Annotated in this window: 31 protein-coding genes and 1 pseudogene (1 of these 32 running past the window's edge); 19 read left to right on the top strand and 13 right to left on the bottom strand. The window is 68.7% G+C overall.

The window, feature by feature from the left end:
* Positions 1-1,629 carry the 3' portion of a DNA translocase FtsK gene (locus tag OD750_RS21235; protein WP_272842110.1) on the top strand. 645 nt of this gene lie to the left of the window's left edge, so the window shows 1,629 of its 2,274 coding nt (coding positions 646-2,274); its start codon lies off the left edge, out of view; the stop codon is at positions 1,627-1,629.
* Between the two features lie 79 nt (positions 1,630-1,708).
* Here the strand turns inward: OD750_RS21235 and OD750_RS21230 are convergent, their stop codons facing one another.
* Positions 1,709-2,293 carry a hypothetical protein gene (locus OD750_RS21230; RefSeq protein WP_263544100.1) on the bottom strand — a complete coding sequence of 195 codons (585 nt, stop codon included), beginning with the start codon at positions 2,291-2,293 and terminating at the stop codon, positions 1,709-1,711.
* Positions 2,294-2,397: 104 nt separating this feature from the next.
* On the opposite strand from OD750_RS21230, the gene lolA reads away from it, so the two are divergent.
* The 4 genes from lolA to serS all read left to right on the top strand — a co-directional run bounded on the left by lolA (position 2,398) and on the right by serS (position 7,068).
* Complete coding sequence (gene lolA / locus OD750_RS21225) at positions 2,398-3,060, top strand: outer membrane lipoprotein periplasmic chaperone LolA (RefSeq protein ID WP_263544099.1); 663 nt, start codon at positions 2,398-2,400, stop codon at positions 3,058-3,060.
* A gap of 18 nt (positions 3,061-3,078) precedes the next feature.
* Positions 3,079-4,410 (top strand): replication-associated recombination protein A, encoded by a 1,332-nt coding sequence (locus OD750_RS21220; protein WP_263544098.1) that lies wholly within the window; start codon positions 3,079-3,081, stop codon positions 4,408-4,410.
* A gap of 175 nt (positions 4,411-4,585) precedes the next feature.
* Complete coding sequence (locus OD750_RS21215; protein ID WP_263544097.1) at positions 4,586-5,755, top strand: MFS transporter; 1,170 nt, start codon at positions 4,586-4,588, stop codon at positions 5,753-5,755.
* A gap of 35 nt (positions 5,756-5,790) precedes the next feature.
* Entirely contained in the window at positions 5,791-7,068 is a 1,278-nt protein-coding gene (gene serS, locus OD750_RS21210; RefSeq protein ID WP_263544096.1) for a serine--tRNA ligase, read from the top strand.
* A gap of 148 nt (positions 7,069-7,216) precedes the next feature.
* On the opposite strand, the gene OD750_RS21205 is transcribed toward serS, so the two are convergent.
* Entirely contained in the window at positions 7,217-8,059 is an 843-nt protein-coding gene (locus tag OD750_RS21205; protein WP_263544095.1) for a tetratricopeptide repeat protein, read from the bottom strand.
* Positions 8,060-8,191: 132 nt separating this feature from the next.
* Here OD750_RS21205 and ligA point away from each other — a divergent pair, with 132 nt between their 5' ends.
* From ligA to epmA, 3 genes and pseudogenes are all read left to right on the top strand, one after another.
* Positions 8,192-10,315 (top strand): NAD-dependent DNA ligase LigA, encoded by a 2,124-nt coding sequence (gene ligA / locus OD750_RS21200; RefSeq protein WP_263544094.1) that lies wholly within the window; start codon positions 8,192-8,194, stop codon positions 10,313-10,315.
* 44 nt (positions 10,316-10,359) lie between these two features.
* Positions 10,360-10,566 (top strand): annotated as a pseudogene (locus OD750_RS21195) (endonuclease domain-containing protein); the annotation flags it as partial.
* Positions 10,567-10,821: 255 nt separating this feature from the next.
* Positions 10,822-11,757 carry an EF-P lysine aminoacylase EpmA gene (gene epmA / locus OD750_RS21190; RefSeq protein ID WP_263544383.1) on the top strand — a complete coding sequence of 312 codons (936 nt, stop codon included), beginning with the start codon at positions 10,822-10,824 and terminating at the stop codon, positions 11,755-11,757.
* Here epmA and OD750_RS21185 read toward each other — a convergent pair.
* From OD750_RS21185 to OD750_RS21150, 8 genes are all read right to left on the bottom strand, one after another.
* Positions 11,736-12,932 carry an MFS transporter gene (locus OD750_RS21185; protein WP_336407572.1) on the bottom strand — a complete coding sequence of 399 codons (1,197 nt, stop codon included), beginning with the start codon at positions 12,930-12,932 and terminating at the stop codon, positions 11,736-11,738. The genes epmA and OD750_RS21185 overlap by 22 nt on opposite strands.
* A 35-nt stretch (positions 12,933-12,967) precedes the next feature.
* The gene (locus OD750_RS21180) at positions 12,968-14,185 is read right to left on the bottom strand and encodes a DUF4785 family protein (protein WP_263544093.1); all 1,218 of its coding nucleotides are present in this window, start codon (positions 14,183-14,185) and stop codon (positions 12,968-12,970) included.
* A gap of 11 nt (positions 14,186-14,196) precedes the next feature.
* Complete coding sequence (locus OD750_RS21175; RefSeq protein WP_263544092.1) at positions 14,197-15,048, bottom strand: Hsp70-binding protein; 852 nt, start codon at positions 15,046-15,048, stop codon at positions 14,197-14,199.
* Positions 15,049-15,290: 242 nt separating this feature from the next.
* A complete protein-coding gene (locus OD750_RS21170; RefSeq protein WP_263544091.1) occupies positions 15,291-17,024 on the bottom strand; it encodes an ATP-dependent Clp protease adaptor ClpS in 1,734 nt (577 codons plus the stop codon).
* 79 nt (positions 17,025-17,103) lie between these two features.
* Positions 17,104-17,790, bottom strand: coding sequence for a DUF2461 domain-containing protein (locus tag OD750_RS21165; RefSeq protein ID WP_263544090.1), 687 nt, complete (start codon positions 17,788-17,790; stop codon positions 17,104-17,106).
* Between the two features lie 29 nt (positions 17,791-17,819).
* Complete coding sequence (sbcB, locus tag OD750_RS21160) at positions 17,820-19,259, bottom strand: exodeoxyribonuclease I (protein ID WP_263544089.1); 1,440 nt, start codon at positions 19,257-19,259, stop codon at positions 17,820-17,822.
* On the bottom strand, positions 19,256-22,027 hold the full coding sequence (locus tag OD750_RS21155; protein WP_263544088.1) for a protein kinase domain-containing protein: 2,772 nt from the start codon (positions 22,025-22,027) through the stop codon (positions 19,256-19,258). The genes sbcB and OD750_RS21155 overlap by 4 nt, the downstream gene beginning before the upstream one ends.
* The gene (locus OD750_RS21150; RefSeq protein WP_263544087.1) at positions 22,024-22,608 is read right to left on the bottom strand and encodes an ECF-type sigma factor; all 585 of its coding nucleotides are present in this window, start codon (positions 22,606-22,608) and stop codon (positions 22,024-22,026) included. Before OD750_RS21150 ends, OD750_RS21155 begins: the two co-directional genes overlap by 4 nt.
* 151 nt (positions 22,609-22,759) lie before the next feature.
* Between OD750_RS21150 and OD750_RS21145 the strand changes: the two genes are divergently transcribed.
* Positions 22,760-24,265, top strand: coding sequence for an NHL repeat-containing protein (locus tag OD750_RS21145; protein WP_263544086.1), 1,506 nt, complete (start codon positions 22,760-22,762; stop codon positions 24,263-24,265).
* Positions 24,266-24,333: 68 nt separating this feature from the next.
* Here OD750_RS21145 and OD750_RS21140 read toward each other — a convergent pair whose 3' ends face one another.
* Positions 24,334-26,907, bottom strand: coding sequence for a GGDEF/EAL domain-containing response regulator (locus OD750_RS21140; RefSeq protein ID WP_263544085.1), 2,574 nt, complete (start codon positions 26,905-26,907; stop codon positions 24,334-24,336).
* 211 nt (positions 26,908-27,118) lie between these two features.
* Here OD750_RS21140 and orn point away from each other — a divergent pair, with 211 nt between their 5' ends.
* The 10 genes from orn to OD750_RS21090 all read left to right on the top strand — a co-directional run bounded on the left by orn (position 27,119) and on the right by OD750_RS21090 (position 50,540).
* Positions 27,119-27,697: an oligoribonuclease gene (gene orn / locus OD750_RS21135; RefSeq protein WP_263544084.1), complete on the top strand. Its 579-nt coding sequence runs from the start codon at positions 27,119-27,121 to the stop codon at positions 27,695-27,697.
* Between the two features lie 330 nt (positions 27,698-28,027).
* Complete coding sequence (locus OD750_RS21130; RefSeq protein ID WP_263544083.1) at positions 28,028-32,092, top strand: SdrD B-like domain-containing protein; 4,065 nt, start codon at positions 28,028-28,030, stop codon at positions 32,090-32,092.
* A gap of 2 nt (positions 32,093-32,094) precedes the next feature.
* Positions 32,095-32,955 carry a rhodanese-like domain-containing protein gene (locus OD750_RS21125; protein ID WP_263544082.1) on the top strand — a complete coding sequence of 287 codons (861 nt, stop codon included), beginning with the start codon at positions 32,095-32,097 and terminating at the stop codon, positions 32,953-32,955.
* 23 nt (positions 32,956-32,978) lie between these two features.
* Positions 32,979-37,325 (top strand): hypothetical protein, encoded by a 4,347-nt coding sequence (locus OD750_RS21120; RefSeq protein ID WP_263544081.1) that lies wholly within the window; start codon positions 32,979-32,981, stop codon positions 37,323-37,325.
* Between the two features lie 14 nt (positions 37,326-37,339).
* On the top strand, positions 37,340-41,512 hold the full coding sequence (locus OD750_RS21115) for an Ig-like domain-containing protein (protein ID WP_263544080.1): 4,173 nt from the start codon (positions 37,340-37,342) through the stop codon (positions 41,510-41,512).
* Between the two features lie 65 nt (positions 41,513-41,577).
* Positions 41,578-44,196 carry an RHS repeat domain-containing protein gene (locus OD750_RS21110; RefSeq protein ID WP_263544079.1) on the top strand — a complete coding sequence of 873 codons (2,619 nt, stop codon included), beginning with the start codon at positions 41,578-41,580 and terminating at the stop codon, positions 44,194-44,196.
* A gap of 2 nt (positions 44,197-44,198) precedes the next feature.
* Positions 44,199-45,620, top strand: a complete 1,422-nt coding sequence (locus OD750_RS21105; RefSeq protein ID WP_263544078.1) for an RHS repeat domain-containing protein — start codon at positions 44,199-44,201, stop codon at positions 45,618-45,620.
* A complete protein-coding gene (locus OD750_RS21100) occupies positions 45,577-46,128 on the top strand; it encodes a tetratricopeptide repeat protein (protein ID WP_263544077.1) in 552 nt (183 codons plus the stop codon). Before OD750_RS21105 ends, OD750_RS21100 begins: the two co-directional genes overlap by 44 nt.
* A 124-nt stretch (positions 46,129-46,252) precedes the next feature.
* Positions 46,253-50,236 carry an RHS repeat-associated core domain-containing protein gene (locus OD750_RS21095; RefSeq protein WP_263544076.1) on the top strand — a complete coding sequence of 1,328 codons (3,984 nt, stop codon included), beginning with the start codon at positions 46,253-46,255 and terminating at the stop codon, positions 50,234-50,236.
* Between the two features lies 1 nt (position 50,237).
* Positions 50,238-50,540: a hypothetical protein gene (locus OD750_RS21090; RefSeq protein WP_263544075.1), complete on the top strand. Its 303-nt coding sequence runs from the start codon at positions 50,238-50,240 to the stop codon at positions 50,538-50,540.
* A gap of 36 nt (positions 50,541-50,576) precedes the next feature.
* Here OD750_RS21090 and OD750_RS21085 read toward each other — a convergent pair whose 3' ends face one another.
* On the bottom strand, positions 50,577-51,029 hold the full coding sequence (locus OD750_RS21085) for a TerB family tellurite resistance protein (protein ID WP_263544074.1): 453 nt from the start codon (positions 51,027-51,029) through the stop codon (positions 50,577-50,579).
* A 202-nt stretch (positions 51,030-51,231) separates the two neighbouring features.
* On the bottom strand, positions 51,232-57,624 hold the full coding sequence (locus OD750_RS21080; RefSeq protein WP_272842108.1) for a DUF7933 domain-containing protein: 6,393 nt from the start codon (positions 57,622-57,624) through the stop codon (positions 51,232-51,234).
* Positions 57,625-57,671: the final 47 nt, after the last annotated feature.

Here is a 57,671-nt window from a genome sequence, read left to right as displayed (position 1 = left end):
CAGGCCAAGCGCGAACCGATCAAGATCGAAAAGCCCGCGCCGACGCTCATGGAAAAAAGCGAGCGCGCCGAGCGCGAGCAGCAGATTCCGCTGTTCGTCGGCGCCGCCGTCGACGGCGACCTGCCGCCGCTGTCGCTGCTCGACGAGCCCAAGCCGCAGGCGAAGGGCTATTCGGAAGAAACGCTCAACGTGCTGTCGCGCCAGGTCGAGCTGAAACTCAAGGACTTCCGCATCGACGCGCAGGTGGTCGGCGTGTTTCCCGGTCCGGTCGTCACGCGCTTCGAGATGGAGCCCGCGGCCGGCGTGCGCGGCAGCCAGATCTCCAATCTCGACAAGGACATCGCGCGCGGCCTTTCCGTCGTCAGCGTGCGCGTGGTCGACGTGATTCCCGGCAAGAACGTCATCGGCCTGGAAATTCCGAACGCCAATCGCGAAATCGTATACCTTTCCGAAATTCTGCGGTCGGACAAGTACGACGCGCAGAAGTCGCCGCTCGCGCTCGCGCTCGGCAAGGACATCGGCGGCCGGCCGCACGTCGTCGATCTCGCCAAGATGCCGCACCTGCTCGTGGCCGGCACGACCGGTTCGGGCAAGTCGGTCGCGTTGAACGCGATGGTGCTGTCGCTCTTGTACAAGGCCAGCGCGCGCGACGTGCGCATGATCATGATCGACCCGAAGATGCTCGAACTCTCGGTGTACGAGGGCATTCCGCATCTGCTCGCGCCGGTCGTCACCGACATGAAGGAGGCCGCCAACGCGCTGCGCTGGTGCGTCGCCGAAATGGAGCGCCGCTACCGGCTGATGGCCGCGACCGGCGTGCGCAATCTCGCCGGCTTCAACAAGAAGGTGCGCGAGGCCGAGGACGCCGGCCAGCCACTGCTCGACCCGCTGTTCCGCCCGGACGCGTCGCAGCCGGAAGTGCGCGCGCAGCCGCTGCAGCCGCTGCCCTACATCGTCGTCATCATCGACGAATTCGCCGACATGATGATGATCGTCGGCAAGAAGGTCGAAGAGCTGATCGCGCGCCTCGCGCAGAAGGCGCGCGCGGCCGGCGTGCACCTGATCCTCGCGACGCAGCGTCCGTCGGTCGACGTCATCACCGGTCTGATCAAGGCGAACATCCCGACGCGCATCGCGTTCCAGGTGTCGTCGAAGATCGACTCGCGCACGATTCTCGACCAGTCGGGCGCCGAGACGCTGCTCGGCCACGGCGACATGCTGTACCTGCCGCCGGGCACCGCGACGCCCGAGCGCGTGCACGGCGCGTTCGTCGACGACCACGAAGTGCATCGCGTCGTCGAATGGCTGCGCGCGCAGGGCCGGCCGGAATACATCGTCGGCGTGCTGGAAGAAGTGCAGACGACGGGCGACGGCAAGGTCATCGGCGAAACGGGCCTGCCGGAAGAACTCTCCGAAGGCAACGCCGACTACGACGAGCTGTACGACCAGGCCGTGCGCATCGTGACCGAGTCGCGCCGCGCGTCGATCTCCGGCGTGCAGCGGCGGCTCAAGATCGGCTACAACCGCGCCGCGCGGCTGATCGAGCTGATGGAGTCGCAGGGCATCGTCAGCGCGCCGGAACACAACGGCAACCGCACGGTGCTGGCGCCGCCGCCGCCGGAGTTGTAGGCGAACGTACGCTCGATTTTTGCGAGACGTCACAAAAAAACCGTCATCCCAGCTTTCGCCGGGATGACGAGCCTGAAGGCTACGGCACTTCCTCAAACCCATCCGCAAACAACGCATCCGGCAACGCAATCACGATCGCCGCGCCGCTGTCTTCGTAGCACCAGTCGACGATCGTCGCCGGAAACCCGAGCGGTGGTTGCGTCACGAGCCGCACCCAGCCGTAGACCACTGTGCCGCCGTTGCCCTCGTGGCGAAACCGCGTGCCGAGAAATCCCGTGACGCCGGCCTGCCAGGCCGCGGTCACGCCGCCGGCGGCGGCGCGCGAGAACGTCGACGCGGGCCCGACCGTGTCGCCTTCGGCGAGCACCGCGTACGTGTCGCCGCTCGTGACGACGCCCGCGCCGGGATTCGTCGACGGCCCCCAATAGAACTTCATCTGCCCCGCGGGGTTCGAAACCTGCATCGCATAGACGTCGAGGTCGAATCCCGGCACCTGCCCCTCGGAGCGCGCCGACACGCCGGTCACGAAATTGACGTACAGGCCTTCGCCGTCGGCCGGGACGTCGAGGTTCGCGTCGGTCCGGCACACCGTCGCGGCCTGCGTGCCGCAGGTCCAGAACAGCGCGGCGGTCAGCGCGCGCGGTAGCAGTCGATCGACGGTCATGCGACGTTCATTCCTTCTGGTGAATTAATCAAATTTTCAACAACGACGTACCGGGAATCGCCCGTGCGATTGTCCGGTCCGTCCACGCGTGAGATTATCCTGACATGAAAACCACCGTTTGCGCCGCCCTCGCGCTGGGCCTCCTCGCCGCCGCGTCCGCGGCCCACGCCGCCGACGCCGCGCGCGCGCGTCTCGACGCGTTCGCCAAGGGCCTGAACTCGCTGTCCGGTTCGTTCGAGCAGCAGGTCTTCGACCCCAACGGCACGGCCGGCAAGAAGACGCAGGGCACGCTCGCGCTCGAAGCGCCGCGGCAGTTCCGCTGGGACGTGGTGAAGCCCTACCAGCAGCAGATCGTCGCCGACGGCATGCACGTGTGGATCTACGATCCCGACCTCGAACAGGTCAACGTGCGCAACCAGGGCGTCGAGGAGGCGCACAGCCCGCTCACCGTGCTGACCGACCTCAAACAGATGGACGTCGAATACGCCGCGACCGAGCAGGGCGAACGCGACGGCGCGACGTGGCTGCGCCTGAAGTCCAAGGCGAAGGAGCCCGACTTCGAATACGCCGATCTCGGCTTCGACGCGCAGGGTCTGGCGCGCATGACGTTCAAGGACACCCTCGGCAATCGTACCGAAATCCACTTTGCCGACTGGAAGCGCAATCCGGCGATGCCGGCCGGGCATTTCAAGTTCACGCCGCCGCCCGGCGTCGACGTGATCGGCGACGTCAAGCCCGAAGCCGAAGTGCGCCCGATCAAGGATTGACGTCGTACTATCGACGGCATGGCCCGCCGCAAACCCACCGCCACGCAGGAACTGTTCGCCGAACCGCAGGGCCTGAAGCCGCTCGCCGAGCGCATGCGCCCGCAGACCCTCGACGAAATCGTCGGGCAGGAGCGCCTGCTCGCGCCCGGCAAGTCGCTGCGCCGCGCGATCGAGAGCGGGCACGTGCACTCGATGATCCTGTGGGGGCCGCCCGGCTGCGGCAAGACCACGCTTGCGTTGCTGCTGGCCAAGTACGCCGACGCGCGATTCCTCGCGATTTCGGCCGTGCTGTCCGGCCTCGCCGACGTACGCGCCGCGCTCGACGACGCGGCCGCGAACTTCGCGCGCGGCGTGCGCACGGTGCTCTTCGTCGACGAAGTGCACCGCTTCAACAAGGCGCAGCAGGACGCGTTCCTGCCGCATATCGAAAAAGGCGTGATCCTCTTCGTCGGCGCGACGACCGAAAACCCGTCGTTCGAACTGAATTCGGCCCTCTTGTCGCGCTGCCGCGTGCACGTGCTCGAAGCGGTATCGGTCGCCGACATCGCCGCGGCGCTGCGCCGCGCGCTCGACGACGGCGAACGCGGGCTCGCCGCGTTGAACCTCGACGTCGACGACGCGGCGCTCGACCTCATCGCGCAAGCCGCCGACGGCGACGTGCGCCGCGCGCTGACCCTGCTCGAAATCGCCGCCGAACTCGCCGAAGACGGCACGATCTCCGAAGCGACGCTCGCGCAGGTGCTGGCCGACCGCACGCGCCGCTTCGACAAGGGTGGCGAGCAGTTCTACGACCAGATCTCGGCGCTGCACAAATCGGTGCGCTCGTCCGACGTCGACGCGGCGCTGTACTGGTTCACGCGCATGCTCGACGGCGGCTGCGATCCGAAATACCTCGCGCGCCGGCTCACGCGCATGGCGATCGAAGACGTCGGTCTCGCCGATCCGCGCGCGCTGACGCTCGCGCTGGAAGCGTGGGACACGTACGACCGTCTCGGCAGCCCGGAAGGCGATCTGGCGCTCGCGACGGTCGCGGCGTATCTCGCGATCGCGGCGAAGAGCAACGCGGTGTACGCGGCGTTCGGCGACGTGAAGGCGACGATCCGCGAAACCGGCACGCTCGACGTGCCGATGCACCTGCGCAACGCGCCGACGAAACTGATGAAGGGGCTCGGCTACGGCGCGGGCTACCAGTACGACCACGATGTCGAAGGCGGCGTCGCGCTCGATCAGCAGTGCCTGCCAGATGCCCTTGTCGGGCGCGAGTTCTACCGGCCGACGGAGCGCGGACTCGAAGGCAAGATCGCCGAGAAGATCGGCGCGCTGCGGGCGGCCAGAAAGCGCGACGTTTGAACCCTCTCCCCAAGCTCCGCTTGGGGGAGAGGGTAGGGTGAGGGGGCGACGCCTGGTTCTGTTTCGGGCTCGACGAAGCGCGTAGCGCCGCCCCCTCACCCCGACCCTCTCCCCGCAGGCGTGCGGGGGAGAGGGAGTGCACCGTTCATGCGCAACGCAACCTTGTGGAGAATCGATGCGAGCGCTAGCGCAACTGCCCCGAACTGTCTGGCTGCTCGGCCTCGTCAGCCTCGTCAACGACGCGGCGAGCGACATGATCTATCCGCTCGTGCCGCTGTACGTCGCGAGCGTGCTGATGGCGGGACCGAAGGCGCTCGGCCTGATCGAAGGCATCGCCGAGGCGTTCGGCAGCGTGCTCAAACTCTTCGCCGGCGTCGTCGCCGACCGCACCCGGTCGATGCGCTGCTGGGTGATCGCCGGCTATGCGTTCAGCGGCCTCGCGCGGCCGCTCGTCGCATTCGCGACGTCGTGGCTCGGCGTGCTCGCCTGCCGCTTCGCCGATCGCGTCGGCAAGGGGCTGCGTTCGGCGCCGCGCGACGCGCTGCTGACGCACGCGGTCGATGCCGACAAACGCGGCCTCGCGTTCGGCTTTCACCGCGCGATGGACAACACCGGCGCCGTGATCGGCCCGCTCGTCGCCGCGGGCCTGCTCGGGTTGGGCTTCTCGGTGCGCGAGGTGTTCCTCTTCGCCGTCGTGCCGGCGCTCGTCGTGATCGGTCTGACGCTCGCGATTCGCGAACCGGTGCACGAACCGTCGGCGTCGCCGCCACGTTTCAGCTGGAAGCTCGACGGCCTGCCGACGCCGTTCAAGCGCTATCTCGTCGTGCTCGCATTGTTCACGTTGGGCAATTCTTCCAATATGTTTCTGCTGCTGCGCGCGCAGGAGCTGGGCCTGGGCGCGGCGCAGGTGCCGCTCGCGTGGGCGCTCGTCTGCGGCGTCGCGGCGGTGTTCGGTACGCCGCTGTCGGCGTGGTCCGACCGGGTCGACCGGCGCCGGCTGATCGTCGCGGGCTGGCTGATCTATGCCGCGTTCTATCTGCTGTTCGGCCTGATGCCCGCGCAGCCGTGGCTGCTGTGGCCGATGTTCGCCGGCTACGGCCTGTTTCTCGCGGCGACCGAAGGCGCCGAGAAGGCGCTCGTCGCCGATCTCGTGCCGAAGGCGCAGTCGGGCACGGCGTTCGGCTGGTACAACCTCGTCGCCGGCGTGCTGCTGCTGCCCGCGTCGGTGATCTTCGGCTGGCTGTGGAGCGACCTTGCGCCGCTCGCCGCGTTCGCGTTCGGTTCGGCCTGCGCGCTCGCCGCGGCGCTGCTGCTGTTTGCGTGGGTGAGGCCCGAGCCGCGATAATCGCGGTTCTTTCTGCGAAAAACCAAGGGATTGCCATGCTCGACCCGGCCCTGCTGCGCGGTCAACTCGACGCCGTCGCCGAACGTCTCGCGCGTCGCGGCTTCGTTCTCGACACCGCCGCGCTCGAATCGCTCGAAACGCAGCGCAAAGCGGTACAGGTGCAGACGCAGGATCTGCAGAACCGCCGCAATACGCTGTCCAAGCAGATCGGCGTCGCCAAGGGCAAGGGCGAAGACGCGTCCGCGCTGATGACCGAAGTCGGCGGCATCGGCGACGCGCTCAAGGCGAACGAGCAGAAGCTGTCCGACATCCAGGCGCAGCTCGCGACGATCGCGCAGCGCATCCCGAACCTGCCGGACGACTCGGTGCCGGTCGGCGCCGACGAAACCGCGAACGTCGAGCAGTACCGCCGCGGCACGCCGCGCGCGTTCGATTTCGCGGTGAAGGACCACGTCGAACTCGGCGCGCGCAAGGGCTGGCTCGACGGCGACGCCGGCGCGAAGATCTCCGGCGCGCGCTTCACGGTGCTGCGCGGCGAACTGGCGCGTCTGCACCGTGCGCTCGCGCAGTTCATGCTCGAGCTGCATACGACCGAGTTCGCGTATCTCGAATGCAACGTGCCGCTGATCGTCAACGCCGATGCGATGCTCGGCACGGGCCAGTTGCCGAAGTTCGAGGAAGACCTGTTCGCGACGCCGTTCGGCGAAACGACGCGCTATCTGATTCCGACGTCCGAAGTGCCGCTGACGAACCTCGTGCGCGACAGCATCGCGGACGCCGCCGAACTGCCGATGCGCCTGACCGCGCATTCGATGTGCTTTCGTTCCGAGGCGGGTTCGGCCGGTCGCGACACGCGCGGCTTCATCCGCCAGCACCAGTTCGAAAAAGTGGAACTCGTGAGCATCGCCAGGCCGGCCGACAGCACGGCCGAGCACGAGCGCATGACCGCGTGCGCCGAAAAGGTGCTCGAACTCCTCGAACTGCCGTACCGGCGCATGCTGCTGTGCACCGGCGATATGGGTTTTTCAGCGACGAAGACGTACGACCTCGAAGTGTGGCTGCCGTCGCAGGAGACGTACCGCGAGATCTCGTCGTGCTCGAACTGCGGCGATTTCCAGGCGCGGCGCATGCTCGCGCGCTGGCGCAATCCGGAAACCGGCAAGCCGGAGCTCGTGCACACGCTGAACGGCTCGGGCGTCGCGATCGGCCGCGCGCTGATCGCGGTGATGGAAAACTACCAGCAGGCCGACGGTTCGATCGACGTGCCGAAGGTGTTGCGGCCGTTCATGGGTGGGGTTGAAAAGATCGCGTGACCTTCAACTCCTCTCCTCCGACTTCGTCGGGGGAGAGGGCCGGGGTGAGGGGGATGCGCGCGGCACTTCGTCGAGGTCGAGGAAGAATCCGGCGTAGCCCCCTCACCCCAACCCTCTCCCCCAGGCTTAGCCTGGGGGAGAGGGAGCATCATTCCAACTGCTCCTTCGCGAAGGCGACATCCAACGCCTCCATCGCATCGCGCGCCTTGAGTTTGCCGGCCTTCTCGTACGCCTCGGCCGCGGCGTCTTCCTGCTTGTCGCCGTGCAGCAGCAACAGCCCGTTGGCCAGTTCGATCCACGCGATCGGCGAGTCGGCCGTCAGCTTCGTCGCTTCTTTCAGGTGCTTTTCGGCCGTCGCCGCGCTCGCGCCGTACGTGAGCTTCGCGAGCATGCCGCCGACCTTGCCGACGATCTCGGCATGGTAGAGCCCGAGCGCCGTATGCGCCTCGGCGTGCTTGGGCGCGAGTTCGAGCGTCGCGTCGAGCGACTCTTTCACCTTGCCGGCCAAGCCCATCGTCAGCGCCTTCGTGATCGAGATGCACTGGCTGTAGCGGCCGATCGCGAACGCGCGGCGGTAGTGGCTGTTCGCCTCGTCCGGCAGCGCCGCGATCGCTTCGTCGGCGAGCGCGCCGAGCGCCTCGTAGCGCGCGAGCTTGTCCTTTTCGCCGTCGACGAGATACGTCGCGTGGATGCCGCCGGCCTTGATCGCGACCGACGCGCCGAGCGCCTTGAGCGCCTTGCCTTGTTCGAACGCGTCTTCGAAATCGCCGCGATGGAACGCGCGCCACGCGTCCTGCAGCTGCGCCGCGGCGGCGGCCGCGTCCTTGCCGAGCTTCGGGTTCGCCTTCAGCAGCTTGGCGACGTGCTTGTCGTCCGGAAACGGCTCCTGGTCGCCGGCATGCAGCGTTTTCCACGATTTCGCGAGCTTGTCCCCGGCGTAGTCGTACGCCTTGTCGGGGTAAGGAAATGCGGCCCAGCCCTTCTTCGCCATGACGACCCTCCGAGTGTCGAAGTCCAAGCATTCCCGAGCCGGCTGGTTTGCGCAACCGAGAGCCGGGCCGTCGCGTGGATTGCGACGGGCCTCGCGTAGAATTGCCGGTCACGAACCGCGAAAGGAGCCGCCGTGAGCCGCACCCCCGACATCGACCGTGCCGCCAGCCGGGCTGCCGAACTGCGTGCCGTGCTCGCCGAGCACAACTACAACTACCACGTGCTCGATGCGCCGACGATTCCGGATGCCGAATACGACGCGCTGCTGCGCGAGTTGTCGGCGATCGAGGCCGAACACCCCGACCTCGTGACGTCCGACTCGCCGACGCAGCGCGTCGGTGCGGCCGGCACCACCGATTTTTCGCCGGTGCGCCACGAAGTGCCGATGCTGTCGCTGAACAACGCGTTCGACGACGTCGAAAAGACCGACGACCGCGAGCGCTTTGCCGAAATCGCCGATTTCGTGCGCAGGATCGAAACGAAGCTCGGCATCGAAAATCCGGAGTTTTCGGTCGAACCGAAGCTCGACGGCCTCGCGATCAGCCTGCGTTACGAGGGCGGCATATTCGTGCGCGGCGCGACGCGTGGCGACGGCGTCACCGGCGAGGACGTGACGGCCAACCTGCGCACGATCAAGGTGATTCCGCTGACCTTGCGCGGCAAGGACTGGCCGGCCGTGCTCGAAGTGCGCGGCGAGGTGTACATGCCGCGCGCGGCGTTCGAGGCGTACAACGAAAAGGCGCGCGAGACCGGCGAAAAAACGCTCGCGAATCCGCGCAACGGCGCGGCCGGTTCGCTGCGCCAGCGCGATCCCGGCGCGACCGCGAAACGGCCGCTCGCGTTCTACGCGTACGCGGTGTACCTGCCGGACGACCTCGACGCGACGATCGCGCCGCGCCACAGCGAGGCGCTGGCGCGCTTGCGCGACTGGGGCTTTCCGGTCAGCCCGGAAGTCGATACCGCGCAGGGCTTCGACGGCCTCGTCGCGTACTACCGGCGCATCGGCGCCAGGCGCGACGCGCTGCCGTACGACATCGACGGCGTCGTGTACAAGCTCGACCGCTACGACGGCCAGAAGGTGATGGGCTTCGTGTCGCGCGCGCCGCGCTGGGCCGTCGCGCACAAGTATCCGGCGCAGGAGCAGACGACGCAGATCGTCGGCATCGACGTCAACATCGGCCGTACGGGCGCGGCGACGCCGCTCGCGCGCGTGCAGCCGGTGCAGGTGGCGGGCGTCGTCGTGTCGAACGTGACGCTGCACAACGCCGACCAGATCGCACGGCTCGACGCGCGCGTCGGCGATTACGTGATCGTGCGCCGCGCCGGCGACGTGATTCCCGAAATCGTCCGCGTCGTCGTCGAGCGGCGCCCCGAAGGCACGGTCGAGTGGCGGATGCCGACGGAGTGTCCGGTCTGCGGGTCGGCGCTCGTGCGCGTCGAGGGCATGGCGGTGTGGCGCTGTTCGGGCGGCCTCGCCTGCGGCGCGCAGCGCAAGGAAGCCATTTTCCACTTTGCGTCGCGGCGCGCGATGGACATCGAAGGCCTCGGCGACCGGCTGATCGAGGATCTCGTCGACCTCGACTACGTCAAGACGATCGCCGACGTGTACAAGCTTGACGTCGACGACTGGGTCGAGATGAAGCGCCGCGCCGACGAGCGCGACGGCACGGTGCCCGAGACGGTGAAGCAGGGCAAGGTCGCGACGAAGTGGGCGGAGAATCTCGTCGCGTCGATCGACAAGAGCCGCGCGACGACGCTCGAACGTTTCCTGTACGCGCTCGGCATCCGCGACGTCGGCGAATCGACGGCGAAGGCGCTCGCGCGCTGGTTCGGCGGATTCGACGCGATCGCGAACGCGCCGCTCGAAGAGCTCAAGCAGGTGCCGGACGTCGGACCGGTCGTCGCGGGGCGCATCGTCGAATTCTTCGCCGAGCCGCACAATCGCGACGTGATCGACGCGCTGCGCGCCGCCGGCGTCGTATGGGCCGAGCACGAGCCGCAGCGCACGGTGCAGGGGCATCTGGCCGGCAAGACGGTAGTGCTGACCGGCACGCTCGAACAGATGAGCCGCGACGAGGCGAAGGACAAGCTCGAAGCGCTCGGCGCGAAGGTCTCGGGCAGCGTGTCGAAGAAGACGAGTTTCGTCGTGGCGGGGCCGGGGGCGGGGTCGAAGCTCGAGAAGGCGACGGAGCTCGGGATCGAGGTGTGGGACGAGGCGAAGTTGATCGCCTATCTGGATGAGGTGGGGCAGGGGTGATCGACCACGCACGCGAACTGCGCGGCAATTCGACCGATGCCGAAATGCGGCTGTGGTCGAGGTTGCGCGCGTCGCAACTCGGCGTGCGGTTTCGGCGGCAGCATCGCATAGCGGGATACATCGCCGACTTCGTGTGCCTGGAGAAACGCTTGGTCGTCGAGCTCGACGGCGGGCAGCACGCGGATCAGGTCGAGTACGACGAGAGGCGCACGCAAGTGCTGACGAAGCTCGGGTTTCGCGTCCTGCGCTTTTGGAACAACGATGCATTGACGCGCACCGACGATGTGCTCGCGCAGATACATGCTTCGCTGGCTGAGGCGTCGCCCCCTCACCCCATCCCTCTCCCCCGACGGCGTCGGGGGAGAGGGAGTCGCGAAAAGCTCGACGCTGCCGCGCGTCAAAGCCCTCTCCCCCAAGCTCCGCTTGGGGGAGAGGGTTGGGTGAGGGGGCAGGCGCCGGAATCTGCGTCGGTTTCGGGTTCTCGCGCCGAGGATGTACGCAGTGCGCTGGCGCTGCGCGCCGACCTTTACGCCCTCATCCGCCGCTTCTTCTTCGACCGCAACGTCCTCGAAGTCGAAACCCCGATCCTCTCGCAGGCCGGCAACACCGAGCCGAACATCGAAAGCTTCACCACCGCGTTCGCCGGCCATCGCGACGCAGGCTCGCCCGAGCGCTGGCTGCGCACCTCGCCCGAGTTTGCGTTGAAGCGCCTCCTCGCCGACGGCGTCGGCGACTGCTACGAACTCGGCCGCGTGTTTCGCAACGGCGAGGCGGGCCGTCGGCACAACCCCGAATTCACGATGCTCGAGTGGTACCGCGTCGGCTGGGACCATCGCCGCCTCGCCGACGAAACCGCCGATCTCGCCGCCGCGGCGATGGCTTGCGTCGGCATCGCGACGACACGCGTATCGTTGACCTATCGCGAACTGTTTCAACAAGCGCTCGGTCTCGACCCGCTCGCCGCAACCGCGGACGCGATCGCCGCGCCGCTCGCCGACCAGCGCATCGACGCCGCCGGCCTCGACCGCGACGACTGGCTCGACCTTCTGATGACGCACCGCATCCAGCCGCAGTTTCCGCATGACCGGATACTGATCGTGCGCGACTATCCGGCGAGCCAGTGCGCGCTGGCGAAGATCCGCCGCGACGATCCGCCGGTCGCCGAGCGTTTCGAGCTGTACCTCGGCCCGTACGAACTCGCGAACGGCTATCACGAGCTGACCGACGCGGCCGAGCAGCGCGCGCGCTTCGTGCGCGACAACGCGCGCCGCCGCGCGCGCGGCCAGCGCGAGGTCGCGGTCGACGAAAATCTGCTCGCCGCGCTCGACCGCGGACTGCCTGACTGCGCGGGCGTCGCGATGGGCATCGAACGCCTGCTGATGTGCATGGCCGGCACCGATCGTATCGCCGACGTGATCGCCTATCCGTTCGACACGGCCTGAGCGCGCGGGCCGCGCGCGAAGATCCAGATCGCGGCGCCCAGTGCTGCGACACCCGCGCCGGCGAGAAACGCCGCCTGGCCGCCGCCGTGCTTCCAGATCAGGCCCGACAGCAGCGCGCCGGAAACGCCGCCGATGCCCGACGAGAACCCGTAGAACACGCCCTGGCCGTGGCCGTTCATGCGGCCCGGGAAGAATTCGGCGAGGAGTTGCATCGAGCCTGCGAAGAACCCCGCGAACGTGATCGCGTGCAGCATCTGCGCGAACGCGATCAGCGCGACCGAGTCCGGAAAGAGCGCGGTCACGAGCCAGCGCAGGCACGCGCAGACGAGCGCCGCGGCGACGACGTGGCGCGCATCCCAGCGCGTGAGCAGCGGCGCGCCGAAGAAGAACACGGCGATTTCGAACCCGACGCCGATCGTCCAGAACGCGCCGACCGCGCCGGCGCCGTAGCCGTGTTCGCCGAGGTAGATCGCGAAAAACGTATAAAAAGAACCGAATGAAATCTGCATCAACAGCGCGCTGACGAGAAACGCGGCCACTTCGCGGCGCTTGAGGTACGCGTAGAACGACGCGTCGGCGTTTTCGCGCCGCCGTTGCTCGCCGCCGTAGTCGTTGACGAAGCTGGTCGCAAGGAGGCCGGCGAAGAGCGGCAGCATCAGAAGCGGCAGGCGGTCGGCGCCGAAGCGGTCGAGCAGCACGCCGAGCACGCCGACGACCGCGATGAAACCGATCGAGCCCCACATGCGGATGCTGCCGTAACGCTCGCTCTGGCCGGTCAGATGCGACAGCGTCAGCGCCTCGAACTGCGGCATCACCGCGTTGTAGGCGAAGCAGAACACGCACATCGCCGCGAACAGGCCGGCAAAATCGAGCGGTCGCACGAACGCGAGAAAACTCGCGAACGTCAGCGCGCAGCCGAGGTGCAGCCAGCGTATCGGGCGCGGCGATCGCGCGACGGCGTAGCCCCACAGGCTCGGCGCGACGACGCGCGTGGCGTACCAGAGGCTCATCAGGATGCTGATCGCCGTGGCGTCCTGCCCGAGCTTGTGGAGGTACAGGCTCCAGTACGGCGAAAATCCGCCGAGCGCGGCGTAGTACGCGAAATAGAAGCTGGACAGGCGCGCGACGGGTATCGACATCGCGCGAGCGTGCCACAGGAGCGAAAGGCCCGTCATCCGACTTTCGCCGAAACGACGGGCCCTTTTTCTCCTTACCGGATGACGAGCGCCTTTTCGCGCCGTTCGATCACGCTCATGTCGGCCTGGTTGACGAGCCGCAGATCGCGCAGTTCGTACGGACCGGTGAGCTTGCCCGCCGCGAGCGCGTCGGCGTCGAACGTCAGCACGATGGTGCCGGCGCCCGCTTCGATCCACGCCGCGGACTGCGCGTAGGCCGCGGGCTTGGCCTCGCCGTCGTCGGCGCGGCCGTACAGCACGCCGCTGGCCTGGTAGCGGCTGGCGCTCGCCGTCTCCACGCCGATCTTGAGCGCGACGCCCGCGCGGCCGTTCGACGCGTCGACGCGGCCGTTGAAGCGCGCGGTCGGGGCGGTGACGGCGAATGCCGTGCGCGCATCGCGCATGACGCGCCGGTTGCCGTCGGCGCCTTGCGCGAACGCGTGCACTTCCCACAGCGCCGGACCGCCGGCATGCGCCGGATCGGGCACGATCGATGCGACGAGGCTGCCGTCTTCGGCGAACCGGAAGTCGACGTTCTGCGTATGGCCGTCGGGCGCCGACAGCACGCCCGACGCCTTCTTCGGCGCCGCGCCGGCGAAGTTGGCCCTGATCGTGATCGACTCGCCGGCGACGATCGTGTCGCGCGCCGCGCCGAGCTTGAACACCTGCGTGCTCGCAGGCTCGTACACGTGCACGAGATAGCGGCCGGTCGCGGCCGGCGCCGCCAGTTCGATCTCGCCGCTGCCGACGGCCGGCGCGAGCTTGGCGATCACGGTGCCTTCGGGCACGTCCATGCCGGCGGTGCGCAGCGCGTCGGCGTCGGCGACGCTCTGCGTCGCTTCGCGGCCGGCGTACGCGCGGCCGTTCGCGGCGCGCACGACGAGGCCGTCGGCGTCGAGCGCCGAGACGTTGCCGCCGTACGGGCTGATGCGCACGAGCGCCTCGTTCGCGGTCGTCGGCAGGCGCACGCCGGCGCGCAGTTCGGCCTCGGACGCGTCGAGCCAGTATTCGCGGCTTTCGCGCACGAACGGAACCGGCACGGCGTCGAGCTTCGCGTCGGCTTCGAGCGCCCACGACAGGGCGGCCGGCTTGCGGTCGAGTTCGGCCGCGGCCTTGGCCGGCGCCGCGGCGAGCTTGCGCGGCACCTGGTCGTTCGCGCCCGCGGCGGACAGGCGCAGCTCGCCCGCCGACGCGTGCGACGCGCCGAGCGCGACGAGGATGCCGGCAACAATGTGGAGTTTTGCAATAGGCATGGTCGGCGTCCTCAGATGTCGTCGCGCAGGATCGTGTCGAGGCCGAAGCACGCGCGCCGGCTCTGGTTGTGCGACAGCGGTTCGCGGCCGGCGGTGACGTCGACGTCGCGGAACCACGTGCGGCCCGCGGCCGACTGGCTCGTGCATTCGAGGAAGCCGTCGGAGCAGCTGGAGAGCCAGTTCTGCGTGGTTTCGAGGCCCACGTTCAGCGCGTAGCCGCCGCAATAGCTGTCGCCGTCGAACGGCGAGGAGTCGACGTCGGTGCCGACGACGTTCCAGAAGCCTTTCGGCAGCGCCGGCCGGCCCGCGGTGCCGAGCAGGTTGTTCTGGTTGTACTGGGCCATCCACGACAGCTGCTGCATGCGCACCGCGTCGGACTTGTAGCCGAGCAGCCAGCCGAGCGCCTGTTCGAACACGTTGCCGTTCATCGTGGCGTCGGCGAGCGGCGTGCCGGCGCTGGACGCCGCGACCGCGTTGACCCAGCGGATCTTCGCGATGATGTTCGGATAGCGGCTGTCGTAGGTCGGATTCGACAGGATCCAGCGCATCACGTTGCCGCCGTTGGAATGCGTGATGACGACGAGATCGGTGATGCCCTGGCCGTTGATGAAGCCGGTCAGCTGCGTCGCGAGGCAGCCGGCGGCGCGGCTGTCCCACATGTACTGCTCGAAATCGCAGTTGACGACGAGGTATTTGGACTGGTCGGGCAGGCCCTGCCGAACCGAATTGACGAAGGCCGGCTGCCAGTAGTCGTTGTAGGCGTTGGTCTGTTTGCCGGTACCGTGTACGAAGGCGACGCCGGTGACGGCGTACGCCGAGCTGGCGCCGAGTGCGAGCGCGAGCGCCGATGCGTAACGAAGCATTCTTCCTCCCGATGCGGCTCGGGATTTCTTGTCGAATGCGAGCCGCGGTGAGGCTCCGATCGTGCCGGTCAGGGGAAACGGTCCGTGTCGCTACCGGTGGGCCGGAGCGTTGCAGGCGATGCCCGCGCGACGGTCACCCTCCCGTGTCGCCGCGCGGCCGGCGGAAGGTAACAATCCACTTTGCGGATGTCAAACGGACGTTTGATCGGCGTGCGGCGGGGCGGTCCGCCGCACGCCGGTCATCACGCGATGCCGAGCAGACCCTTGCCGATACCGTCGCGCCCGAGTGCGAGTTCGCCGAGGGCGCGATCGATGTCTTCCGCGATCGCGCCGCGTGCCGACGGATCGTCGCGTTCGATGACACATTGTGCAATACGTCGCATCAGCTCCTTCATGAACGCGGCGCTGACGCCTTCGGTGCGGCGCGCGATCGCGTCGATCAGCTCGTCCGGCGCGGCCAGCTCCGCGCGATACAGCGAGATCAGCGTGCGGCGATCGGCGAGATCGGGCAACGGAAACTCGATCGCCTGGTCGATGCGGCCGGGTCGTTGCGCGAGCGCCGCTTCGAGCACCTGCGGCCGGTTCGTCGTCAGGATGACGAACAGTTCGGCATCGGGCTTGAGGCCGTCCATTTCGTTCATGAGCTCGTTGAGCAGCATCTCCGAACCCGGTCCGCCGCGACCGCGTTCGCGCGCGATCAGGTCGGCGTCCTCGATAACGACGATCGCCGGCTGCAGCAGGCGGGCGAGCGCGAAGTATTCGCCGATGTCACAGATTTCCTGCGCGGCGACGAGCAGCGTGGTGTGGTCGGGCAGGCAGCCGGCGAGCCAGCGCACCGTATGCGTCTTGCCGGTGCCGGGCGGACCGTGGAACAGCAGCCCTTTCTTGCCCGACTGTCCGAGTCCGATCAGGCGCCGGCGCACCGCGGCGAACGAGACGACGTTGCGCTCGAGCAGCTGCAGCGTCGACTCGGGCAGGACGACGGCATCGCGCGCCACCGACGGCAGTTTGTGCACGGCGATGCCGCCCGCATAGCCGTTGAAACGCGTTTCGCGTTCGAGCGACAGCACCTTGCCGCGATAGGAGTGCGCCTGTTCGATCGCCTCGACGAGCCGCGCGAACAGGCGATCGGCGAACGCGCGGCTGTCCGCACCGGGCGGCGAGGCGATGCTGATCGTGAGCCCGGCGGTTTCGTCGCGCGGGCGGCGCGTCAGCAGCACCGTGATCGGCGTGTCTCCGTCGCGCAGCAGCCACAGGGCGTTCAACAGGCAGCGTACCGGCGCGTCGCCGCCGACGTCGATTTCCTCGTACTGCAGCGGGCTCAGGGTGCGTGCGAAGTTGCCGCGTTCGACGAGCAGCATCGCGGCGGTGAGTTCCATGTGCGTGTCGGTCCACGAGACGCCGTGGCACGAGGCTTCGCACTCGCGCATGGTCTCCTCGAGCGCGCGCTGCAGGTCGACGCGCATGCGCCAGGGAAACGCGCGTCGCACGACGACGAGATCGGCGCCGGGTACGCCGCCGTAGTGCCAGTCGAGCAGCTCGTGCGCATGGCGATGCGGCCGGTACGGCGTGGCGGTCCGCAGCTGCTGCGCGCAGCCGAGCACGCAGGCATCGCAGATCAGCGAATCGCGGCCGGCGTACATCATCCGGCTGGCGGCGTGCTCGCGCTCGCAGTAGCTGCATCGCGTCGGTGTCGCGAGGGCGTCGTCTTCCGGCGCGATGCGCGCACGCAACGGATGACCGGCGGCGTCAGCGTATTTCTGCACCGCGCCGCACAAGGTTTTGGCAACGGACGGCAGGTAGGGGCCCAGGCGCGCCTTGCCGTGCCGTTGTACGGCGTGACTGAGCTGGTTGGCGTCGTTTTCGGTCTTGCCGAAAATGGAGCGGAGGGTTTTTGCGATGAAGAAAGACGGCGTCTTGTCGTCGCTGACGACTTCCACGATGACGTCGGCGACGTCAGTGGTCGAGGCTCGCATGGTGATTGCCGCTGGATCGGCGGCGGGTGGGGTGGGAGGCGCGGAGTATCCACCGCGCGCATCGACGACGCAAGCGGCGTCAGAACTCCAGTTCCACCGCCGCGCAAAGATAGTCGATCATCGGCGCGAGCCCCTTGATCGACTCGACCAGGAACGGATGCAGCTCGGCCGACGTCGCCATCGCGTCGTTGAAGTTGCGGTGCGCGACGAAGTCCTTGCGCTTGATGTCGTCGATCAGCTCGTGGTTCGGGTCGAACCCGCGCGGCGGCCGCGTCAGCGACTCGCCGCCTTGTTCGAACAGGTTCGCGAACGCCTTGCCGCGCACCGCTTTTTTCCACGCCGCGGGATTGTCGGCGAGAAATTCGCGAACTTTTTTCACCGTGTCGGGCTGGCCGTGCCAGATGCCGCCGCCGAAGAAACACTCGCCGGGCGCGATGTGGATGTAGAACACCGGCGCCTCGATTTCTCGCGTGCGTTCGTGGAACAGCTTGGCGCCGGCCGCCGTCTTGTACGGGCGCTTGTCGTTCGAAAAACGCGTGTCGCGATGGATGCGGAACAGCGAGCCGCCCTGCGGCCGCGCGTCGGCGCGGTAGTGCGCGCTGACTTTCGACAGCGGCGCGGCGAGGTCGGCGATGAGCGCGAGAAACGGTTTGCGCAGTACGTCTTCGTAGCGCGTCTTGTTCGCCGCGAACCACTCGCGGTCGTTGTTCGCGGCAAGGTCGCGCAGGAACTGGAACGTGGCTTTCGAGAAGTAGGCGGTCGGCATGGCGCACCCGGATTGCGGATGCGGCGAGCTTACGCCAACTCGCGACGCCGCTCACGCCCCCACGCGTCGAGCGCGTCGAGCACGGCCTGTCGGCCGGCCGCTTCGGGCATCAGGCGCGCTTGTGCAATCTTCTCGAAGTAGTCGTCGAACGTCAGCGCGGTGACGTCGGTCTGCACTTCGAGCCGGCGTCTGCACTGTGCGAGCCACTGCGCTTGTTCTTCGGCGCTGAGCGTTTCGGGCCAGTTGCGCGCGCGGTAGCGAAACAGGAGCGGCTCGCAGCGCGCGTCGCGAAACGCGAAGCGCTGCGCGCCCAGGCGCTCGGGCGGCGTGCGCCGCACGTCGCGCATCAGGCGCCGGTCGCCGTCGCCGAAGAAGCCGGCGTAGATCGCCAGCTCGCTGTCCTGCTCGGCGGGCGCCTCGTCGCGCCGCGCGAACACCTGCCGCACTTTCGCGGCGAGATCGGGAATCGCGCGGATGCGTTCGAGGTTGGCGAGGCACCGGTCGAGATCGAGCGCGATGCGCGCGTGGTCGACGCCCTGCAGCACCGACAGCGGCGCGAGCGCCGGCGACTTGTTCGCGTGCACCACTTTCAGCGGAATGCGCTCGACGCCTTCGGGCAGCGCGTCGCGCGGCGTGAACACGCGATCGGCGATGTCGTCGGCGTCGAGTTCGGCGAGCGGCGTGGGATCGGCGTCGAGATCGACGACGATGACGCCGTTCGGCTGGTCCGGATGCGCCGCGATAGGCGCGACGATGGCAAGGCACCCGCGCGTCGCGGGATAGCGCGACGACACGTGCACGACCGGCGCGGTGCGCGCGACGTCGAGCAGCTCGAACGCGCGCTGCTTCTTGCGCAGACCGAAGTAGAAGTCGAACAGGCGCGGCTGGCGGATGCGGATCAGGCGCGCGAGACCAATCAGCGCGTGCACGTCCGACAGCGCGTCGTGCGCGCGCTGCTGGTCGAGCCGGTTCGCGCTCGCAAGGTCTTCGAGTTTGAAGCTTGCGCTGCCGTCGTCGCGTCGCGGCCACGCGATGCCGTCGGGGCGCAGCGCGTAGGTCATGCGTACGAGGTCGATCAGGTCCCAGCGCGAATTGCCGTTCTCCCACTCGCGCGCATACGGTTCGTAGAAATTGCGGTAGAAGAGGTTGCGCGTGAACTCGTCGTCGAAGCGCAGCGAGTTGTAGCCGACGCCGCAGGTGCCGGGCGCGGCGAGTTCCTCGTGCACGCGCGCGGCGAATTCGGCCTCGGTCACGCCGCGCGTCTGCATCGACTGCGGCGTGATGCCGGTTATCAGCGCGGCGACCGGATGCGGCAGTACGTCGGGCGCGGGCTTGCAGAAAAACTCGACCGGCTCGCCGACCGGTTCGAGATCGAGCGTCGTGCGGATGCCGGCGAACTGGGAGGGTCGGTCGCGCCGCGGATCGGCGCCGGTCGTTTCGTAGTCGTGCCAGAAGAATGTCGCGGTCATGTACCGTGCAGTCTCGTTTGCAACGCACCGAACTGGCGTCGTAGCGGCGAAGTATCGACGAAACGCCGGTCGATCGGCGCCGCGATCGCCGCGGCGATCGCGCCGGCCTCGTCGCGCTGCCCCTTCTGCGCGAGCAGCGATGCGAGCTGCACTTTCGCGTCGAGCGTGACGTTGGCTTCCTCGCCCATGCCCTTGGCGAGGAGTTCCACCGCGCGGCGCATCGCGACGATCGCCTCGTCGGTGCGGCCCATGTCCGCGAGCGTCAGCCCGCGGATGCGCGCGACGGCGCCCTGGCGCGGATGCTCGGCCGGCAGCACGGTGAGGAACGCCGCGGACGCCTGGTCGGCGTAGCGCAGCGCGTCGGCGAGGCGCGTCTTGCGGCGCATCCATTCGGCCAGATGCAGCAGGCGACGGCCGCTTTCGAGTTCGAGATCCGTCGAATTTTCGATCGGCCGTTCAAGCAGCGGATACGCCTCGTCGAGTTTGCCCGAGAGCATCAGGCAGCGACCGAGATTCTGGCGGAACGTCGGCAGACGCGGCGACGCCGCCTCGCCGGACTTGGGCGTGCTGCGCTGGAGCACTTCGCGAAATAGCTCCGCGGCCTTGGCGTAGTCTTCGGTCTGCTCGGTCAGCGACGCGAGATTGTTCAGGCTGATGCTGTACGACGCGCTGTCGTAGTCGCCTTCGCGGCGCAGGTATTCGAGGTTCTCGCGAAACTGTTCGATCGCCTCGAACAGCTTGCCCTGCAGGTACAGCGCTTCGCCCAGATTGTTGCGCACCGTGATCGCCCATGCGCTGCCGGGGTCTAGCGTCTTCAAGCGCACGCGCAGCATTTCGCGCAGCAGGCGTTCGGCGTCGGCCGGGCGGCCCTGCGCAACGTACACCTCGGTCATGAATCCGTTCGCGCTCATCACCTCGGGCGAATCGGCCGGCAGGGTGCGGCGCAGGATGTCGATCGCCTGCTGCGTGGATTCCTCGGCGGCCTTGAGATTGCCGCTGCGCCGGTACACTTCGGCGAGCGCGGTCCACACGCGCGAGCGCACCGTTTCGTCCTCGACGTTCGCGTCGACCGCGAGCGCGCGCGCCTCCAGTGCCGTCGTGAGCGCCTTCGACTTGTCGCCGTTGCGCGCCTGTGCGAGCGCGAGCGTCGAGAGCGCGCCGGCGCGCTCGGTCGCGTCGTCCGGCGCGGCGGCGGCGAGTTCCCTGACGGCCTCTTCGAGTACCGGCGCGGCCTGTTCGGGCTGCTCGGCGAGGTTCAGCGAATAGCCGAGGTCGTACAGGTAGCGCGCGTACTGCTCGCGTGTGCCGTACTGCTTTTCGAGATCGGCCGCGGCGCGGATCGCCTCGGCGCTCTGTTCGGGGGCGCCGAGTTCGCTGTAGATGCGGCCGAATACGCCGAGCAGGCGCGCACGCTGCGCCGGTTCGCCGGCGAGCCGGGTATCGACTTCGCGGCGTCCGATGTCGATCAGCTCGCGCGGACTGAGCGGCTTGTTGCCGGCGTGCTCGGGCGACGCGGCTTCGAACAGCGACGCGAGATAGTCGAGCACGTGGCGCGTCGTCGTCGACTCGCGCTGCGCCTTGGCCTCGGCGCGCAGCGCGCGGTCGCGTTCGGCGGTCAGCCGCCACGTGGACGCGGCGACCGCGAGCACCGCGAGCGTGAGCGCGGCGAACGTGAGCGGGTGGCGCGTGAGCATCTTGCGCGTGCGGTAGACGAGACTGTCGGGCGCCGCGAGCACCGGGCGTCCGCGCAGATAGCGGCGGATGTCTTCCGACAGCGCCTCGGGCGACGCGTAGCGGCGCGACGGTTCCGGATGCGTCGCGCGGCCGATGATCAGCGCGAGTTCGCGCGGCACGACGCGCCCGGTCTCGTCGCGCAGGCCGGCGACGGCGAGATGGCCCTGCGCGTCGGTCGGCGGCACGCGTTCGGCGAGCATTTCGTACAGCAAGAGTCCGAGCGCGAACACGTCGGTGGCGGTGTTGACCGGCTCGCCGCGACGCTGTTCGGGGCTCGCGTACGTCGGCGTGAACCAGTACGCGCCGGTCGCCTCGACGCCGGGGCCGCTCGCGTGCGGATCGAGCAGCTTGGCGATGCCGAAGTCGAGCACGGCCGGTTCGCCGTCGCGGCGCACGAGCACGTTCGCGGGCTTCAGGTCGCGATGGATCACCAGCCGCTGGTGCGCGTACTGGATAGCCAGGCACACTTTGCGGAACAGTTCCAATCGCGCCGTCGTGGATTTGTGGTTTTCGCGGCACCAGCGCGTGACCGGTTCGCCGTCGACGTATTCCATCACGAGATACGGCTGGCCGTCGGCCGTGGTGCCGCCGTCGAGCAGGCCCGCGATATGCGGATGTTCGAGGTTCGCCAGGATCTGCCGTTCGCGGCGCAGGCGCTCGGCCGCATCGCGCGTGGGCAGTCCGCGGATCACCTTGATCGCGACCTGGCGGTCGAACTCGGCGTCGGCGCGTTCGGCGAGAAAGACGGTGCCCATGCCGCCCGACCCGATTTCCGCGAGCAGGCGGTACGGGCCGAGCTTGAGGCCGATCGCCGGCGACGGCTGCGCGTCGGCGGCCGCCGCGACCGCGCCGACGCCGCGCGTGATCGACGCGGCGGCGTCCTCGTCGGCGGCGACGAGCGCGAGCGCTTCGCGCTTGAGGTCGTCGGGGTCGGGCAGCGCCGCCAGCCATTCCGCGCGCGCGTCGGACGGCAGTTCGATCAGCGTTTCGAACATCTCCTGCAGGCGCCGCCAGCGTTCGACGGCCGTGCTCATGCCTGCAGGCGCTCCTTGAGCCAGGCGCGCGCGAAACGCAGTTCGCGGTCGACGGTCGCGAGCGACACGTCGAGCGTTTCGGCGATTTCCTCACGCTTCAAGCCCAGGAAATACGTCAGTTCGATCACTTCGCACTTGCGCGGATCGATCTCGCGCAGCGCGTCGAGCGCGCTGTTGAGCATTTCGGGTTCGCTGTTTTCGCTGACGTGGTCCTCGGCCGACGAGAGCGTGACGTGGATCTGGCCGCCGCCGCGCTTTTCGCTGCCGCGCGCGCGCGCGACGTCGATCAGGAGGTTGCGCATCGCCGCGACGACGACGCCGAAGAAGTGGCGGCGGTCGCGCCAGTCGATGTCCCGGGACAGAAGTCGCAGAAACAGCTCGTTCGCGAGTTCGGTCGGCGCGAGCGTCACCTCGCCCTCGAACTGGCGCAGGTGCTTGCCGGCGATCGCGCGCACCTGCGCATAGACGACTTCGGTCAGCTGTTCGGCCGCGCGCGCGTCGCCGCGGCTCCAGGCGACGAGCAGCCGGGTCACTTCGGGCTCGGCGTTTTGCGAATTGTCGTTGTCGTTACGGCCAGACACGAATGCCTCCTTGGCAGTTTGCGCAGTGGAGTCGCGTGACAGGTTTTTTCCCCCGATCCGTTCTTGGGGGCAGTCGCCATTGTCGCGAGGACACCGGCGACGGGGTCGCAAGCGTGCGATCCCGGCAATCAGGCACATCAAGGAAGCCACGATGAAGCATACGAATACCGCGTCCAGTTTGCACCGGTGCCGGAAGGCATTGGCCGCCGCTCTGGGTCTACTTGCCGCGACCGCCGCGTCCGCGCAGGTCGGGCCGCCCGGAGAACTCGACCCGACGTTCGGTTCGGCCGGCGTGCAGACCACCGACTTCTTCAGTTCGACCGACGCCGTGCGCGCGCTCGCCGCGCTGCCCGACGGCCGCGTGCTCGCCGCCGGCGTGTCGGTCGGCCCGAACATCACCGGCCCCGGTTCGACCGAGAACGCCTCGGTCGCGCGCTACCTGCCGAACGGCCAGCCGGATCCGACGTTTGCGACGAATGGAAAGTTCCATTTGGACATCCAGGCCGGCACCGACAGCTTCTACTCGGTCAAGCGCCTGCCCGACGGCAGCGTGCTGCTCGCCGGCGAGCTGTCGCCGGGCGCGTATTCCGATTTCGGTCTGGTCAAGCTGACGCCCAGCGGCGCGCTCGACACGACGTTCGGCATGTCCAACGGCGTCGGCGCGCGCACCGGCTACGTGCGGCTCGACGTCGCCGGTCCGTCGGCGCACGACGAAGGCCGCATGGTGGCCGTGCAGCACGACGGCAAGATCATCGTCGCCGGCAACACGTTGAAGCCGGTCGGCCCGACGTTCAGCTACCGCCGCGTCACGGTCGCGCGCTTCACCGCCGACGGCCAGCTCGACACGACGTTCGGCGGCGCCGGCACGGGCTATGTCGTGCTGCCGGCCATGTACGCCGCCGACGCCCAGAACTCCGACTACGTCAGCGGCATCGCGCAGCTGCAGAGCGACCAGCTGCCGGGCAACAACACGATCACGATCTCGGGCTACACGGCGTTTCGCAACAACGCGTTTCTGATTCGCCTGACGCGCGACGGCCTCCTCGACACGACGTTCGGCGCGCCGGCGGCCGGCGGCGGACGCACCGGCTCGCTGATCGTCACCGAATCGACGGTCTCCGGCCAGCGCCGCGGCCTGCCGGAAATCCGCGCGGCGCGCATCGACGACTTCGGCCGCATCGTGGTCGTGGGCTCCGCCGCCGATCGCGGCTACGCTTTCCTGCGCTTCAACGCCGACGGCACCGAAGACGCGACGTTCGGCACGAACGGCCGCACGCTGGTCAAGATCAGCAGCGCGTCGACCGAAGACCTGCCGTTCGCGCTCGCGCTGCAGGGCAACGGCAAGATCGTCGCCGCCGGCTACGCGCCGAACATCGTGCAGGGCCAGACCGCGCACAACGATTTCTTCATCGTGCGCCTGCAGTCGAACGGCCAGCCCGACCCGACGTTCGCCGGCGATGCGCAGGGCCGCAAGATGGTCGTGGTTCCGGGCAGCAAGGACGAAGCCGCGGCGATCGCGGTCGAACCGTCGGGCAACATCGTCGTCGGCGGCACCGCGCAGCGCACCGGCGTGTCGACGACCGACTACGCGATCACGCGCCTGTACGGCGATCCGGACCGCCTGTTCGCGGACGATTTCGACCCGCCGACGTTCTGACGTCGCGGGACGGGGAAGCGCGCCGTACGCCGGGAGTCGTACGGCGCGTTTTTTTTATTCGTACTTTTTCAGCCGGTGCCGGTCGCGGCCTCGACGCCGCTGACGACTTCGAGCTGGACGCCCGCCGCGCGCAGTCCGGCCTTCGGTCGGCCGACGTAGAACCCCTGCGCGTAGTCGACGCCGCACTGGCGCAGCGCGCGCAGTATTTCGGGACGGTCGACGTATTCGGCCACGGTGGTCTTGCCGATCGAATGCGCGATGCTCGTGATCGCGCTGATCACGGCGAGATCGACGGGGTCGGTCAGGAGCCCCTGCGTGAACGAGCCGTCGATCTTGAGCATGTCGACTTCAAGATCTTTCAGGTGCGTGAACGAGGAGAAGCCGACGCCGAAATCGTCGAGCGCGAAGCGGCAGCCGTAGCTGCGCAGTTCGGCGATGAGGCGGCGCGCCGAATCGAGATTGTTCAATGCGCCGGTTTCGGTGATCTCGAACACGACCGCGCGCGGATCGACGTTGAATTCGACGAAGCGGTCGGTCACGTAGCGCGCGAGATCGGCCTGTCCGAGCGACTGCGCCGAGATGTTGATCGTGATGCCGGCGGGCGGATCGAACGCCTGATGTTCGCGCAGCGCGCGGAACGCGTTCTTGATCACCCAGCGGTCGATGTCGCCGATCAGGCTGAAGCGTTCGGCCGCGGGCAGGAACGCGCCGGGCGCGACGAGGCTGCCGTCGTGGTCGCGCAGGCGGATCAGCACTTCGTAGAACGCGCGCTGCGCGTGGTTGCGGCGCAGATGGCGCGCCCACAGCGCGCCGTGCTGTTCGGGCAGCGTTTCGTAGTCGATCTGCGACATCGGCAGGATCGGCTGGAAGCACAGCACGAACTGGTCGAGCTTGAGCGCCTCTTCGAGCCGCGCCGACCAGCCGAGTTCGAGATCCATGCGCGTGCGCTGGTCCGCGTCCTGCGAAAAAATGTGTACCTGGTTGCGGCCGTTGCGCTTGGCCAGGTGCAGCGCGATGTCGGCGTTCGACATCGCCTCGGTGCGCGACGGCGTGTCCTGGTCGAGCCGGGCGACGCCGACGCTGACGCCGACGCGATAGGTTTTTCCGCCGTACGCGAACGGCGTGCCGACGAGCGCGCGGCGGAAATCGTCGGTGATCTGCGCGATGCGCTCGGGCGCGACGTTGCGCAGGATCACCGCGTATTCGTCGCCGCCCATGCGCGCCAGATGGTCCGAGCCGCGCAGACGGCCGGCGAGACGCCGGCTCATGTCGATCAGCAACTGGTCGCCGGCGCCGTGGCCGGCCGTGTCGTTGATGTACTTGAAGCGGTCGAGGTCGAGAAACAGCAGCAGCGACACCGAGTCGGTGCGTTTGAGCCGCACGATTTCCTGTTCGAGCTGCGTTTCGAACCATGCGCGGTTCTTGAGCTTGGTCAGCGAATCGTGGCTCGCCTGCCAGCGCAGTTCGTCTTCGAGCATGCGGCGCGAGGAGATGTCGCGGAACGCCACGACCGAGCCTTCGCAGCGGCCGTCGAGGTTGAGCGGAAACACGGTGCATTCGACCGGCACCGGATTGCGCTGGCGGGTCCAGAACACCGACTGCCAGCCCGGCACCTGGCTGCCTTGCGCATAGGCCTGCGACAGGAAGCACGACGCGCGCGGAAACGGCGTGCCGTCTTCGAACGCGTTGTGGAAAAGGTCGTACGCGACGCGGCCGATCAGTTCGTCGGCGTGGTCGAAACCCAGGATGTCGAGCGCGGCCGGGTTCACGAACTGCACGCTGCCGCGCGCGTCGACGCCGTACACGCCGTCGCCGACGGAACTCAAGATGCTCTGCAGCCGGCGCCGCTCGGCGTCGACCGACTGGCGGTCCTGCACCGCTCGCGCGAGCGAGCCGAGGCGCGCCAGGAACAATTCGCGCGCCTCGCTCTTGAACAGGCATTCGAGCGCGCCGGCGCCGAGCGATTCGTTGATCACGCGGTCGGAGTAGGTGCCGGTGATCACCGCGGTGAGGATACCGGCCGTGCGTGGGTCTTCGCGCAGCCGACGCACCAGGGCGGGGCCGGGTTCGCCCGGCATGAAGTAGTCGACGATCGCGATGTCGTACGGCGCCGCGAGCGCCTTTTGCCAGCCGTCCTCGACGTCGTCGGCGGTCTCCACGACGTAGCCGTGCTTCATCAGCAGGCGCCGGAACGCGACGCGCACCGTCGCCGAGTCGTCGACGAACAGCACGCGCAGATGCGACTGGCCGCCGGCGTCGAGGTCGAGCCCGGTCTGCGCGGCCGGCGCGAGCAGCTTGGCCAGCGCGTCGCCGCATTCGCTGTAGTCGTTCCACAGGAGCAGCGCCGTGTTCGGGCGCTTCATCATCCAGTTGACGACGCTTTCCTTGTTCGCCTCGGCGAGCACGAGCACGGCGAGGTGTTCGAATTCGTCGCCGCGCAGCAGCGCGAGCAGCGCGTCGGTATCGGTATCGGCGATGTCGGGCCAGCCGAGCACGACGGCGCGCGCCGCGACGCTCGAATCGCGCAGGCGCTCGAGCGCGGCCACGGCCTGGCCGTAGTCGGAAACCTCGCCGATGTCGAAGCCCTTGCCCGCGAGCAGCGTCTTGACGACGCGGCGGCGCGTCGCCGAGGGCTCGATCATGATTGCACGGTCCATCTTGCGTCGGCGACCGGACGCGTCGCGCCGTCGCATTCTGGCGCACGCGACGCGACAGCCGACCGGAAGCTCCCCAACCCCCGAATCCCCCTGGACCTGCGCAGAGTAGACCCGCGGCCGGCCCGCTGCAAATCGGGCGCCGACGCGGCCCGCGCCTCACGCTATCATCGCGCTCGAACCCCGACGAAGGAACGAGATGGCCGCAGGCACCCAAGACGACAACCTGATCTGGATCGACCTCGAAATGACGGGTCTCGACCCCGACGCCGATTCGATCCTCGAAATCGCGACGCTGGTGACCGACAAGGACCTGAACGTCCTCGCCGAAGGCCCGGAGTTCGCGATCCGCCACTCGGTCGAGCGCCTCGAGGCGATGGACGACTGGAACCGCAACCAGCACCGCAAGTCGGGACTGTGGCAGCGCGTGGTCGAGTCGGAAACGACGCTCGGCGTCGCCGAGGCCCTGACGGTCGAATTTCTCGCGCAGTGGGTGCAGGCGGGCAAGTCGCCGATCTGCGGCAATTCGATCTGCCAGGACCGCCGCTTCCTGTACCGGCTGATGCCGCGGCTCGAGCGTTATTTCCATTATCGCAATCTGGACGTTTCCACTATCAAGGAACTCGCGCGGCGCTGGGCGCCGGACGTCGCCCGCGCGTTCAACAAGGAATCGGCGCACACCGCGCTGTCGGACATCCGCGATTCGGTCGCGGAACTCAGGCATTACCGGCAGTTCATGGGGCGTCTTGGCGGGATGGCGGGCGCCGGTCAGGCATAGCGGCGGCACGCCCGCGAACGATCGCCCCCGTCGCCGTCGCGCGGGCGGCGCATTCCGCGCACTTCGCCGCGCAACGCCGCACCGCGCGCGCGACGGAGCGCCGCGCCCGGCCCGATCCGCCGCGTACGCGAACAGTTTTTCGCAACGTCGCGCTTTGGCTACGAAATTCTTCGTCAGAATGCGCGATGTCCACCAGTGACAGTGTGGCCATTGGCGAAAGTTGTTTTCGACCCACTTGCAAACCGCCACGTATGTAGTGTTAGAGTCGGCGCGTCTGGGGTGCTATGTCGATGCGTGCGTTCGCCGCGTCGACGCGGTTGTAGGGGTCGTATGAAGTCCAGCTTGGGAGTAGCGGCCGCCGCCCAGACCGGCGCGTTCGACGCTGCGCGCGCGTTCTTCGATCGCTGTTTCGCCTCTCTGCTCGTTCTCGTTTTCGCGCTTTCGATGCCGTCCGCGGCATCGGCCGAATCGGTCTGCGCCGAAGTCAAGATCGAGATCAAACAGTCGGTGACGCTCGAGCGCCAGGCGTTCGACGCCGTGCTGCGCGTGCGCAACGGCCTGTCGATGCCGGTCGAGAATCTCAAGGTCACGCTGAAGTTCACGGACGCCGCCGGCAACGACGTGCCGGCGACGACGGACCCCAACGGCGCCGGCCTGTTCTTCTTCCGCGCGGCCGGGCTCACGGACATGACCGGCAATCCGGATATCGGCACGGGCGCGGTGGCCGGCACGAAGACCGGCGAGGCGCGCTGGCTGATCATTCCGACGCAGGCGGCGGGCGGACAGAGCCCTGCCGGCGTGTCGTACCAGATCGGCGCGAAGATCGAGTACACGATCCCGACCGGCACCGGCACGCCCGAGACCAGGACGATCGACGTGTCGCCCGACGCGATCCTCGTCAAGCCGCTGCCGAAAATTCGCCTCGACTATTTCCTGCCGGGCCCGGTCGAGGGCGACGATCCGGATACGACGTACGATCCGGACACCAACGAACCGATCATCGAACCGTCGGTGCCGTTCACGCTCGGCGTGCGCGTGTGGAACGACGGCTACGGCCCGGCGCATGCGCTGGCCATCGAAACGGCGCAGCCGAAGATCGTCGACAACCGCCAGGGGCTCCTCGTCGATTTCCGCATCCTCGAGGGTTTCGTCGACGACGGTCCGGCGAATCCGTCGCTGACGCTCGGCTTCGGCGACGTGCAGCCGGCGACGGCGCGCATGGGGCGCTGGAACATGACGGCCAGCCTCAACGGCCAGTTCGAAGATTTCGAAGCGACGATCAGCCACGCCAACGAACTCGGCGGCGCGATGACCGCGATCATCGCGGAGAGCGACATCGTCGCGCACAAGACGCTCCTGCGCGACGTGCTGGCCGACCTGCCGGGCCGCGACGGCATTCGCGACTTCCTCGCCGACGACGGCGGCACGGTCAACCTGTACGAATCGGACGGCGCGCTCGTGCAGGGCTCCGAGGGCAGCACGGAGGTCTCGCAACGCGAATCGACGCTGTCGCTGAGCGGCAGCACCGGCACGCTCGTCATCGCGGCCGATGCCAACCTGTTCGTTTACGCCAAGCACCAGATCTCCGCGACGATCGCCGCGAACGGCACCGTGAGCGCCGTGCGCGGCGACGGCAAGACGATACTCGCGCCGAACGTGTGGCTGTCGAAGGAGCGCGATTCGCAGGGCACCGCCTGGATCCACTACGTCAACGTGTTCGACCATCATCCGGCGAACCTGTCGGGCAACGTGTCGTACTTCCTGACGTTCGGCGACGCGCCGGCACAGCCGGGCGCGATACGCGGCCATGTCTACGAAGACGTCGACGGCGACGGCGCGCGCGACGCGGGCGAGCCGGCGATCTTCGACGCGGCCGTCACGCTGACCGGCACTGACGCGCAGAACAACGCGGTGCAGCGCACCGTCGCGAGCGACGCGGCCGGCGAGTTCGCGCTGGCGGGCCTCGCGCCGGGCACGTACCGGATCGCGATATCCGACGTGCCGGGCTATCGCGACGGCGCGCCGACCGTCGGCAGCGCCGGCGGACTGATCGGCCCGAACGCGATCGCGCACATCGTGCTCGGCGCGGGCGTCGACGCGACCGGCTACGCGTTCGCGAAAACGCAGACGCCGCAGACCGGCGGCGTCACCGGCGACCTGACGCTCGCGTCGCTGACGTCGAGCACCGGCACGCCGCCCGTCGGCGAGCCGTTCAGCGTCATCGTCACGGCCGGCAACGACGGCCCGCAGGCGGTGCCCGCGCTCGTGCGGCTGTCGCTGCCGGCGCATCTGACGCTCGACGCGGCGGCCGCCTCGGTCGGCACGTACGATGCGAACACGTCGACGTGGAATCCCGGCACGGTCGGCGTCGGCGCGACGCCGACGCTGACGCTCACGCTCAGGGCGAGCCCGGCCGGCCCGTTCTCGATCGGCGCGATCGCGTCGGTGCAGGGTGCGCAGACCATCGATCCGGCGACCGGCAACAATGCGCGCACGCTGTCGCTCGAAGCGCGCGATCCTTTCGTGTTCACGCTCGCCGCGGAGCCCGTGCGCGAAACGCGGCTGCTGGTGCTGGCCGGCTGCCCCAGCGCGCAGGAAGGCAACGGCTGCGACGATGCGTCGCGGTCGGCCGCGCTGTCGGGTTTCTTCACCGAGGCCGGCGTGCGCCATCGCGTCGTCGACAACGAGGACGACCTCGTCGCCGAGATGCGCAGCGGCGAATGGAACACGTACTGGATCTCGAGCGGCGCGGCGCGCAAGCTCGGCCGCGCGGCGGCCACGGAGATTTCGCAGGCGGTGCTGCGCCAGGAATGGCTGATCGTCGACGATCCGCACGCGGACGATCCGGGCAACGAAGGCGCCGAGCAGCTCGAAGACCTGATGCCGGTCAAGGAGTCGTCGCAGATCACGAAGGGCATTTCCGGCACCGTGACCATCCAGGGGTCGGATTTCCTGCCCGAAAGCGCGCTGACGACATCCGGCGTTCGCTACCAGGTGCGCTCGACCGCCACGGACGTCGAGGCGCTCGCGTCGTACGACCCGGAAGAAGACAACGGCACCGTCGGCGGTCCGATCGTGCAGCGCCTGGCCGCGATCCTGCGCGTCAACCGCACGATCCTGACCGGCTTCGACCTGTTCGACGCGTTGTCGCAGAACGCGACGCTGCGTCCCGTGCTGATCGCGCAGCTGCTGCAGGCGACGCGGCCGGAACTGCCCGCGACCTACATCGTCGGCGACTACGTCGCGGTCGGCGCGACCGCGACGAATAGCGGATCGTCGTTGAATGCGTGGCTGCATTATTCAATGCCGGCCGGCGCGACGCTCGCGCACGCGCAGCCCTCGCCGTACGACGCGACCAGCGGCGTCGCGTGGACGCGGACGATCGCGTCCGGCGCGCAGTTCAAGCCGACCGCCGGCATTCGCCTCTCGACGCAGATCGGCGACCGCGTCGTTCAGGTGGAGGCGCGCGACGGCGGGTCCGGCGGCGCGCCGCTCGCGACGACGGTCGACGTGCCGTTCGTCGTCGATCACCACGACAACGACGCGATGGCGCTGCGCGCGGCGTTCGACGCGGCGGACATGCCGAATCTCGTGCAGGCGATCGACGACACGCGCGCCGCGTACATGAGCGGGCGGCACAGCGAGGCGATCCTGCGCGTGATCGAGATCGCCGGCGTGCTGCATCCGCAGTGGATCGGCGGCGGCCTGTACACCGAAGACATCCCGGTGCGCCTGGGACGCCTGCTGCGCGGCATCCAGCGCGAGTGGTACGCGCAGCTCCTCGCCTGCGGAACGCAGCCGATCTCCGTGCCGACGCGCACCGCGCAGGACTGGCGCCCGGTCGATCCCGAAGCGCCGTCGGTCGTCGGAGCCTATGAGACGGGTCCGGCGTGGCTGTTCGGTTTCGTGTCGTCGACCGCGCCGAACTATGCGGGCGCCGAGATGGACATCGCGTCCGGCGCGGAAAGCACCTGGCAGATCGTCCTGGACGCGAACGGCGGGGCGGAGGTCGGCTTCGCCGACGGTTCGGCGCTGATGACGCGCTACGAGCCGGGTTCGCCGTGGGACATCGACTATCGACCGTTCCGGTTCGGCAACGACGTCGAGCTTCGCGTCGCGGCGTTCCCGGGCATCGGCCTTGCGAGCATGCAGGCGAAGATCACGAGCATCAACGGCCAGGCGGTGACGCTGCCCGCGCTCACGGCGGACAGCTCGACGCCGTCGGCGTCGCTGTCCGTGCGCGTGCCGCCCGGCAGCGCGACGCTCGATATCGTCGGCAAGCTGACGGCAACCTACCTGTCGTTCGGCAGCGGCCCCTTCCCGACGCCGCCGCTCAACGAAATGCTGAGGGTCCGCACGACCACGTCGAACGTCTGTCGCCGGCCGGGAGCCTGACCATGGCCGTATCCCGCCTGCGCCCGGCGCTCGTCGCCGCGGCGCTGGCCTGCGCCGCGTCCGCGACGCAGGCCGGCCAGCCGACCGTCTGCCATGCCGGCGATGCCGTCGCGCCCGCCGCGGCGACCGCCGCCGCGGATGGCGGCAATGTGGACGAGTGCATTCTGCGGCCTGAAGCCATGCGCGACGCCGTCTGGTCCGGCGCCGCGATCGTCGACGCGCGGATCGTCGCCGGCCTGCGCAATCCGTGGATTCCGGGCGCGTCGACGCCGACGCGCGCCGAACTCGCCGCGTCGGCGTTCGGCGATGCGCGCGTCGTCGTCGTCGGCAACGCGCGCGACATGCACGCGTTGCTCGACCTGTGCCGCCGCCTGCATGCGCAAGGGCGGCACGGCGTGCGCGTGCTCGCCGGCGGCATCGAGGCCTGGCGGCGCGCCGGGCAGCCGCTGCGGGGCGATGCGAGCGTGCTCGACCGGCCGGCGTTCGTCGGCGACATCGATCTCGCACGCGTCGCCGCGACATCGCCCGGGCTGATCGTTTTCGACGCCGACGCCGATCCGGCGCTGCGTCCGCTCGGCGCGGAAAACCGCGTGGCCGGCCGGCGCGAAACGCGCGCCGGCGCCGCGCGCCGCATCGCGCGCGCGCTCGAACGCGCACGGGTCGTACCGGGCGTCGAGCCCGTGACCGTCGTCGTCGCCGATCGCGGCGCGAGCGCCGAATGGCTCGCCGCGTGGAACGCGACGCCTTATCCGAATCCGCAGTTCTACGCCGGCCGCGACGCGGACTACCGGCTTGCCCTGACGCGCAGCGAGCGCATCGCGGCGGAACGCGATCAACCGTTGCCGGGACCCTGTGACCGATGAGCACGACTGCTGGGGTGTATGACATGTGCAAATCTGGAATTGGCCATTCGTACGCGCGGCTGCGCGCCGCGCTGGCGACCGTCGCGCTGCTCGCTTTCGCGGGCGCGGCGCACGCCGCGACGCCGGTGTCGGGCGCGATCGCGGCGAACACGACGTGGAACGCCGCCGGTTCGCCGTATGAACTCTCCGGCGCGGTGACGGTCGAGAGCGGGGCGTTCCTGCGCATCGATCCGGGCGTGCGCGTGCTGATGGGCGCGGCATCGTCGCTGACGATCGTCGACGGCGCATTGTCGGCGCAAGGCACGCTGGCGCAGCCGATCGTGATGACGTCGGCGCGCGACGTGCTCGGTTCGCCGACGCCGCCGGCGCCCGGCGACTGGGGCGCGCTGACGTTCGAGAACGGCACGAACGACGCGAACACGGCACTCGCCCACGTGCAGATCCGTTACGGATCGGGTGTGGCGATCCACGCGGCGTCGCCGCGTATCGACGACGCGGCGATCGACAACCACGACGGCGCGGCGATCGCGATCGATCTCGCCTCGTCGCCTTACGGCCGCGGCCTGTCGGCGAGCGGCAACACGCTCAACGCGATCAGCGTGCCGGCCGGCGTCGTCCAGGGCGACGTCGCATGGCGCCTCAAAGGCATCGCCTACGTCGTCGCGCAGGGCCGCGTCGAAATCGGCCTGCCGCCGTTCGGCTTCTCGCCGACGGTGCTCGAACTCACGGCCGGCGAAGTCGGCAGCATCGCGGTGAACCTGCCGGCGCCGGCACCGGCAGGCGGCCTGTCCGTCGCGTTGACGACGAACGCCGTGTCGATCGCCAGCGTGCCGTCGACGGTGCTCGTACCCGCCGGCGCGCATACCGCCGCCGTCGCGGTGACGGCGGGATCGACCGGCCAGGCGACGCTCGGCGCCACGGCGTCGGGCTACGCGCCGGCCAGCGCGCAGGTCACCGTCGTCGGCAGCCCGTCGCTGTCGCTGACGCCGTCGTCGGCGTCGATCGGCGTCGGACGCACCGCGACGTTGCGCGTCGCGCGCAGCAGCGGGTTCGCGTCGGCGCTCACCGTGAATCTCAGCTCGCTGTCGCCGTCGATCGCGACCGTGCCGGCGAGCGTGTCGATCCCCGCGACGCAGAGCGGCGCGACATTCGACGTGACCGGCGTCGTGCCGGGCAACGCGGTCATTCGCGCCGGTGCGTCCGGTCTTGCGAACGTCGACGCGACGGTGCAGGTGCACGCGGTGAAACTGACCGCGCCGGCGAATCAGTTCGTCGCCGAAGGCGCTACCGCGAATCTCGCCGTGACGCTGAGCGATCCGGCACCTGTCGGCGGCCTCACGATCGCCGTGTCCAATTCCGCGCCGTCGCTCGTCGGCACGCCGGCGACCGTCGCGGTCGCGGCGGGCGCGACGAGCGCGCAGGTCGCCGTCACCGGCACCAGCGCGGCCGGCGCCGGCGCCGATCTCGGCTTCAGCGCACCGGGCTACGACGGCGCGACGACGCACGTCACGGTCGGCCGCATCGTGCCGAAGCTCGGCGACGGTTCGCTCGACGTGCCGCAGGGCGTGACGCTCGACGTGCCGGTGACGCTGTCGCTGCCGGCGCCGCCGGGCGGCGTCACGATCGCGCTGTCGAGCTACGTGCCCGGCATCGTCGACATCGCGCCGGCGCAGGTGACGATCGCGCAGGGCCAGACATCGGCGACGGTCGCGGTGCGCGGCGTCGCGCAGGGCGCGACCGGCATCGAGCTGCGCTCGGTCGACGCGCAGGGCATCGACGGCATCAGCGACGCGACGGTGACGCCGCCGGTGCGCCTGTACGTCGGTACGCCCGATCCGCTGGTGCTCGGCAAGACGCTGGTCGGATCGTTCTACGTCGGACTCGTGACCGACGGCACGTCGAATTCGCGCACGCTCGACTATCCGCTGACGATCGCGGTGACGAGCGGCGATCCGACGAAGGTGTCGGCGCCGACACAGGTCACGCTGCCGGCGAACCAGTCGAACGTGTCGGTGCCGCTGACCGGCGTCGACGTCACGTCGCAGGACGTCGCGATCGCCGTCGCGAGCGCGACGCAGAACGGCGTCGCGCCGGCGCTCGATACGCGCAGCGTGAGCGTCGTGATGCCCGAGCTGTCGATCCAGGGCGACGCGGCGATCCGCGTCGGGCCGGGCGCGACGCCCTACGGCTTCCAGGCGCGATGGAACGTCGCGGGGACGCTGCAGGGCACCGGCCGCGTCATCGATCTCGCGCTCGTCGATGCGTCGCCGTCGAATATCGTCGACGGATTTCACGTCGGAACGCCGGGCGCGTCGCTCGCGACGTCGGTCGCGCACGAAGGACTGCAGGTCTGGCTCGGCACGGCGACGAGCGCCGGACAGCTCAAGATCCGCATGACCGTCGCCGGCCTCGGCACCTGGACGACGCCGGCGATCCCGACGGTCGGGCCGCGTTTCGAATTCGCCGACGAAAGTCTTGAAGTCGCGCAGGGCGTCACGACGCGCGCGGGCATGATGATCCGCTTCGGCAACGATCAGATCTTCCAGGCGCTGCCGGGCGACTTCGCCGTGACGAGCGCCGATCCGGCGAAGTTGCAGATCGGCACCATCCGCCCCTACAGCGGCTACACCGAAATCGACCTGATCGGCGTCGCGCCGACCTCGCCCGGCCAGCCGGTCACGGTCACCGCGACCGGAACCGGCTTCGCGGCGGGCACGCTGCCGGTGACCGTCACGCCGACGCAGGTGGCGTTCGAGAACCTCGACGATCGCCGCACGATCTACAACGCCGCGGACGATTTTTCCGTCTGCTGGGCCGGCAACTTCACCACGTCGGCGAGCGTCGATCACGTCGTCGCGCTCGCGATCGCCTCGGGCGCGACGAGCGGCGTGCTGCCGGCTTCGCCGATCCTCAACACCTCCGACGTCGGCATCACGAGCGTGACGATACCGGCCGGGCAGCGCTGCGCCGAGGCGCGCGTCGCGCCGCCGCTCGCGATCGGCACCTACGCGCTGACCGCGACGGTCGGCGGCGGGCCGGTCGTGACGTCCGCGCTGCAGTCGGTCGGCGAGGGTGAGCTGCACGTCCAAGACGTCTACGAGAACGGGCTGCTGCCGATCGGCAAGCGCCTGGCGCGGCCGGTCACCTTCCGGCTGACCGACGGGCAGGGCGGCACCGCGGTCGCCGCGAGCGCGACCACGATCGCGCTCGTCAATCACGGTCCGGCCTGGGTGTCGGTACCGGCCAGCGTCGTTATTCCACAAGGGCAAAGCTCCGTCGTCGTCGACTTCGTCGGCATCGAGGCGAGCGTCGAGCCGATCGCGGTCGACGCGTTCGTGGGCGCCGCGACCGTCGCGTCCAGAACGCTGCTCGTGCGCGTGCACCAGCCGACGATCACGTTCGACATGGCGCTGGGCCGGCCGACGAACGACGCGCCGAGCCCCGTCACGATCCGCAGCGAACTGCGCTATCCGTGCAACAGCGACGGCGTTCCGGACGAAACGGGGTCGATCGACTGCACGAAGCCGACCACCATGGCCGCGGCGACGACATTCGCGATCGCGGCGATCAGCGAGGGTACGCCCGCGGTGATCCCGGGGTTCCTCGTCGCGCCGGGCGGCGCGACGACGACGACGGTCGCTTTTGCGGCGGGTTCCGATACCAGCGACACCGTCTACGCGGCGACGCCGGCGCGCAACGGCACCTATCGCGTGCGACTGTCGATCGGCGCCGACGCGTGGGATTCCGAACCCGTCTTCGTCGACGCGCTGCGCGTCGTACTCGGCACCGGCGATCCGCTCAAGCTCGGCGCAGGTCTCGCGACGGACGGCGTCTCGGTGTCGCTGCAGGTGCAGCAGCAGCTCGTCTCGCGCCCGGCGCCGACGATCGTGCAGCTCGCCTGTGCGAATGCGGCACTGTGTACGAGCGATGCGACCGTGGAGATTCCGGCCGACAGCTACGGCGCGCAGGTCCGCATCGAAGGGCTCGGCGTGGGCACGACGACGCTGACCGCGAGCGCGTCGGGTCTGCCGGCGATCGATCCGCTGCCGGTGCATGTGGTCAAGCCGCAGATCCTCGTGCGTCCGGAAGCCACGAGTGTCGCGAAAGGCCAGCCGCTCGACTTCCGTGTCGAAATCGCCGTTCCCGATTCACCGTGGTACCAGCTGCCCGTGCAGGCGATCGCCGTCGGACTCGCGAGCGAGGTGCCCGCAGTCGGCACCGTTCCCGCGACGACGACGATTCCGGCAGGCGCAACGGTGTCGCCGACGCTGTCGATGCAGGCGCTGCGCGCCGGTACGACGGCGCTGACGGGCTCGGGCCCGAATCTCGAACCGGGCACGAGCCCGACCATCACCGTGACCGACAACTGAGGCGGAGAAGAGACATGTCCACGATCTTCAATCCGCAAGTTTTCCACAGCGCCAGGAAAGTGCTTCTTGCCGCACTGTTCGCCGGAATGTCGGCGACCGCCGGCGCGGCCGGGCTGACCGTCGAGGACGGCGTCGTCGTCAAGTTCGGCCCCGACGCCGGCATGACCGTGCGCAGCGGGCTCGACGCCGGACGCGCCGTGTTCACGAGCGTCAACGACGACAGCGCCGGCGGCGTCAGCGGCCAGAGCGCCGGTACGCCGCTCGCGGGCGACTGGCAGGGCGTGACGGTCGAAGCGTCGGTCGCGCCGAGCGCGCTCGCGCTCGACGGACTCGCGCTGCGCTACGCCGGCGCTTCGGGCGCCGCGGCGCTCGATATCGCCGGCGACTACGCGCTCCACGCCCTGACGATCACGCAGAGCCTGATCGGCGTGCGTGTCGGCGCGGGCGCTGCGCCGACGCTGGCCGAATTCGTGCTGACCGGCAACGGCGTCGGCCTCGAATCCGACGGCGCGACGCCGTCGATCGCGCAGTCGGAAATCGCCGGCAACGCGCAGTACGGCGTGTCGAACCTCACGAGCGCGAACGTCGTCCAGGCGCTGGACAACTGGTGGGGCGACGCGAGCGGTCCGCTCGATCCGACGAACAATCCGACCGGCGCGGGCGACCGCGTCAGCGCGGGTGTGAACTATGCGGGGTTCGGCGTCGAAGCGCCGCTGATCGACTGTTCGATCGTCGTCGCCGACGGCAACTATGTGCGCGTGGCCGCACCGGTGCAGGTGTCGCTCGCGTGCCGCAACGCGAACGAGTACCGGCTCTCGCCGACGAACGATTTCGGCAGCACGGCGTATTCGGCGATCGCCGCGACCGCGACGTTCACGCTGAGCGGCGGCGCGGGATCCAAGCAGATCTACGCGCAGTACAAGTCCGGCGGCGGCGCGACGCGCATCGTGTCGCTGCCGCAGCCGATCCAGTATTCGCCGGGCGTGCCGGTCGTCGCGATCACGCAGCCCGCCGAAGGCGCGGTGTTGACCGCCGACACGAACGTGACGGCCGACGCGGTCGACGCGCAAGGCATCGCGAGCGTCGAGTTCTTCGTCGGCGCGACGTCGATCGGCGTCGACGCGCAGGCGCCGTACGCCGCGACGCTGCACGTCGCATCGTTCGCGAGCGGCAGCCACGTGCTCAAGGCCGTGGCGACGAACACGACCGGCGCGAGCGCCGAAGCGACGCGCACCGTGACCCTCCAGAACGGCCCGGCCGATACGACGCCGCCGACGATCGACAATGTGGAATTTGCCGGCGCGGCGTTGCCGACCGGCACGACGACGGTCACGGCGCCGGGCGCGCTGACGTTCGACGTCGCCGACGCCGGCACGGTCACCGCCGCCGCGCTGCGCGTCGACGGCTCGGCGGTTCCCGGCGCGAGCTTCGACGGCGCGCGCTACTCGGTGTTCCTGACGTTCGCGTCGATCGCCAACGGCGAGCATGCGTTCGAGCTGCGCGCGACCGACGCCGCCGGCAACACGGCGATGCGTTCGTACACGATCAATGTCGCACTGCCGGTGCCGGCCGCGCCGGTCATCCTCTCGCCGGTCGACGGCGACGTGAACCAGGCGCAGCTGCCCGTGTCGGGCACCGCGCAGCCAGGTGTGCAAGTGCAGGTGTATCTCGGCGGCAACGCGGTCGGTGCGCTGCTGTCGGTCGGTCCGAGCGGCGCGTTCGGCACGACCGTGACGCTGCCGGCCGAGGGCGGCTACGTGATCACGGCCGACGCGCGCAACAGCCGCGGCACGAGCGCGTCGAGCGCCGGCGTGATCGTCAACTATTCGGTGCCGGGACCGACCGTCGCGATCACCGCGCCGGCGCAGAATGCGATCCTCGCGGCCGACACCGACATCGTCGCCTCGGTGATCGATCCGGTGCCGCTGGCCTCGGTCGCGTTCAAGATCGACGGCACGACCGTGCAGACGCTGACGCAGCCGCCGTACACGTGGCGCTGGCCGCTCGCCGGCGTCGCCGACGGCGCGCACACGATCGCGGTGGTCGCGACAAACACCGCGGGCAAGAGCACGACCGCGCAGCGCAGCGTGACGGTGCAGCACGAGCCCCCGCCGCCGCCGCCGGTGCAGACGGCGTACACCGGACAGGTGTCGAGCGTCACGCCCGCGCTGTCGTACGGCGAGCAGGACGTCGTCATCGTCGGCCGCTCGCTCGATCGCGCGACGAACGCGCCGCTGCCGAACAGCCTGCTGCGGCTCGTGCTGTCGGTCGGCGTCTTCCAGCGCCGCATCAATGTCGTGAGCGACGCGCAGGGCGATTTCCGCTTCACGTTCAAGCCGCAGGCGTCCGACGTCGGCACGTACGGCGTGTCGGCCAACCACCCCGACGAAGCGATCAAGCCGGCGGAGAAGTCGTTCACGATCTCGCGCCTGAAGATCGATCCGCCGGATCTGCGCCTGTACATCGCGCGCACGGTCAACACGCCGCTGCGCTTCAACGTGTCGGCGCTCGGCGGCCTCCCGGTGAACGGCTTCCGCTTCGCGGTCGAGGCCGAGGACCAGGTCAGCGGCACCGGCCTGCCGAACGGCATCAGCGTGGTGACCGGTCCCGCGCAGAACGTTCCGGCGAGCGGACAGGTGCAGGTGGAGGCGCGTCTGCTGGCGAACATGACGGCCGGCGAAACCGGCACCGTCGTGCTGACCGCGTACGCGGCCGACACCGGCAACGCCAAGCGCGCGCGCATTCGCGTCAACTACTCGCTGCGCGATCCGCAGCCCGACCTCGTGCCGTCGCCGCTGTCGATTTCGACGGCCGTGAAGAAGGGCCAGCAGGTTTCCGAAACCTTCCAGATGAAGAACCGCGGCGCGCTGGCGGCGCAGAACATCGTCGTGACGCTGGTAGCCGATGCCGGCCTGTCGCCCGACGTGCCGGCGTGGCTGACGCTCGCCGGTTCCGGACAGCTCGGCGACATCGGCATCGGCGAGACGAAGTCGGTCAACATCGTCGCCGCGCCGCCCGCGGCGACCGCCGACGGCGTCTACGGCGGCCTGCTCAAGATCGTGGTGAACGGCCAGGAGATGCCGCCGCGATCGGTACGCGTCGCGGTCACCGACGCGCAGGTCGGCAGCGTGACGTTCCATGCGTCGGACATCTACACCGACCCGCGCGGCATCCTCGCGCAGCCGCCGGTGCTCGGTCTCGCGAACGCGACCGTGCGCGTGCAGAACGAGGCGGTGCTGGCCAACGTCTACACCGCGCAGACCGACGCGCTCGGCAATGCGACGCTGCAGAACCTGCCGATCGGCCACTACGTCTACGTCGCGAGCGCGCCGAACCACGCGGACGCGACCGGCCGCATCCTGGTCAGGCCGGTCGGCAACCAGGCGGGCAGCGCGCCGCAGATCGAAGAGGTGTTCCTCGACTACGAAGTGGTGAGCTTCGAGTGGGAAGTCACCGAGACGACGATCCCGGACCGCTACGACGTGACGCTGAACGCGACGTTCCACACGAACGTGCCGGCGCCGGTCGTGCTGATCGAACCGGGTTCGATCAATCTGCCGGATATGCAACAAGGGGAAGAGTTCACCGGCGAGGTGCGCATTAGCAACTACGGCCTGATCCGCGCCGACCACGTCGTGTTCCATCCGGCGCTGAGCGACAGCCGTCTGGAGATCGAGTACTTCGGCATGGTGCCGAGTTCGATCGCGGCGAGGGAGCGCATCACCCTCGCGTACCGGATCCGCGCGCTCGAAACGTTCCCGGCCGACGAAGTGCAGCTCGGCGGCGGCGCGCAGCGCGCGGCGCAGAAGGCGGGCTCGTGCGGTTCGACCAACAAGCCGATGAGCCTGACCTACGACTACGAGTGCGCCAACGGCGTGACGCGTTCGGGCGGCAGCAACGCGGCGTTCGCGAAGACGTGGGGCTCGTCGTGCCCGACGACCGGCGGCGGCGGCTACACCGGCGGCGGCGGTCCGACGACGTGGCCGGGCGGCTGGGGCGGTCCGCTCGGATCGCCGCTGACCGGGCCGGGCGTGCCGGCGTGCACGCCGGAGTGCGAGACGTGTCAGTGCAAGGGCGTCGGCGGCATGGGTGGTGGGGGCGGCGGTGGCGGCGGTGGTGGCGGTGGCGGGGGTGGTGGTGGTGGCGCCGGCGGCGGCGGCGGCGGTCCGCCCGGAGCCGGCGAATGAGCCGGATCGCTCGACCGCCGGTGACGCTATCGGCATGGCACCGACAACTCTCACAGGAATCTGCGATGAAAACTGGCTTACTGAATTCGATCCTGGCGCGCGCGTGTGTCGCTCTGGCGTTGGCGTTGCCAGGCTTCGCGTCGGCCGATCCGGACGTCAAGCTGCCCAACGGCGAATACCGGGAAATCGTCGAGGATCTCAAAGTGCAGGCCGTCGGCGGTGCCGTCGTCGTCTCGCGCACATGGCAGGCCGAAAACGTCAACAAGGGACTGTTTCGCTGGTACCTCAATCCCGCCTGGGCCGATCTCGCGTTCGAATTCGACGCGCTCGACGGCTCGGTCAAGTCGGTGGTGCGCGGCGATTCGACGTTCGACCGCAACGGCGACGAAACCTTCGTCTACGACAAGGTGTTCTTCATCGCGCGCGAGAAGAACGCCGGCGGCACGACGACGGGCTGGCGCTGGTACGACCGTCTCGGCAATTGGATCCGCTACGGCGCGGACGGAAAGATCGCTTCCTACGGCGATCGTAACGACGTCACCGTCAGCTTCGTGCGCAACGCCGCCGGACGAATCTTTCGCGTCGTCGATCATCATGGCACGGCGCTCATCGAGTTCGAATACGATTCCGCCGGCACGCACGTCGTTGCGGTCAAGGACCGCACGAACCGGCGCGTGAGGTACGAATACACCGGCGATCTCCTGACCGGCGTCGTCGACGTGCTGGGACGCCGCTGGCAGTACGGCTACACCAACGGCCTGCTGACGAGCAAATCCGGTCCGACGTGCGATCCCGATCCGACGTGCGGAGATCCTGCGCCTGCGAGAACCACGACGATCCGCTACGCGGGAAACCGCGTCGTCGCCATCGTCGATCCGTCGGCGAAGGAGCAGACCTGGGAATACGCGTTCGATCGCGGCAAGCGGATCTATACGGTCGTGGAAAAAACGCCGGCAGACGTGAGGCTCGAAAAGCGCTTCGGCGCGGACGGCCGGCTCATATCGCTGCGCAGCGGCGTGCGCGACATCTTCACGCTCAAGCGAGACGGCAACACCGATATCGTGACCGACGAACGCGGGATGGTCACGCGTAGCGAGCGCGATGCGAACCGCAACATCGTCAAGACGATCCATCCGGACGGCACGTTCCGTACGTCGCGCTTTCATTCGCGCTACAACTTTCCGGTCGAGCGCATCGACGAAAACGGCGTCGTGACCCGCTACGAATACGATACGAAGGGAAATCTGCTCAATTTCGTCGAGGCGTACGGCAGGCCCGAGGCACGCACGACGACGTACGCGTACGACGAATACGGACAGATCGAAACGATATCGATACACGGCGTATCGGCGACGCCGGTCGCGACGACCACGTACGTCTACGACGGCTACGGCAACGTCGAAAAAACGATCGACGCGCAGAACCATGAAGTGCGCATGGAACACGACGTCGTCGGCAATATGACCAAGCGCGTCGACGAGCGCGGCAAGACGTGGACTTACGTCTACGATGCGGCAGGGCGCGCCGAGTCGTCGAAGAATCCGTTGAATCTGCAAACGCGATGGACGTACGACAAGTTCGGCGACATCCGTTCGCTGCTCGACCCGCTCGGCAGGGGCTCGCAGTTCGGTTTCGACGTCAACCGCAGGCTTGCGAACGTGACGGGACCGACCGGAACCTCGATCGCCTACACGCGCAACGACGACGGCCGCGTCACCGCGGTCGCCGATACGGGCGTCCACCGCGAGAGCCGTACCTACGACGCCGACGGACGCCTCAAAACGGTTTCGAACGCCGCTGACGACGTCGAAACGACCGTCTACGGCGATGCGCTCGACGAAGCGGGACTCGTCGTCTCGAAGCGCTTTCCGACTTACTGCGAATCGTACAAGTACGATCAGCGCCGGCGCGTCACGAGCACGACCCGCATTTTTTCGTGCGACGATCCCGAAAGCGTTCGCGAGGTGTCGCTCGTCGGCTACGACGCGCTCGGCCAGGTCGTCACCGAAACCGACGCGATGCGACGCACGACGCTACGCAAGTACGATGCGCTTGGCCGCGTCGTCGAAGTCGTCGATGCAGCCAACGGAACCGTCAAGTTCGGTTACGACGTGTTCGGCAACCGGACGTCGATCACCGATCAGAACGGTTCGGTGAACCGGTACGTCTACGACCTGATGGGCCGGGTCGTTTCCGAAATCCGGCCGTCGGGCGGCACCATTTCGTATGCGTACGACGCAGCCGGAAATCTCGTCTCGAGAACGGCGGCCGGTGGCGAGCGTCGGGTCTACGTGTACGACGACGCGAGCCGTCTCGTATCCGAGAAGGCGTTCGACGCCGGCAGCAACGTGCCGGCTCGTACCGTCGCCTACCAGTACGACGACAGCAATCTGCTGCTCGGATACGTGCAGGCCGGAACTGCCGAAAACAGCGGCGAATATACGTATGACGACGCCGGCAGAACGTTGAGCGAAACCGTCACTTTCGGCAGCGGCGCGCAGCAGTTCAGCCGCACGATATCGACGGCGTACTGGCCGAACGGCGCGAAAAAAGTGTTACATATCCCGACGGAACCAGCACGACCTTCACGCATACGGCGGATCGTCAGCTCGAATCGGCAGCGCTGCCGGGCGGCGGCGAAATCCGCTGGGAGGATTTTCAATGGTCGGTTCCGCGGCGCGTGACGATGCCCGGCGTCGTTCGCTCGATCCTTCTCGATCCGCTGCGGCGCCCGTCGGACATCCACGTACGAGCCATCGGCGGCGGAACCGCCGCGGCTCCCGCAGGTCCCGAACTGTATGCCGAGGAATACGAGTACGACGCCAACGGCAACGTGGTCGAAAAGACCACGCCGGACGGTTCGTTCTCGTACGCGTACGACACGCTGAACCGGCTGACCGGATCGACGCCGCCGGTCGCGCTGCAAGGGACGCCGTCGGGGCTACCGGTCGAAGGATACGGATACGACGCCGCGGGCAACCGGGTCGGTAGCGTACATCAGCCAGGACCGTGGAACTACGACGGCGAAGGCAGGCTCCTCGGCTACGGCGCGAATGCCGAGCGCAGGGTCTTCACCTACGATGCCAACGGCAACGTCCAGAAAGTGGCGGTCGGCGCCGGAACGGTGCCCGACAAAGAAATCGTGTACAAGTACAATGCGAGCGAACAGCTTGTGCAGGTCACCGAAGATTCGACCGTTGTCGCTCGCTACGAGCACGATCCGTTCGGCCGGCGCGTCCGCAAGCAGACCCAGCAGGGCGTGGTGTGGTTTCAGTATTCGGCCGAAGGGCTCGTTGCGGAATATCGCGAGAACGGCGGCCTCGCCAGGGCCTACGGCTGGAAGCCCGGCGGCGCCTGGGGAGCCGATCCGCTCTGGATGGCCGACGTTTCCGGCGGGGTCTGGCATCTCGGGCTGTACCACAACGACCATCTCGGCACGCCGCAGCGCGTGACGAATCCGGCGGGCGAGATCGTCTGGTCGGGCGTATCCGAAGCGTTCGGCGCGACGCGCGTCGGGGCATCGTCGACCGTGGTCAATCCGCTGCGGTTGCCCGGCCAGTACTTCGACGAGGAAACGGGGCTTCACTACAATTTTCGCCGCAACTACGCACCGACGGAAGGCCGCTACCGCGAAGCCGATCCGATCGGCGTACGCAGCTACGCGTCGAGCTATCTGGCAAGGACCGCAATCGGCTATTCGTCGCGAATGTCGGCGCTCGATCTCGTTGAAACTGCGGAGGAAGATTCAAGTCTTAACGCGTTGTATCGGTACGTCGACAACCGGCCGCTGTTCTCGACGGACCCGACTGGCCTCGCCGGCAGCAACAACGGCTCAGGAGGCTCGTCGGGGCGCAATACGAGCAATCCATACAAACACTGCCGCGAGCTGAAAGAGAGGCCCGGCTGGGTCGAATGCCAGGACAAGAACGGAAAATGGATACCGAAGCCGAAGCCGTGGGACTGGGACCAGTACAAGTCGGAACAGTGTCCTCCAGAGGAGACGCCCTTCGAGCCGACTACGCCGCCGATCACGCCGCCGACGCCGAAACCGTGGTGGTACCTCATTGGCGTCGTCGTCGTCGTTTTCTTCGGCTGGGCCTTGGCATGATGTCGCCGCCGCGATCGCGGCGGCTCGCGCGGAGCAGGATATGACGCTCGACGAACTTTATCTCGAAGGAGACGCCGCCTACGATCGCGGCGACTACGCGACGGCGCTCGACCGGTTCGTGCGGGGTGCCGACGCCGGAGACGGCAGGGCGATGTCGCGACTGGCGAACATGTACGAGGACGGCGTGGGTGTCGACGTCGACTTCGAACGATCGGTCGAATGGGATCTCAAGGCGGTCGCCGCCGGCTTCGAAACGTCGCTGATCAATCTCGGCATCAAGTTTCGCCGCGCGGGAAGCATGCGCAAGGCGAGATACTGGTTCGAGCGAGCGCTCGACAAGGGCGACGGCGAAGCCGCGCTGGAGCTTGCGAAGCTCTACAGCGTGAGCGATGCAGAGGAGGCGACGGCGCGTCGGTACCTGCAGTCGGCGGCCGAGGCCGGCCGACTTTCCCAGGCCTCGGCGGAAGAGATCGAGCGGCTCTCGAAGCTGGAGCTGTCGCAGTGGTAATCGTTGCGTGGCATAGCGCGGGTTTGCGGGACATGAGCGCATCGTGCGCGAGGCTTGCCGCCGTCGGCGCGCGTCGCCGACAGGGGATGGCGCGATGAAGCCCTGCTGCCGCCGGGTGGCGGCGATGCTGCTGTTGGTATGCGCGCTCGTTCCCGGCGTTTCGCCGGCAAACGTCAAGCTCCCCAACGGCGAATACCGCACGACCGTCGAAGACATCAAAGTGAGAGTGCCCGGCGGCTACGTCGCGGTCGAGCGCACGTGGCAGGCCGAAAACGTCAACAAGGGCGAGTACCGCTGGTACGTCAATCCCGCGTGGGCCGACCTGCGCTTCGAATACGATCCGATCGACGGTTCGGTCAAGACCGTCGTGCGCGCCGACTCGACGTTCGAGCGCGACGCGAACGACCTGTTCGTCTACGACAAGGCGTTCTTCATCGCGCGGCAGACCGACGCTGCGGGCACGCTCACGGGATGGCGCTGGTACGACCGCGGCGGCAACTGGATCCGCTATGCGGCCGACGGCAAGATCCTCGCGTACGGCGGTCGCAACGACGTGTCGATCGTGTTCGAGCGCAACGGCCCGAACGGACAGATCAGCGCGGTGAAGGACCACGTCGGCGCGACCGTGCTGTCGCTCGCGTATACGCCCGACGGCCGGCACGTGCGGCAGATCGCCGATCGCACGCAACGCAAAGTGCAATACGTCTACACGGGCGACGCGCTGACCGAAATCGTCGATGTCGCGGGCGAACATTGGCTCTACGGCTATTCGTCGGGCCTGCTCACGAGCAGCACCGATCCGGAAAACCGCACGACGCAAATCGTATACGGCGGCAACCGGGTCGCGAAGATCGTCGATCCGATGGAAGGCGAGCGCACCTGGTCTTACGACTTCGACCGCGGCAAGCGGCAGTACACGATCGTGGAGAAAAGCCCCGAGGGCCGGCGCGTCGAACGGCGCTACGACGCGCGCGGCGCGCTGCTGTCGGAGATGCGCGGCACGCGCCTGACGCGGTCGCTGCGCCGCGACGGCGCTAACGTCGACATCGTCACCGACGAACGCGGTCTCGTGTCGCGGACCGAATACGACGCGCGACGCAATCCGATCCGGCAGGTGCGGCCCGACGGCACGTTCGTCACGGCGACCTACGACGCGCGGTTCAACCGCCCGCTCGATCGCACCGACGAGATCGGCGTGACATCGCGCAGCGGGTACGACACGCGCGGCAATCTCGTGTCGTTCATCGAAGCGCTGGGCACGCCGTTGGAGCGCACGACGACCTTTACGTACGACGCGCTCGGCCGCCGCGAAACGCGTACCGTGGCCGGCGAGACGCCGGCGGAGAACGCGACCACCCGCTGGACGTACGACGCCTACGGCAACGTCGAAACGACGACGAATCCCGAAAACGAAACGGTCTCGCTGACCTACGACGTCGCGGGCAGGGTGCTCACGCGCACCGACGCGCGCGGCAAGGTCTGGACGACGACGTACGACGCGCGCGGCCTCGTCGCGTCGAGAAAGGACCCGCTCGGCCACACGAGGACGTTCGAATACGACAAAGTCGGCAAAATCAAGAAAGCAACCGATGCTGCCGGCAAGGAAACGACGTACGACTACGACGCGAACGCGCGGCTGACGAAGGTGACGCGACCCGACGGCGGCGTGACGCGCTACGGCTACGACAAGGACGGTCTGCTGACGTCGCTCACCGATGCGCGCAATGTCGCGCGCACGTTCGTCTACGACGCCGAAGGACGCCAGACGCAGTCGATCGAGGCGAACGGCGACACGATCGCGACCGACTACGGCGCGGCGGGGACCGAGGCGGCCGGGCTCGTCGTGCGCCGCCGCTATCCGACGTACTGCACCGAGTACCGCTACGACCAGCGCGGCCGCCAGACGCAGCTCGTCCGGCGATCGTCGTGCGATGCCGCCGCCGAGTGGACCGAAACGTCTAGCACCGCGTACGACGCGAAAGGCCGCACGACGAGCCGCACGAATCCGCGCGGGTTCGCGACGTTCACGACCTACGACGAACTCGGCCGCGCGACCGCGACGACCGACGCGCTCGGCGCCGTCACGGGCTACGCGTACGATCGCCGCAACAATCGCATCCGCGTGAAGGACGCCAACGGGGGCGTCCACGTCTTCACGTTCGACCGTGCCGATCGTGTCGTCGGATACGCGCAGCCTTCGGGTGCGTCGACGGCGTATGCGTACGACGACGCGGGCAACCTCGTTTCGCGCGCCGACGCGTCCGGCCGGCGCAGCGCGTACGTCTACGACGACGCGGGCCGCCGTGCGATCGAGCGCTATTTCGAGGCCGGCAGCAACACGGCGGACGAGACCGTCGCCTACGACTACGACGCGCGCGACCTCCTGACCGGCTACGAGCAGACCGGCGACACCGAAAGCCGCGCCGTCTACGCGTACGACGAGTCCGGCCGACGCACGCTGGAGACGATCACCTACGGCAGCGGCCCCGGTGCCGTGACGCGGTCGGTCGGCACGGATCGCTGGCCGAACGATCTCGTCAGGTCCGTGACGTATCCCGACGGAACGACGACGCAGTTCGCCTACGACGCGGTGAACCGGCTCGAATCGGCGTCGCTGCCCGGCGCCGGCGAGCTGCGCTGGGACGACTTCCTCTGGCGGATGCCGCGGCGCCTGCAGATGCCCGGCGGCGTCGCCACGCTCGAGTACGACGACATGCAGCGTGTCGCGCGCGATCGCGTGCAGGCGATCGGCGGCGGAACCGCGCAGGCGCCGGCCGGCGACGTCGTCGTGGATCATCGCTACGACTACGACGAGGTCGGCAACGTCGTCGGCAAAACGACCGAGGACGGCGACTACGGCTACGGCTACGACGCGCTGGATCGGCTGACCGCAGCGACGCCGCCGGCATCGCTGCGTGCACCGGAGGTCGTCGACGGCCTGCCGCTCGAGCGCTACACGTACGACGGCCTGCACAATCGCAAGAGCAGCGAGCGCCAGCCGGGCACCTGGACGTACGATGCCGACAACCGGCTCGTGTCCTACGGCTCGGGCGACGCGCGCTGGCGTTTCGAAAGCGACGCCGACGGCCGGCAGGTCAAGGCGGTGCGCGGCGAACCGGCATTGGAAACTTTGGAATTCGTATACGGCGCGACGGGCCGTCTCGACGTAGTCCGGCGCGACGGCGCCGTCGTCGGGCGCTATCGCTACGATCCGTTCGGCCGGCGCATCCGCAAGGAAACCGCCGCCGGCGTCGTGTGGTTCATGTATGCCGACGACCGGCTCGTCGCCGAGCTGTCCGCCGCGGGCACGGCGACGCGGTTGTACGGCTGGCGCCCGAACGACGGTTGGCGCGTCGAGCCGCTGTGGCTCGCCGACAAGGCCGGCGGCGAGTGGCACACCTACGTCTACCGCAACGATCCGGTCGGCGCGCCGCAGCGCGTCGTCGACGCGCAGGGCGCGGTCGTCTGGGCGTCGTTCGCCGAGGCGTTCGGCAAAACCCGCGCGCGGCCGGGATCGACGATCGCCAATCCGCTGCGACTGCCGGGCCAGTACGAGGACCCGGAGACCGGACTGCATCAGAATTTCCATCGCGACTACGATCCGTCGACCGGCCGCTACGTCGAGCGCGATCCGCTCGGGCTCGACGCCGGCACGGCGACGTTCGCCTACGCGGCGGCGAACCCGTTGACGCTCGCCGATCCGCTCGGCCTGTGGGAGCTGCATCCGAGGCCGCCCGGCCCGATGCCCCGCGATGGCGACGGGCAGCCCCTCTGCCGCGACGGCGGGTTCGAGATCGAGCTGGAGGAAGGCCTCGATCCCTGCATCGTCGGCTGCGCGATGGTGCACGAGAGCCGGCACATCGCCGACGTGCGCGCCACCGATCCTACGCTGTGCCTGCGTGTGCCGGTCGGCGGAACGTACATCATCGCGGCGAGCTCGCCCGAGGAGAAGAAGTGGACCGAACTCAACGCGCACAACGACGAGCTGGCATGCTACGAGGCGATGCAGTTCGTCGATTCGATCTGCTACGGCGACTATTGCACCGAGATGATCAAGGTGGAAATCAAATGGGTCAAACAGGAAATCGAGAACCTCAAGGCGAAGTGAAGTGAACCGGCGCCGCGTTCTCGTCGCGTCGTTGCTGCTCTGCGCCGCGGCATGCGCGGGTGCGGACGACGCGCGCCGGCCGAAGCTCGACGAGGCCGACGTCGCGCAGGCCGCGCGGCGTCATCTCGACGCACTCGGCGTCGACATGACCGGCGTGCGCGCGGAACGGCCCGAGTTTCACCCGGACCTGCGCAAGTGGCTCATCGTCTATCGCCGCGATTCGCTCGTGCTCGGCCGCGGCAATTTCGGCGTCTTCGTGTCGGACGACGACATCGCCGACATCCGCATCAGGCCGAGCCGGTGACGCGCCTGTACGCCGTGCGCGGAACCGGCGAGCGGGCTATTTCGAGGCGAATCCCAGCGCGCCGGTGATCTGCTCCAGCACGATCTTCTCGCGCGGCATCATGCGCCCGTCGGCGGCGGCTAGCCGGTACAGCGAATCGTGCAGGTGCCTGGCCTCGGTCGAACCCTTCGGGTGGATCGACAGGAAGCGGTTGATCTCGACGTTGAGCTCGATCTCGCGCTTGCGCCCGCGCGCGAACGCTTCGTGCGCGAGGTCGCGTGCACGTGTGGACAAGTTCAATTCGTCCATCAGGTGATTGGTGAACTCGGCCTCGTGCGTCGTGACGATGCTGTCGGCGCCGGCGAGGTAGCCCAGGAGGCCGAACACGACCTCGACGGTCGCGGCCTGTTCCGGTTCGAGCTTGCCGCCGCCGAGCATTTCGCCGATCGCGGTGCGCAGGTCGCGCAGCATCGCGCCGAAGCCGTGGGGCTGGTTGTCCGTGTGTGCCATGGTCGATCTCTCCTTGTCGTTCGCGCCGTGCGCGAATGCTGCGCCGATCCGGCGTTGAATGAAAGAGTACGCAGTCGGGCGCCGATTGCCGTCACGCCGTTTTCACGGCTCGTGCAGGTCGCGCCGGTTCGTGAGCAAAAAAAGGGCGGGGATTGCTCCCCGCCCGGTCTATTTTCGCGTTTTCTTGCTTTGTGGCTGTCGGCTACGGAATCGTGATCGCTCCACCGGCGCGGTTGTACGCGTACTCGACTACCGTGGCCGGATGCCCGGTCGTGCCGCTCGTGGTCATGTGCACGTAGCCGTAGGTCGTCACGTTCGGCGTCACCGTCGTATTGAGGAAACGGATGCCGAGATAGCCGTTGACGCCGGCCGCGACGCGCCAGTTGGCGGCCGCTGCCGCGGTCGTCGCGTTGCTGAATACCGACGCCGGGCCGACCGTCGCACCCGAGGCGAGCACTGAGTATGGGCCGCCGGCCGTCGCCGACACGCCTACCGGTGTGAGCGTCGCCGCATTGGCCCAGAAGAACGTCAGGTTTGTCGAGCCGTACGGGTTGAATGTCGAATTGCCGGCTCCGGTCGTGTTGTTCGTGCCTGCCACAAAGTCGAAGTAGACGCCGGTGCTGTTCGCCGGCACCAGGACGTTGATCGGCCCGGAGTTCACGATGATGTTGCCGACATATAGCTTCGCGACGCTCGCCGCGGCGTTGTTGCCGAAGTTCGTCTGCAGCGCGCCGGCCGGGATCGTCGTCGTGTAGTCGACCGCCGTCGCCGACACCACATCGACCTTGACCGTGCAACCGCCGGGCGGAATCTGCGCGCCGCTCGACAGCGTCACCGTATCGGTACCCGCAGCGGCCGTCACCGAACCGCCCGTGCATGTCGTACTGGCGTTCGGTGTCGGCGCAATCACGAGACCGGAGGGGAACGTCTGGCCGACCGAGGCGCTCAGCGTCGCGGGCGTCGCGTTGATGTTGGTCAGCGCGATCGTCAACGTGCTCGGTATGTTCGCCTCGACGCCCGGCGGTGAATACGACTGGTTCACGGTCGGCACTGCCGGCGCGCAACCGCCGTCGGTGTTGCTGTTTTCGATCGTCACATTGTCGACGTCGTAGGTGCTGGTGCTCGAACCCGTCTCGAACGAGCCGCGCAGCGCGATGTTGCGGACGCTGCCCGCGAACGCGGTGCCGGTGTAGATGGTCGTGCCGTTCAGGCACACCTTGAGCGCTTTCGTCGCGCGTTCGATTTCCACCTTGATGTCGAAATAGGTCGCCGCCGGCCACTGCGCGCCGGTGTTGACGAACGTCGACGTCGAGCCTTCGAGGACGTTGATCACGCGCGTGCCGCGGACGAACTGCACGCGCGTGTTGACGAGACCGGCGCCGGTGTCTTGCGGCGAGAAGTCCCACGTCGAACCTGTCGCATTGTTCCCGATGGCAATTCTTGCGCTCGCGATCGAATACGTCGTCGTGCCTTGCGCCTGCGTCGGCGACAGCGCGAGCTGCGGCGATGCGGGCGCCGATGCGTTCGAGGTCGCACGCATGTGCTGGGTGCCCGCGCCGGGATTCAGCGTCGAAACGACCCATTGCGCGCCCGACGCGCCCCAGCCTTGCTGTCCGTTCAGCGCGGCGGCGGTGAACGGCGATTCGAAGCCGGTCGAATACGTCGGTACGCCCGGCGTTACCGCCTGGTAGTTTGCGGTGGTTGCCGCGGCGTTGTTGCCGTTGGACGTCTGCAGCGCGCCGGCGGCGATCGTGTTGACGTAGATGGCCGGCGTGGCGCTGGACACGTCGACGCTGAACGTGCACGTGCCGAACGCCGGAATCGTCGCACCCGGGTCGAGCGACGCGGACCCGCCGCCGGCGATTGCGGTGACGTTGCCTCCGGCACAGGTTGTGCTGCCGTTGGGTGTCGCGGCAACGACCAGGTTCGCCGGGAACGTATCCGTCAACGCCGCCGACAGTGTCGCCGGCGATGTATTGGTATTGCTCAGCGTCACGGTCAGCTTGCTGGGCGAGCCCGTCGGCGTGTTGGTCGGCGCGAACGCCTTGGTGACCGAAATGCCGCTGCCGGTATCGAGGGCGATCGAGTCGACCCACCAGCCGCTGTTGGCCGGTGTCGACGAACAATCGCTGCCGTGACGCCAGCGGAACGCGACGTTGTGTCCTCCCGTCGACGCCGGCAGCACGGCTGTCACGGTCGTGTATGCGGCGATCGTGCCGTTCCACGACGCGCGGCCCGCGAGCGGGTTCGGCGTCGCGACGCAGCTCGCATCGTTGCTCAGCGTGGTGCCGTAGCCGCCGGCTGCGAACGTTCCGCCGGCCGCAACGATGTCCTGGAATGCGCCGCCGTCGACCGAGATCTCGAGCACGCCGCCGTCGAAGTTTGCTTCGGTCGTCAGGCGATGGCGGAACGTCAACCGCGCACCGGCGTTGACCGCGACGGCAGGGCTGACGAGGCTCGCCGAGCCGGTGGTCGCCTTCGATGCCGTGAACGCCGCATTGGGCGCCGTATCGACGCTCGTCGTCTGCGTGAGCCACGCCGTGCCGCTACCCGTCACGTCGGTGGTCCAACTCGCCGGCAGCGCCGGCGGCGTCACGCCGACGTCGAAGTTCTCCGTCGGCGGGAAGCTGCCGAACGTCGGTGCGGTGACCGTCAGTGTCGCGTTCGCCGCGGCGGCGTTGGTGCCGGCCGACGTCTGCAGCGCGCCGGCGGCGATCGTGTTCGCGTAGCTGCCTGCGAAGCCCGAACGCACGTCGGCCGTGATCGTGCAGCTGCCGTTCGCCGGAATCTGCGCGCCGCTCGACAGCGTGACCGAACCTGCGCCCGCGGCGGCCGTGACCGAACCGCCGGTGCACGTCGTCGACGCGTTCGGCGTCGGTGCCACGACCAGGCCGCCGGGCAGCGTGTCGACGAGGCCGGCCGTCAGCGTCGCGGCCGTCGCGTTCGTGTTCGCGAGCGTGATCGTCAGCGTGCTGTTGACGCCCGTGTTGACGCCCGTCGGCGCGAACGCCTTCGTGACGGTCGGCGGGATCACAGGCACGGTCACGGTCAGCGTCGCATTCGCCGCCGCGACGTTGCTGCCGCGATCGGTGACGAGGCCGCCGGCCGGAATCGTGTTCGGATAGCTGCCGCCGCTCGCGGCGCTGACACTGACAACGACGGTGCAACTGCCGTTCGCCGGAATCTGCGCGCCGCTGCCGAGCGTCACCGAGCCCGCGCCCGCGGTCGCCGTGACGGAACCCGACGCGCACGTCGTCGACGCGTTCGGCGTCGCGGCGACCACGAGTCCACTCGGCAAGTTATCCACAAGTGCGGAAGTCAACGTTGCGGCAGTGCCGCTGCCGTTGCCGAGTGTCAGCGTCAGCGTGCTCGACACGCCCGTATCGACGCTCGTCGGCGCGAACGCCTTCGACAGCGTCGGCGGCATCAGGCCGCCGTTCGGCACGACGAACGTCAGCGGCACCGGCAGCGTTGCCGCGTTCGTGGCGTTGCTGTTGAGGCACAGCGTGGCGCGGTAGGTGCCGGCGGCGAGGCCGGCGGCGTTGAACGTGGCGTCGGTGGTGGTCTGCCCCGCGAAGCCGAGCGCGCCGCCGGTGTTGCTGTAGCCGATCCACGCCGGCTGCGTGCAGTCGACCGTGCCCTGCACGAACGCGGACATCGTCTTGGTGTCGACGTCGAACTGCCAGTTGAGCGGGTCGTCCCACGGCGCGTACAGCTGCGGCTGCGCGCCGATCTGCGGGTCGGAGCTGACGCGCCACGCCCACAGCGGATTGCCGGCGGTGGCGTTGCCCTGGCCGTTGATCGTGGGCCACACCATCAGCCAGTAGCGGCCCGGGGCGAGATCCAGCGGCGTGCCGGCGACGTTCGCGGCGGTGAGGTTCAGCTGCAGGTTGCCGCTCGTGGTGGTGATGCCGTTGGGCGTGCCGATCGTGTTCGAGTACGTCCACAGCGGGGCGGCGCCGAAGCCCTGCGGCGCGCCGGCGGGCACGCCCGAGGCGTCGGCGTAGATGCTGAAGGTCACCGACGGCGTGTTGCTCGTGGTCAGCGTCGTGTTGGGCAGGGTGAAGCCGTTGGCGCGCAGCGTGGTCACGTGCGTCTGGGCGGTGACGTCGAAGTTCTGCGCCCAGTAGTAGCCGCGCGAACTGCCGTTGTAGAAGCCGCCCTGCTGGCCGTTGCCGGTGGTGACGGTGTTGAGCGGGGTCACCTGCGCGGTGCCGCTCGTGCCGATGGTCCAGTTCAGCGTCGGATTGCCGAGGTTCTTGATCGTCAGGGTCTGGACGCTGGTGAGATCGCTGGTGGCATTGAGCGCCGTCGGCGTCGTCGCGATGACCGGGCCGCCCGGACGGATCGCCACCGGCATGTGCATCGGCGGCTCGGCCGGGCTGGCCGGCGTCAGCACGATTTCGCCGAGCGCCCAGGCCGCTTCGGGCAGCAGCTGGCTCTGCACCGTGATGGTCAGCGCGCGCGTGCCGGAACTGCCGATCGTGAAGCTCGCCGGCGTGACCGCGACGGCCGAGCCGGGGAAGCCGGCCGTCGACACGGTGTAGGTCTGCGCGCCGGTCAGCGCGCGGCGCACCGTGCGCGTGAACGTGCAGGTGCCCACGCAGCTGGCGGTGGCCAGGCTCGGCAGGTTGAGGTTGGCGACGTTGCCGCCGGTCGCCGGGTTCGCGGCCAGGAAGTTCGCGCCGGTTTCGTCGAGCACGAGGCCGGCCTTGGCGGCGGCGGCGAGATCGACGCGGCCCGCGCCGCGGTCCCACGCATCGCTCGGCTGGCCGCTCTGCTTGACGAGCCCGGCGGTCTTGGACGTGAGCATCAGCGCCGACTTGATCTGCATCGGCGTCCACGTGGGATGCAGCGCGCGCAGCAGCACCGCGCCGCCGGCCATGTGCGGACTGGCCATCGACGTGCCGTTCTCCAGCGCCGTCTCGTTCGCGTTCGGCGTGGCGCCCACGTTGGCCTGGTACGCGGCGAGGATGTCCACGCCGGGCGCGGCGATGTCGGGCTTGACCAGGAACTGGTTGCCGGCCAGGGCGCGCGGACCGCGCGAGCTGAAGTCGGCCACGACGTCGCCGGTGCCCGGATAGGCGCGCGCCGGCAGCGTGATCGACACGGTGACGGTGGCCGGGTCGAGCAGCGCGAGGTTGTCCCAGTTCGAGCGCAGCATCGACCAGGCGTTACCGGCCGCGCCGAGGTTGATGTAGAACGCGTCGACGAAGATCACGCCGATGGCGCCCGCCGCGACCGCATTGGTCTGGCGCACGCCGCTGCCGCAGCCGGAGTTGTTCTGGTTGAGGTTCAGCACCGCGATGGCGCCGACCGGCGGCGGATTGGCCACCGGCGGGTCGAAGCCGTCGGCGAAGACGCGGTCGGCCGGCGGCGCGTACGGCCGCGTGAACGTGCCGGCCGGGAACGCGGTGCAGCCGTCGGTGGTGCCGTCGGCGAAGCCGGGGCTCCTGACGATCGGCGTGGCGATGAAATCGCCGGTCTGGATCGGCGGCGCGCCGGGACGCAGCGGAATGTTCTGCGTGTTCGCCGGCGGCGTGCCGGGGCCCGCGGCGTCGAGGTTGAAGCCGAGCACGCGGTCGTGCGTGGAGGCCGCGACCGTCTGCACCCACGGTTCCTGGTGGTCGGACGTGCCGGCCGCCGGACCGCTGTTGCCGGCCGAGGCGGCGACGAAGATGCCGGCGTTGTGCGCGCCGAGGAACGCCACGGAGTTGGCGTCGGTCCACGGCGAACCGCCGCCGGAGATCGAGAAGTTCATGACGTCGACGATGCCGTCGGCGACGGCCTGGTTGGCCGCCTGCGTGATCGCCGAGCTCGGGCAGCTGCCGACGCAGACCTTGTACGCGATGATGTTCGCGTGCGGCGCGACGCCGGAGATGCGGAAGGTGCCGCCGCCGAACGGCGCGTCCCAGGTGTTGCCGCCGACCGTGCTCGCGGTGTGCGAACCGTGGCCGTCGTCGTCGGTCGCGCTGCGCGTGGGCGAGGTCGAGGTGAAGTTGTACATGCCGATCAGCTTGCCGTTGCAGCGGCCCAGATCGGCGTTCGGCGGCGTCGGGCCGCACAGGCCCAGATAGTTGCCGGCGCCGAGCGGATTGACGTGCACGTAGCCGTCGATCGGGCCGGTTCCCGCGAACGCGGGGCTCTGCCAGTTGATGCCGCTGTCGAGCACGGCCGCGACGATGCCTTCGCCCTTGGTCGCGACACCGCCGGTGGCGCTGCCGTCCCAGATCGACGGCGCGCCGATGAACGCCGGGCCGCGGTCGGTCAGCAGTTCGAGCTGGCGTTCGCGTTCGACCAGCATCACGTCGCCGCGCTCGCGCAGGGCCTGCGCTTCGGCGTCGGAGAGGTCGAGAATGACCGCGTTGACCGCGTGGCGCAGCGTGACGTCGGCGGTCAGCGCGCGGCCGACCTGCGTGCCGGCCGCGGCGAGAAACGCGTTCTGCTTCTGCTCGAGCAGGTTCAGGTACGCGCGCGCCGCGGACGAGTTCACGTCGACGCGGCCCTGGTTCGCGCCGGACTCGTTGCGCGGCAGCGTCGGATAGCCGTTGAGCGAACCGTCGTACGAGGCGAGCGGCGCGTCCCTCAACACCACCGTGTGGCGCGCGCGCTCGAGCGACGAGGGCGCGGCCAGCAGCTTGG

The organism is Tahibacter soli, assembly GCF_025717065.2.
In the GTDB taxonomy this organism is placed as follows: domain Bacteria; phylum Pseudomonadota; class Gammaproteobacteria; order Xanthomonadales; family Rhodanobacteraceae; genus Tahibacter; species Tahibacter soli.
Note: the sequence above shows the minus strand (reverse complement) of the source record. Positions and strands in the feature narration are given on the sequence as shown.

What these genes read in the sequence shown, in the direction of transcription:
- OD750_RS21230 (WP_263544100.1), bottom strand. Translation starts at nt 2,293, where the DNA reads ATGACCGTCGATCGACTGCTACCGCGCGCGCTGACCGCCGCGCTGTTC.
- lolA (WP_263544099.1), top strand. Translation starts at nt 2,398, where the DNA reads ATGAAAACCACCGTTTGCGCCGCCCTCGCGCTGGGCCTCCTCGCCGCC.
- OD750_RS21220 (WP_263544098.1), top strand. Translation starts at nt 3,079, where the DNA reads ATGGCCCGCCGCAAACCCACCGCCACGCAGGAACTGTTCGCCGAACCG.
- OD750_RS21215 (WP_263544097.1), top strand. Translation starts at nt 4,586, where the DNA reads ATGCGAGCGCTAGCGCAACTGCCCCGAACTGTCTGGCTGCTCGGCCTC.
- serS (WP_263544096.1), top strand. Translation starts at nt 5,791, where the DNA reads ATGCTCGACCCGGCCCTGCTGCGCGGTCAACTCGACGCCGTCGCCGAA.
- OD750_RS21205 (WP_263544095.1), bottom strand. Translation starts at nt 8,059, where the DNA reads ATGGCGAAGAAGGGCTGGGCCGCATTTCCTTACCCCGACAAGGCGTAC.
- OD750_RS21185 (WP_336407572.1), bottom strand. Translation starts at nt 12,932, where the DNA reads ATGACGGGCCTTTCGCTCCTGTGGCACGCTCGCGCGATGTCGATACCC.
- OD750_RS21180 (WP_263544093.1), bottom strand. Translation starts at nt 14,185, where the DNA reads ATGCCTATTGCAAAACTCCACATTGTTGCCGGCATCCTCGTCGCGCTC.
- OD750_RS21175 (WP_263544092.1), bottom strand. Translation starts at nt 15,048, where the DNA reads ATGCTTCGTTACGCATCGGCGCTCGCGCTCGCACTCGGCGCCAGCTCG.
- OD750_RS21170 (WP_263544091.1), bottom strand. Translation starts at nt 17,024, where the DNA reads ATGCGAGCCTCGACCACTGACGTCGCCGACGTCATCGTGGAAGTCGTC.
- OD750_RS21165 (WP_263544090.1), bottom strand. Translation starts at nt 17,790, where the DNA reads ATGCCGACCGCCTACTTCTCGAAAGCCACGTTCCAGTTCCTGCGCGAC.
- sbcB (WP_263544089.1), bottom strand. Translation starts at nt 19,259, where the DNA reads ATGACCGCGACATTCTTCTGGCACGACTACGAAACGACCGGCGCCGAT.
- OD750_RS21155 (WP_263544088.1), bottom strand. Translation starts at nt 22,027, where the DNA reads ATGAGCACGGCCGTCGAACGCTGGCGGCGCCTGCAGGAGATGTTCGAA.
- OD750_RS21145 (WP_263544086.1), top strand. Translation starts at nt 22,760, where the DNA reads ATGAAGCATACGAATACCGCGTCCAGTTTGCACCGGTGCCGGAAGGCA.
- OD750_RS21140 (WP_263544085.1), bottom strand. Translation starts at nt 26,907, where the DNA reads ATGATCGAGCCCTCGGCGACGCGCCGCCGCGTCGTCAAGACGCTGCTC.
- orn (WP_263544084.1), top strand. Translation starts at nt 27,119, where the DNA reads ATGGCCGCAGGCACCCAAGACGACAACCTGATCTGGATCGACCTCGAA.
- OD750_RS21130 (WP_263544083.1), top strand. Translation starts at nt 28,028, where the DNA reads ATGAAGTCCAGCTTGGGAGTAGCGGCCGCCGCCCAGACCGGCGCGTTC.
- OD750_RS21125 (WP_263544082.1), top strand. Translation starts at nt 32,095, where the DNA reads ATGGCCGTATCCCGCCTGCGCCCGGCGCTCGTCGCCGCGGCGCTGGCC.
- OD750_RS21120 (WP_263544081.1), top strand. Translation starts at nt 32,979, where the DNA reads ATGTGCAAATCTGGAATTGGCCATTCGTACGCGCGGCTGCGCGCCGCG.
- OD750_RS21115 (WP_263544080.1), top strand. Translation starts at nt 37,340, where the DNA reads ATGTCCACGATCTTCAATCCGCAAGTTTTCCACAGCGCCAGGAAAGTG.
- OD750_RS21110 (WP_263544079.1), top strand. Translation starts at nt 41,578, where the DNA reads ATGAAAACTGGCTTACTGAATTCGATCCTGGCGCGCGCGTGTGTCGCT.
- OD750_RS21105 (WP_263544078.1), top strand. Translation starts at nt 44,199, where the DNA reads ATGCCCGGCGTCGTTCGCTCGATCCTTCTCGATCCGCTGCGGCGCCCG.
- OD750_RS21095 (WP_263544076.1), top strand. Translation starts at nt 46,253, where the DNA reads ATGCTGCTGTTGGTATGCGCGCTCGTTCCCGGCGTTTCGCCGGCAAAC.
- OD750_RS21085 (WP_263544074.1), bottom strand. Translation starts at nt 51,029, where the DNA reads ATGGCACACACGGACAACCAGCCCCACGGCTTCGGCGCGATGCTGCGC.